General features: G+C 68.9%; 53 protein-coding genes and 2 pseudogenes (2 of these 55 only partly in view). 15 read left to right on the forward strand and 40 right to left on the reverse strand.

Features of this window, described 5'->3' with window-relative positions:
* The 4 genes from AB4Z09_RS00580 to AB4Z09_RS00595 form a co-directional block, all read right to left on the reverse strand.
* Positions 1-1,205 carry the 5' portion of a M16 family metallopeptidase gene (locus AB4Z09_RS00580; protein ID WP_442238984.1) on the reverse strand. Its footprint begins 145 nt before the window's first position, so 1,205 of the gene's 1,350 nt are visible here — the first part of the coding sequence; the start codon lies at positions 1,203-1,205; its stop codon lies off the left edge, out of view.
* Between the two features lie 147 nt (positions 1,206-1,352).
* The gene (locus AB4Z09_RS00585; RefSeq protein ID WP_174909701.1) at positions 1,353-3,641 is read right to left on the reverse strand and encodes a polyribonucleotide nucleotidyltransferase; all 2,289 of its coding nucleotides are present in this window, start codon (positions 3,639-3,641) and stop codon (positions 1,353-1,355) included.
* A 282-nt stretch (positions 3,642-3,923) separates the two neighbouring features.
* Positions 3,924-4,193: a 30S ribosomal protein S15 gene (rpsO, locus tag AB4Z09_RS00590; RefSeq protein ID WP_031939812.1), complete on the reverse strand. Its 270-nt coding sequence runs from the start codon at positions 4,191-4,193 to the stop codon at positions 3,924-3,926.
* Between the two features lie 135 nt (positions 4,194-4,328).
* Entirely contained in the window at positions 4,329-5,300 is a 972-nt protein-coding gene (locus AB4Z09_RS00595; RefSeq protein ID WP_174909699.1) for a bifunctional riboflavin kinase/FAD synthetase, read from the reverse strand.
* A gap of 227 nt (positions 5,301-5,527) precedes the next feature.
* On the opposite strand from AB4Z09_RS00595, the gene AB4Z09_RS00600 reads away from it, so the two are divergent.
* Together AB4Z09_RS00600 and AB4Z09_RS00605 are read left to right on the forward strand one after the other, a co-directional pair.
* Positions 5,528-6,199 (forward strand): metal-dependent transcriptional regulator, encoded by a 672-nt coding sequence (locus AB4Z09_RS00600; protein ID WP_147283479.1) that lies wholly within the window; start codon positions 5,528-5,530, stop codon positions 6,197-6,199.
* A gap of 52 nt (positions 6,200-6,251) precedes the next feature.
* A complete protein-coding gene (locus AB4Z09_RS00605; RefSeq protein WP_114719750.1) occupies positions 6,252-6,662 on the forward strand; it encodes a hypothetical protein in 411 nt (136 codons plus the stop codon).
* Between the two features lie 9 nt (positions 6,663-6,671).
* On the opposite strand, the gene truB is transcribed toward AB4Z09_RS00605, so the two are convergent.
* From truB to rimP, 11 genes are all read right to left on the reverse strand, one after another.
* Positions 6,672-7,598 (reverse strand): tRNA pseudouridine(55) synthase TruB, encoded by a 927-nt coding sequence (gene truB, locus AB4Z09_RS00610; RefSeq protein WP_114719748.1) that lies wholly within the window; start codon positions 7,596-7,598, stop codon positions 6,672-6,674.
* 49 nt (positions 7,599-7,647) lie between these two features.
* Positions 7,648-8,322 carry a 4'-phosphopantetheinyl transferase Npt gene (npt, locus tag AB4Z09_RS00615; protein WP_114719746.1) on the reverse strand — a complete coding sequence of 225 codons (675 nt, stop codon included), beginning with the start codon at positions 8,320-8,322 and terminating at the stop codon, positions 7,648-7,650.
* Between the two features lie 11 nt (positions 8,323-8,333).
* Positions 8,334-9,257: a metallophosphoesterase family protein gene (locus AB4Z09_RS00620; RefSeq protein ID WP_442238985.1), complete on the reverse strand. Its 924-nt coding sequence runs from the start codon at positions 9,255-9,257 to the stop codon at positions 8,334-8,336.
* A 4-nt stretch (positions 9,258-9,261) separates the two neighbouring features.
* A complete protein-coding gene (locus tag AB4Z09_RS00625) occupies positions 9,262-10,629 on the reverse strand; it encodes an MATE family efflux transporter (protein WP_174909695.1) in 1,368 nt (455 codons plus the stop codon).
* A gap of 1 nt (position 10,630) precedes the next feature.
* Positions 10,631-11,632, reverse strand: a complete 1,002-nt coding sequence (locus tag AB4Z09_RS00630; RefSeq protein ID WP_174909693.1) for a DHH family phosphoesterase — start codon at positions 11,630-11,632, stop codon at positions 10,631-10,633.
* 12 nt (positions 11,633-11,644) lie between these two features.
* Entirely contained in the window at positions 11,645-12,130 is a 486-nt protein-coding gene (rbfA, locus tag AB4Z09_RS00635) for a 30S ribosome-binding factor RbfA (protein WP_174909691.1), read from the reverse strand.
* A 42-nt stretch (positions 12,131-12,172) separates the two neighbouring features.
* Complete coding sequence (locus tag AB4Z09_RS00640; protein ID WP_114719738.1) at positions 12,173-12,463, reverse strand: DUF503 domain-containing protein; 291 nt, start codon at positions 12,461-12,463, stop codon at positions 12,173-12,175.
* A 97-nt stretch (positions 12,464-12,560) separates the two neighbouring features.
* On the reverse strand, positions 12,561-15,464 hold the full coding sequence (gene infB, locus AB4Z09_RS00645; protein WP_114719736.1) for a translation initiation factor IF-2: 2,904 nt from the start codon (positions 15,462-15,464) through the stop codon (positions 12,561-12,563).
* A 203-nt stretch (positions 15,465-15,667) separates the two neighbouring features.
* The gene (locus AB4Z09_RS00650; RefSeq protein WP_114719734.1) at positions 15,668-16,012 is read right to left on the reverse strand and encodes a YlxR family protein; all 345 of its coding nucleotides are present in this window, start codon (positions 16,010-16,012) and stop codon (positions 15,668-15,670) included.
* A 44-nt stretch (positions 16,013-16,056) separates the two neighbouring features.
* Positions 16,057-17,088 (reverse strand): transcription termination factor NusA, encoded by a 1,032-nt coding sequence (gene nusA / locus AB4Z09_RS00655; RefSeq protein ID WP_114719732.1) that lies wholly within the window; start codon positions 17,086-17,088, stop codon positions 16,057-16,059.
* Positions 17,085-17,651, reverse strand: a complete 567-nt coding sequence (rimP, locus tag AB4Z09_RS00660; protein ID WP_174909689.1) for a ribosome maturation factor RimP — start codon at positions 17,649-17,651, stop codon at positions 17,085-17,087. Before rimP ends, nusA begins: the two co-directional genes overlap by 4 nt.
* Before the next feature lie 257 nt (positions 17,652-17,908).
* On the opposite strand from rimP, the gene AB4Z09_RS00665 reads away from it, so the two are divergent.
* The 3 genes from AB4Z09_RS00665 to AB4Z09_RS00675 all read left to right on the forward strand — a co-directional run bounded on the left by AB4Z09_RS00665 (position 17,909) and on the right by AB4Z09_RS00675 (position 19,445).
* The gene (locus tag AB4Z09_RS00665) at positions 17,909-18,406 is read left to right on the forward strand and encodes a hypothetical protein (RefSeq protein ID WP_114719728.1); all 498 of its coding nucleotides are present in this window, start codon (positions 17,909-17,911) and stop codon (positions 18,404-18,406) included.
* Positions 18,403-18,849, forward strand: coding sequence for a ferritin-like domain-containing protein (locus AB4Z09_RS00670; protein WP_174909687.1), 447 nt, complete (start codon positions 18,403-18,405; stop codon positions 18,847-18,849). Before AB4Z09_RS00665 ends, AB4Z09_RS00670 begins: the two co-directional genes overlap by 4 nt.
* Positions 18,850-18,956: 107 nt before the next feature.
* On the forward strand, positions 18,957-19,445 hold the full coding sequence (locus AB4Z09_RS00675) for a nuclear transport factor 2 family protein (protein WP_114719724.1): 489 nt from the start codon (positions 18,957-18,959) through the stop codon (positions 19,443-19,445).
* Here the strand turns inward: AB4Z09_RS00675 and AB4Z09_RS00680 are convergent.
* Positions 19,379-20,893, reverse strand: a complete 1,515-nt coding sequence (locus tag AB4Z09_RS00680; protein WP_174909686.1) for an MFS transporter — start codon at positions 20,891-20,893, stop codon at positions 19,379-19,381. The genes AB4Z09_RS00675 and AB4Z09_RS00680 overlap by 67 nt on opposite strands.
* 99 nt (positions 20,894-20,992) lie before the next feature.
* Here AB4Z09_RS00680 and AB4Z09_RS00685 point away from each other — a divergent pair, with 99 nt between their 5' ends.
* The gene (locus AB4Z09_RS00685) at positions 20,993-21,604 is read left to right on the forward strand and encodes a TetR/AcrR family transcriptional regulator (RefSeq protein ID WP_114719720.1); all 612 of its coding nucleotides are present in this window, start codon (positions 20,993-20,995) and stop codon (positions 21,602-21,604) included.
* Positions 21,605-21,613: 9 nt separating this feature from the next.
* Here AB4Z09_RS00685 and AB4Z09_RS00690 read toward each other — a convergent pair.
* From AB4Z09_RS00690 to AB4Z09_RS00705, 4 genes and pseudogenes are all read right to left on the reverse strand, one after another.
* Positions 21,614-22,318, reverse strand: a pseudogene (locus AB4Z09_RS00690) (sigma factor); the annotation flags it as partial.
* A gap of 8 nt (positions 22,319-22,326) precedes the next feature.
* Positions 22,327-22,734: a YciI family protein gene (locus tag AB4Z09_RS00695; RefSeq protein ID WP_114719718.1), complete on the reverse strand. Its 408-nt coding sequence runs from the start codon at positions 22,732-22,734 to the stop codon at positions 22,327-22,329.
* A gap of 128 nt (positions 22,735-22,862) precedes the next feature.
* Positions 22,863-23,459 (reverse strand): TetR family transcriptional regulator, encoded by a 597-nt coding sequence (locus AB4Z09_RS00700; RefSeq protein ID WP_114720024.1) that lies wholly within the window; start codon positions 23,457-23,459, stop codon positions 22,863-22,865.
* 80 nt (positions 23,460-23,539) lie between these two features.
* Positions 23,540-23,665 carry a hypothetical protein gene (locus tag AB4Z09_RS00705; protein ID WP_258557711.1) on the reverse strand — a complete coding sequence of 42 codons (126 nt, stop codon included), beginning with the start codon at positions 23,663-23,665 and terminating at the stop codon, positions 23,540-23,542.
* A 285-nt stretch (positions 23,666-23,950) separates the two neighbouring features.
* On the opposite strand from AB4Z09_RS00705, the gene AB4Z09_RS00710 reads away from it, so the two are divergent.
* Positions 23,951-24,103 carry a hypothetical protein gene (locus AB4Z09_RS00710; protein WP_174909684.1) on the forward strand — a complete coding sequence of 51 codons (153 nt, stop codon included), beginning with the start codon at positions 23,951-23,953 and terminating at the stop codon, positions 24,101-24,103.
* A gap of 77 nt (positions 24,104-24,180) precedes the next feature.
* On the opposite strand, the gene AB4Z09_RS00715 is transcribed toward AB4Z09_RS00710, so the two are convergent.
* From AB4Z09_RS00715 to AB4Z09_RS00805, 19 genes and pseudogenes are all read right to left on the reverse strand, one after another.
* Positions 24,181-25,893 carry an alkaline phosphatase D family protein gene (locus AB4Z09_RS00715; RefSeq protein WP_442238986.1) on the reverse strand — a complete coding sequence of 571 codons (1,713 nt, stop codon included), beginning with the start codon at positions 25,891-25,893 and terminating at the stop codon, positions 24,181-24,183.
* Between the two features lie 137 nt (positions 25,894-26,030).
* Entirely contained in the window at positions 26,031-27,617 is a 1,587-nt protein-coding gene (nuoN, locus tag AB4Z09_RS00720) for an NADH-quinone oxidoreductase subunit NuoN (RefSeq protein WP_442238987.1), read from the reverse strand.
* A complete protein-coding gene (locus tag AB4Z09_RS00725) occupies positions 27,614-29,194 on the reverse strand; it encodes an NADH-quinone oxidoreductase subunit M (protein ID WP_174909680.1) in 1,581 nt (526 codons plus the stop codon). The genes nuoN and AB4Z09_RS00725 overlap by 4 nt, the downstream gene beginning before the upstream one ends.
* Entirely contained in the window at positions 29,191-31,107 is a 1,917-nt protein-coding gene (nuoL, locus tag AB4Z09_RS00730; protein WP_114719712.1) for an NADH-quinone oxidoreductase subunit L, read from the reverse strand. Before nuoL ends, AB4Z09_RS00725 begins: the two co-directional genes overlap by 4 nt.
* Before the next feature lies 1 nt (position 31,108).
* On the reverse strand, positions 31,109-31,408 hold the full coding sequence (nuoK, locus tag AB4Z09_RS00735; RefSeq protein ID WP_107985339.1) for an NADH-quinone oxidoreductase subunit NuoK: 300 nt from the start codon (positions 31,406-31,408) through the stop codon (positions 31,109-31,111).
* On the reverse strand, positions 31,405-32,232 hold the full coding sequence (locus tag AB4Z09_RS00740; RefSeq protein ID WP_114720020.1) for an NADH-quinone oxidoreductase subunit J: 828 nt from the start codon (positions 32,230-32,232) through the stop codon (positions 31,405-31,407). The genes nuoK and AB4Z09_RS00740 overlap by 4 nt, the downstream gene beginning before the upstream one ends.
* Positions 32,233-32,243: 11 nt before the next feature.
* Positions 32,244-32,789 (reverse strand): NADH-quinone oxidoreductase subunit NuoI, encoded by a 546-nt coding sequence (nuoI, locus tag AB4Z09_RS00745; protein WP_442238988.1) that lies wholly within the window; start codon positions 32,787-32,789, stop codon positions 32,244-32,246.
* 58 nt (positions 32,790-32,847) lie between these two features.
* A pseudogene (gene nuoH, locus AB4Z09_RS00750) lies at positions 32,848-34,095 on the reverse strand (NADH-quinone oxidoreductase subunit NuoH); the annotation flags it as partial.
* Positions 34,092-36,551 (reverse strand): NADH-quinone oxidoreductase subunit G, encoded by a 2,460-nt coding sequence (locus AB4Z09_RS00755; protein WP_174909678.1) that lies wholly within the window; start codon positions 36,549-36,551, stop codon positions 34,092-34,094. The pseudogene nuoH and the gene AB4Z09_RS00755, both read right to left, overlap by 4 nt.
* Positions 36,548-38,668 (reverse strand): NADH-quinone oxidoreductase subunit NuoF, encoded by a 2,121-nt coding sequence (gene nuoF / locus AB4Z09_RS00760; protein ID WP_442238989.1) that lies wholly within the window; start codon positions 38,666-38,668, stop codon positions 36,548-36,550. Before nuoF ends, AB4Z09_RS00755 begins: the two co-directional genes overlap by 4 nt.
* Positions 38,665-39,999: an NADH dehydrogenase (quinone) subunit D gene (gene nuoD, locus AB4Z09_RS00765; RefSeq protein WP_114719700.1), complete on the reverse strand. Its 1,335-nt coding sequence runs from the start codon at positions 39,997-39,999 to the stop codon at positions 38,665-38,667. The genes nuoF and nuoD overlap by 4 nt, the downstream gene beginning before the upstream one ends.
* Entirely contained in the window at positions 39,996-40,748 is a 753-nt protein-coding gene (locus AB4Z09_RS00770; RefSeq protein ID WP_114719698.1) for an NADH-quinone oxidoreductase subunit C, read from the reverse strand. The genes nuoD and AB4Z09_RS00770 overlap by 4 nt, the downstream gene beginning before the upstream one ends.
* Positions 40,745-41,320 carry a NuoB/complex I 20 kDa subunit family protein gene (locus AB4Z09_RS00775; protein WP_114719696.1) on the reverse strand — a complete coding sequence of 192 codons (576 nt, stop codon included), beginning with the start codon at positions 41,318-41,320 and terminating at the stop codon, positions 40,745-40,747. Before AB4Z09_RS00775 ends, AB4Z09_RS00770 begins: the two co-directional genes overlap by 4 nt.
* Positions 41,321-41,359: 39 nt before the next feature.
* Complete coding sequence (locus tag AB4Z09_RS00780) at positions 41,360-41,731, reverse strand: NADH-quinone oxidoreductase subunit A (protein ID WP_114719694.1); 372 nt, start codon at positions 41,729-41,731, stop codon at positions 41,360-41,362.
* Positions 41,732-41,965: 234 nt separating this feature from the next.
* A complete protein-coding gene (locus tag AB4Z09_RS00785) occupies positions 41,966-42,379 on the reverse strand; it encodes an Rv3143 family two-component system response regulator (RefSeq protein ID WP_429519152.1) in 414 nt (137 codons plus the stop codon).
* A 77-nt stretch (positions 42,380-42,456) separates the two neighbouring features.
* Complete coding sequence (locus AB4Z09_RS00790; RefSeq protein WP_442238990.1) at positions 42,457-43,140, reverse strand: M23 family metallopeptidase; 684 nt, start codon at positions 43,138-43,140, stop codon at positions 42,457-42,459.
* 57 nt (positions 43,141-43,197) lie between these two features.
* Positions 43,198-43,815 (reverse strand): YdcF family protein, encoded by a 618-nt coding sequence (locus AB4Z09_RS00795; protein ID WP_114719690.1) that lies wholly within the window; start codon positions 43,813-43,815, stop codon positions 43,198-43,200.
* Positions 43,816-43,918: 103 nt separating this feature from the next.
* On the reverse strand, positions 43,919-44,602 hold the full coding sequence (locus tag AB4Z09_RS00800; protein WP_442238991.1) for an O-methyltransferase: 684 nt from the start codon (positions 44,600-44,602) through the stop codon (positions 43,919-43,921).
* Positions 44,603-44,611: 9 nt separating this feature from the next.
* On the reverse strand, positions 44,612-46,351 hold the full coding sequence (locus AB4Z09_RS00805) for an acyl-CoA dehydrogenase family protein (protein ID WP_442239020.1): 1,740 nt from the start codon (positions 46,349-46,351) through the stop codon (positions 44,612-44,614).
* A 201-nt stretch (positions 46,352-46,552) separates the two neighbouring features.
* On the opposite strand from AB4Z09_RS00805, the gene AB4Z09_RS00810 reads away from it, so the two are divergent.
* From AB4Z09_RS00810 to AB4Z09_RS00835, 6 genes are read left to right on the forward strand one after another with little or no spacing between them, the layout of a single operon-like run.
* Positions 46,553-47,488, forward strand: a complete 936-nt coding sequence (locus AB4Z09_RS00810) for an oxygenase MpaB family protein (RefSeq protein WP_442238992.1) — start codon at positions 46,553-46,555, stop codon at positions 47,486-47,488.
* Positions 47,489-47,497: 9 nt separating this feature from the next.
* A complete protein-coding gene (locus tag AB4Z09_RS00815) occupies positions 47,498-48,841 on the forward strand; it encodes a cytochrome P450 (protein WP_442238993.1) in 1,344 nt (447 codons plus the stop codon).
* Between the two features lie 21 nt (positions 48,842-48,862).
* On the forward strand, positions 48,863-49,453 hold the full coding sequence (locus AB4Z09_RS00820) for a TetR/AcrR family transcriptional regulator (RefSeq protein WP_114719680.1): 591 nt from the start codon (positions 48,863-48,865) through the stop codon (positions 49,451-49,453).
* A gap of 28 nt (positions 49,454-49,481) precedes the next feature.
* Positions 49,482-51,011 carry a succinic semialdehyde dehydrogenase gene (locus tag AB4Z09_RS00825; RefSeq protein ID WP_442238994.1) on the forward strand — a complete coding sequence of 510 codons (1,530 nt, stop codon included), beginning with the start codon at positions 49,482-49,484 and terminating at the stop codon, positions 51,009-51,011.
* Positions 51,008-52,369: an AMP-binding protein gene (locus AB4Z09_RS00830; protein ID WP_174909663.1), complete on the forward strand. Its 1,362-nt coding sequence runs from the start codon at positions 51,008-51,010 to the stop codon at positions 52,367-52,369. The genes AB4Z09_RS00825 and AB4Z09_RS00830 overlap by 4 nt, the downstream gene beginning before the upstream one ends.
* Positions 52,366-53,181: an SDR family NAD(P)-dependent oxidoreductase gene (locus AB4Z09_RS00835; RefSeq protein ID WP_174909661.1), complete on the forward strand. Its 816-nt coding sequence runs from the start codon at positions 52,366-52,368 to the stop codon at positions 53,179-53,181. Before AB4Z09_RS00830 ends, AB4Z09_RS00835 begins: the two co-directional genes overlap by 4 nt.
* A 165-nt stretch (positions 53,182-53,346) precedes the next feature.
* Here AB4Z09_RS00835 and AB4Z09_RS00840 read toward each other — a convergent pair whose 3' ends face one another.
* Entirely contained in the window at positions 53,347-55,092 is a 1,746-nt protein-coding gene (locus AB4Z09_RS00840; protein ID WP_114719669.1) for a proline--tRNA ligase, read from the reverse strand.
* Positions 55,093-55,216: 124 nt separating this feature from the next.
* Between AB4Z09_RS00840 and AB4Z09_RS00845 the strand changes: the two genes are divergently transcribed.
* Entirely contained in the window at positions 55,217-56,632 is a 1,416-nt protein-coding gene (locus AB4Z09_RS00845) for an alpha/beta hydrolase (RefSeq protein WP_442238995.1), read from the forward strand.
* A gap of 213 nt (positions 56,633-56,845) precedes the next feature.
* Positions 56,846-57,671 carry the beginning of a hypothetical protein gene (locus tag AB4Z09_RS00850; protein WP_174909659.1) on the forward strand. 1,295 nt of this gene lie beyond the right edge of the window, so the window shows 826 of its 2,121 coding nt (coding positions 1-826); its start codon is at positions 56,846-56,848; its stop codon lies off the right edge, out of view.

The following is a 57,671-nucleotide window of genomic DNA, read 5'->3' on the forward strand; positions in this document are numbered from 1 at the left end:
GTCTCCGACACCGACTGGTGGTTGCCGTAGTTCAGTTCGCTGCGGCCGATCCGGGTCATCCGTGAGCCCGAATCCTCCAGCCCCAGCACCAGCGAGCCCCGCAGCGAGCCCTTCGCGCGGGCGCACTCGGCGTCGGTGATGCCGTCGGACGCGACGTTCGCGAGCACCTCGCGGATCAGGGTCGCCACCTCGCCGAGGTTCTCCGGCTGGCAGCCGGCGTACACCGAGAAGGCGCCGGTGTCGGCGAAGGTGTCCACCCCCGAGTACACCGAGTAGGCGAGCCCGCGTTCCTCCCGGATCACTTGGAACAGGCGAGAACTCAGACCTCCGCCCACCGCGGCGTTAAGCACCGACAGTGGCCAGCGGTGTCCCTCGTGGCGACCGAACGCCCGCACGCCCAGCGCCAGGTGTGCCTGCTCGCTGTCGCGTTTCGTCAGGCTCAGCGTCGGCGCGGTCCGCAGCCGGATCGCGCCCTCGCGCCGTGGTGCGGGTGATGCGGACCGGTCCAGGTGCCCCACGAAGGCCCGGCGCACCAATTCCACGACATGCTCGTGTTCGACGTTGCCCGCGACCGCGACCACCATGCGATCCGGCGTGTAGCGGCGGACGTGGAACGAATGCAGCTGGCTGCGGGTCATCGACTCGATCGACTCGATGCTGCCGATCACCGGCCGGCCCACGGGGTGGTCACCGAACAGCGCGGTCAGGAACGCGTCCCCGAGAAGATCCTCCGGGTCGTCGTCGCGCATCGAGATCTCCTCGAGCACCACCTGACGCTCGACGTCGACGTCGACCGACCGGCACCGTCCGCGCAGCACGACGTCGCTCACGAGATCCACCGCGAGCGGCAGGTCGTCGTCGAGGACGTGCGCGTAGAAGCAGGTGTGCTCCTTGGACGTGAACGCATTGAGTTCGCCGCCGACCCCGTCCATCACCTGAGCGATGTCGAGCGCCGAGCGGGTGGGGGTGGACTTGAACAGCAGGTGTTCGAGGAAGTGCGCGGCGCCGGCCACGGTGGGCTGCTCGTCGCGTGATCCGACGCCGACCCAGACGCCGATGGACGCCGAACGCACACCCGGGACGTGTTCGGTGACCACCCGGAGGCCACCGGGAAGCTCCGTGCGCTGCACGCCGGTGCGGGGATGCGGATCGAGAGCGGAGCCGGGTCGGGCCTTCAGGGGCTTCGCGCGAAGGGATTGAGCCATGTGGCGGTTCGTGTTTCCTTAAGTCCGGACGATGTCCCGAAAACCTCGGAAGGTGCGGTGAACGTCGATCCACGATACACCCGGGTAAAGGTCCGGCCCCGCACGGACGAACCGTGCGGGGCCGGACCCGGTACTGCTGTGGCCGACCTACTCGGCGGCGGCGTCACCCTCGGCGGGGGCAGCGGAGTCGTCCGCAGCATCCTCCACGGGGATCAGCGAGATCTTGCCGCGGTTGTCGATGTCGGCGATCTCGACGCGGAGCTTGGAGCCCACGTTGACGACGTCCTCGACCTTGGCGATCCGCTTGCCGTTGCCCAGCTTGGAGATGTGCACCAGTCCGTCGCGGCCCGGGAGCAGCGAGACGAACGCACCGAAGGCGGTGGTCTTGACGACCGTGCCGAGGAAACGCTCGCCCACCTTGGGCAGCTGCGGATTGGCGATGGCGTTGATCTTGTCGATCGCAGCCTGCGCGGACGGGCCGTCCGCGGCACCGACGTACACCGTGCCGTCATCCTCGATCGAGATGTTGGCGCCGGTCTCCTCGGTGATCGAGTTGATCATCTTGCCCTTGGGGCCGATGACCTCACCGATCTTGTCCACGGGGACCTTGATGGTCGTGATGCGCGGCGCGAACGGGCTCATCTCGTCCGGGGTGTCGATGGCCTCGGCCATGACCTCGAGGATCGTGGTGCGGGCGTCGTGCGCCTGCGACAGCGCGCCGGCCAGCACCTTCGAGGGGATGCCGTCGAGCTTCGTGTCGAGCTGCAGGGCGGTGACGAAGTTCTTCGTGCCCGCGACCTTGAAGTCCATGTCGCCGAAGGCATCCTCGGCGCCGAGGATGTCGGTGAGCGCGACGTAGCGAGTCTCGCCGTCGACCTCGTCGGAGACCAGGCCCATCGCGATACCGGCGACCGGAGCCTTCAGCGGCACACCGGCGTTGAGCAGCGACAGCGTCGAGGCGCAGACCGAGCCCATCGAGGTGGAACCGTTGGAGCTCAGTGCCTCCGAGACCTGACGGATGGCGTACGGGAACTCTTCCTGGCTGGGCAGCACCGGCATGAGCGCGCGCTCGGCGAGGGCGCCGTGCCCGATCTCGCGACGCTTCGGCGAGCCCACGCGACCCGTCTCACCGGTGGAGTACGGCGGGAAGTTGTAGTGGTGCATGTAGCGCTTGCTGGTCTCGGGGCCCAGCGAGTCGATCTGCTGCGCCATCTTGACCATGTCCAGGGTGGTGACGCCCATGATCTGGGTCTCGCCACGCTCGAACAGCGCGGAACCGTGCGCACGCGGGATCACGGCGACCTCGGCGGACAGCGACCGGATGTCGGTGATGCCACGGCCGTCGATGCGGAACTGGTCGCGCAGGATGCGCTGGCGCACAAGCTTCTTGGTCAGCGAGCGGAACGCAGCGCCGATCTCCTTCTCGCGGCCCTCGAACTGCGGAGCGACCTGCTCGAGCACGTCGACCTTGACCTCGTCGGTCTTGTCGTCGCGCTCCTGCTTGCCGGCGATGGACAGCGCGGCCGTGAGCTTCTCGGTCGCGGCGGCCTCGACGGCGGCGAAGACGTCGTCCTGGTACGCCGGGAACAGCGGGAACTCACCGGTCGGCTTGGCAGCCTTCTCGGCCAGCTGCTGCTGGGCCTGGCACAGGCGAGCGATGAACGGCTTGGCGGCCTCGAGGCCCTCGGCCACGATCGCCTCGGTGGGCGCCTGCGCGCCGCCGTCGATGAGCTCGATGACGTTCTCGGTGGCCTCGGCCTCGACCATCATGATCGCGACGTCGGCGTCGTCACCGGAGCCGGAGACGACGCGGCCCGCGACGACCATGTCGAACACGGCGGTCTCGAGCTGCTCGACCGTCGGGAACGCGACCCACTGGCCCTTCTTGTTGTCCTCGGACGTGATGAGCGCGACACGCACGCCACCGACGGGACCGGAGAACGGCAGACCGGCGATCTGAGTGGACGCGGAAGCGGCGTTGATCGCGACGACGTCGTACAGATCCTTGGGATCGAGGCTCAGGACCGTCACGACGACCTGGATCTCGTTGCGCAGGCCGTCGACGAACGACGGGCGCAGCGGCCGGTCGATCAGACGGCAGGTCAGGATCGCGTCGGTGGAGGGACGGCCCTCACGACGGAAGAACGAGCCGGGGATGCGGCCCGCGGCGTACATGCGCTCCTCGACGTCCACCGTCAGGGGGAAGAAGTCGAAGTGCTCCTTGGGCTGCTTGCTGGCCGAGGTGGCCGACAGCAGCATGGTCTCGTCGTCGAGGTAGGCGACGACGGCGCCGGCGGCCTGCTGAGCAAGGCGACCGGTCTCGAAACGAATGGTGCGGGTGCCGTAGCTCCCGTTGTCGATGACGGCGGAGGACTCGAACACGCCCTCTTCGACCTCGATTGCGGAATTTGCGGAATTCGCGGAATTCTCTGTCATTTCTTTTCTTCTCTTCCCTCTCGTCTTTTGCCGTATCCGCATGGGCGCCGCGACCCTCCTGGTCGCGGCTGCGCACCCCTCACAGTGCGGAGGCGGCCATCGATCGAAGCCTGCCGGATTGCATCCGGAGGGCCACTACCGAAGACCGACGCCACGGCTGCAGGCGCGGGCGGCGGGGGTGGTGCAAACACCGATAGCCAACGAGGCTCAGTCTAAGCATCGACTATGCAAGCCTCGCTGGCTATCGGTGAGGTCGGCGAGCCAACTCGCCGTGTGACCGTCTTATCGGCGCAGGCCGAGACGCTCGATGAGCGAACGGTAGCGGGCGATGTCGACCTTCTGGACGTACTTGAGCAGACGACGACGGCGTCCGACCAGCAGCAGCAGGCCGCGGCGGGAGTGGTGGTCGTGCTTGTGCATCTTCAGGTGCTCGGTGAGATCGACGATGCGCTTGGTGAGCATGGCCACCTGCGCCTCCGGCGAACCGGTGTCGGTCTCGTGCAGTCCGTACTCGCCGAGGATCTGCTTCTTCTGCTCGGTGGTCAATGCCACTTGGTGCACTCCTGTAACTGACGTCCGCGTGAATGGAAATCGGCGATTCCGGCTCGCACCGGACCCCCGACGGGTGCGGCCGCCGCGAACCGCAGCACACACCAGCGGGAAATCCTACCAGGTACGGCGCCTCGGTCAGTGCTCGGCAGCCTCGGTGAGGATCTTGCGGGCCTTCTCGGCGTCGCGGCCCATCTCCTCGATCAGCGCGTCCACCGAGTCGAACTTCTCCATGCCTCGAACGCGCTCGACGAAGTCGACCGCGACGTGCTGGCCGTACAGGTCGGCCTCCCGGTCGAGCACGAATGCCTCGACGGTGCGGGTACGGCCGGAGAAGGTCGGGTTGGTACCCACCGAGACAGCCGCCTGGTAGCGCTGTCCCGGCTCCACCGTGCCCTCGACCGGGCCGGCGCCCAGGACGGTGAACCACGCCGCGTACACGCCGTCCGCGGGAATCGCCGAGTACATCGGCGGTGCGATGTTCGCGGTCGGGAAGCCGAGCCCACGCCCACGACCGTCGCCGTGCACGACGACGCCTTCGACGCGGTGCGGGCGTCCGAGCGCCTCCGTGGCCGCCGCGACGTCTCCCGCGTCGACGCACGAGCGGATGTAGGTCGAGGAGAAGGTGACGGCGTGCTCGGCGAGCAGGTTCACACCGTCGACGGCGAATCCGAACCGCGCGCCCGTCTCACGGAGCAGGTCGACATTGCCGGCCGCCTTGCGACCGAACGTGAAGTTCTCGCCGACGACGACCTCTGCGACATGCAGACGCTCGACCAGGATCTCGTGGACGTACCGCTCGGGAGAGAGCTTCATGAACTCCGTCGTGAAGGGCATGACGCAGAAGACGTCGATTCCCAACTCCTCGGCCAACTCGGCCCGCCGCGGCAGCGTCGTCAGCTGCGCCGGGTGACTACCCGGGCGCACGACCTCCGCCGGATGCGGATCGAATGTCATGAGGACACTGGGAATTCCACGCTCACGAGCCGCGCCGACCGCGCGGGAAATCAGTTGCGCGTGCCCACGGTGCACGCCGTCGAAAACGCCGATCGTCAGGACACAACGCCCCCAGTCCGCCGGCACATCGTCCAGACCTCGCCATCTCTGCACAGGTGGCAGCCTACGGCCACTGCGGACGCCGGTCACGTTCGGACCGACTCTGCGGTGCGAATCCGCTGATCATGTTGCGCGATCAACGAACCGGTCGGCGACTCCGGTGTCCGTTGTGCGCACGGCAGCGGTGTGTCCGACGGGATGTTGATGTGTGTCCCGGGTGACTGTTGCCTAAGCTCGTAACCGTGGCCACGCAGAAGTCAGACGTAACCCCTCCGAGCGAGGTGACCCGCCCGGAGACCTTGTCGTCGGTGGCGCAGGACTACCTCAAGGTGATCTGGACGGTCCAGGAATGGTCGCGCGAGCGGGTGTCGACCAAGCTGCTGGCCGAGCGGATCGGCGTCTCGGCATCCACCGTCTCGGAGGCCATCCGCAAGCTGTCCGACCAGGGTCTGGTCGACCATGCCCGGTACGGTTCGATCGCGCTGACCGACGCCGGCCGGTCCGCGGCCGTGTCGATGGTGCGCCGGCACCGGCTCATCGAGACGTTCCTCGTCAACGAACTCGGGTACGGCTGGGACGAGGTGCACGACGAGGCGGAGGTTCTCGAGCACGCCGTCTCGGACCGCATGATCGACCGGATGGACGCCAAGCTCGGATTCCCCGAGCGCGATCCGCACGGCGATCCCATTCCGGCCGCCGACGGCTCGGTGCCCACGCCGCCGGCCCGCCAGCTCAGCGACTTCCAGGACGGCGATTCCGGGCGCGTCGCCCGCATCTCCGACGCCGATCCGGCGATGCTGCGCTACTTCGACTCGGTCGGGATCGCACTCGACACCGAGATCGCCGTCGTCGAACGTCGCGACTTCGCCGGCACCGTGTCGATCCGGCTCGACGCGCGGCCGGACACCGTCGACCTCGGCAACCCTGCCGCACAGGCCATCTGGCTGGTCTAGGCTCGGCTCACCGCACCACGTCGGGCGGCACACGACCGGAACGAGGTCCGTGATGAACTCAGTCGTCCGTCGGATCGCACGATCGGCCGCGACCGTGTCCGCCATCGGTGCCGTCGCCGTCGCCGGTGCCGGAATCGCCTCCGCGGACGAATGGCCGCCGGTCCCGCCCTACCCCAGCGCCACCGGTCCCGCCGAGTACTACGGCTTCCTGACGCCCACCGACCCGGACTACTGGAATCCGTTCGTCAGCCGCAACCGGCTGACGTCACCCTTCGGCACCAGCACCCGCATCGTGTGCACCGGCTTCCACGGCGTCCTGTCCGAGTGCTGGCAGGCCGACCGCGAGGGAAATCCGCACAAGCTGGTCCACCTGCCGATGGACTACCCCGGATCGATGGGGTCGAACGAGCCCGGTGGCGGGCCGGTGCATTTCGTCTACCCGGGGTTCATTCCGGGCAGCTGAACACCTGCGCTACTGGAGGGTCGCCGGCCGCACCACCATCACCGAACTGGCCCGCTTGCCGCGCTCCTGCAGCAGGGCGATGGTGTGCCCGTTCGGGTCGATCGCCGCGTACACGCCCTTCAACCCGATCGGCTCGAGCCACCGGCCCTGGCTGATCGATTCGGCCTCCTCGGCGGTGATCTGCCGGTGCGGGAACGCCGTCTGTGCGGCCTGGTCGATGTCGAGGCTGACGCCCGGATCGTCCGCGAGCTGGTCCAGGGTGCGGGCATGCTCGAGTGTGAACGGCCCGACGCTGGTGCGTCGCAGCGCCGTCAGATGGCCACCGACTCCGAGCGTCGCACCCAGATCCCGGGCGAGTGCGCGGATGTAAGTGCCGGACGAGCAGTCGACGTCCACGTCGAGGTCGACGAATCCCCCGTCCTCGGACGGCACGTCGCGCCGCGCCAGCACCTCGAAGCGGGAGACCGTCACGGGACGGGCCGCGAGCGTGACCTCCTCCCCCGCACGGATCCGGGCGTGAGCGCGCTGACCGTCGACCTTGATGGCGCTCACACTCGCCGGCACCTGCTGGATGTCGCCGGTGAGCTTGGCAACCTCGGCCGCGATCTGCTCGTCGGTGACGGCCGACGCGTCCGAGGTCGAGAGGACCTCCCCCTCCGCGTCGTCGGTCGTGGTGGCCTGGCCCAGCCGGATCGTCGCGCTGTACGACTTGGTGGTCAATGCCAGCAGTCCTAGCAGCTTGGTCGCTCGTTCCACACCGAGGATCAGCACACCGGTCGCCATCGGGTCGAGGGTTCCGGCGTGGCCCACCTTGCGGGTGTTGAGCAGCTTCCGGCACCGGGCGACCACGTCGTGGCTGGTCATCCCCGCATCCTTGTCGACGATCAGCAGGCCGGCGCCGACGAGGCCGGAGGACGGTTTTTGAGACTTGGACACGTGGTCCGATTCTGCCAGCCGCCGGTCGGATCACCGACTCGGCTCCTACTCAGCTCACCGAGATGGCCGTGACGATCAGCCCGTCCGACACCAGCCAGCGGCCGTCGAAGCTGACCAGCGGCGCTGATCCGTCGGTCGTTCCGCCCGGCACCAGAAGCCTCGAATGGAAGGAACCCATCGCCCCACCGCCGGCGCTTTCGGTCCCGCCGGTGAACGTGATGTGTGCGTCCTCGAAACCGAGCCAGCGCCGCGTCAGTGGGAACCACGCCTTGTAGGTGGCCTCCTTGGCGCAGAACAGCAGCCGATCCCAGTGCACGACGGCCGGGTCGACGCCGGTGAGCCACTCGCGTTCCTCGGGCAGGCTCACGGCGTCAAGAACGCCGTCGGGCAGTGGCCCGTTCGGCTCGGCGTCGATGCCGACGCTGCGGACCTGCATCGCGTAGCCGAGGACCGCGGCGCGGTAGCCGTCGCAGTGCGTCAGGCTCCCCACGACGCCCCGCGGCCACACGGGAGAACCGTTGTCGCCCCGCAGAATCGGGGCCGGTTCCATCCCCAGGTCCGCCATAGCGAGCCGGGCGCAGTGGCGGGCGCCGATGAACTCGCGGCGGCGCTTCTCGACCGCCTTCGCGATCAGCGACTCCTCCTGCGGATGCGGCTGCAGGCCGGGCGGGTCCTCGAACAGCTCCGCCGAGGCGACACCGGTGGGCAGAATGCGCTCGATCAACCCAGTTCCTCTCAACGCTGCGCTCTCATCCGCTCGTACTCCGCTTCCTGCTCCGCGGTGATCCGAAAGTGTCCGCCGAACTTGTTCAGGGTGCCGGGCGCGTAGTCCGGCACCGGCAGGATCTGGCGCAGCAGCTTGTCGGGCAGGCCGCGGCGCTGCCACTCGCGCGGGTAACCGACGGACACCTCCTCGAACCGCACCCCGTCGTAGTACGTCGTGCGGGGAATGTGGAGGTGGCCGTACACACAGCACACGGCGTTGTAGCGGGTATGCCAGTCCTTGGTCGCCTCGGTGCCGCACCACAGCGCGAACTCCGGGTAGTACAGGACGGCGGTGGGCTCACGGACCAGCGGGAAGTGGTTGATCAGGACGGTCGGGACCGACGGGTCCAGGGCGTCGAGTCGCCGCCGGGTCTCCTCGATCCGGGCCCGACACCAGGCGTCCCGGGTCGCGTAGGGCTCCGACGACAGCAAGAACTCGTCGGTGGCCACGACGTTCTTGTCCCGCGCGATGCGCAGGCCGTCGGCCTTGTCGATCGCCCCGGCCGGCAGGAACGAGTAGTCGTAAAGCAGGAACATCGGCACGATCGTGGCGGGACCGCCCTCGCCCTCCCACACCGGGTACGGATCCTCCGGCGTCAGCACGCCGATCTCGCGGCACATGTCGACGAGGTAGTCGTAGCGGGCTTTCCCGTGCATCTGCACCGGATCCTTGGCGGTGGTCCACAACTCGTGGTTGCCGGGCACCCAGATCACCTTCGCGAAACGACTCTTCAGCAACGTCAGTGCCCAGCGGATGTCGTCGGTCTTCTCCGAGACGTCGCCCGCGACGATCAGCCAGTCGTCGGGCGAGTCCGGGAAGATCTCCTCGGTGATCGGACGATTCCCCCGGTGTCCGACGTGTGTGTCGCTCACCGCCATCAACTTCCCTGCCACACCACTACCCTTTCGTCTCCCGGAACTGGAGATCGGAACCCCCGACGGCCCAGCGGCCCGACGCTGTGCGCCACAACACAGCGAACATCCGCAGCATGAGGAACACAGTAAGCCCCGTCCAGATTCCGGCCAGTCCCCAGTCCCAGGCCAGCGACGCCCAGATGAGCGGGAGGAATCCGACAAGTGCGCAGGCCAGCGTCGCGGTCCGCAGGAACGCGGCATCGCCCGCACCCAGCAACACGCCGTCGAGCGCGAACACCACGCCCGCGACCGGCGTGATGCCGACGAAGAACCACCACGCCACCGCCGCCTGGTCGAGCACGGCGGGATCCTCGGTGAACAGCGCCGGGATCACCGTGTGCCCGGCCGCGAACACCAGGGCCAGCACCATCGCGAACACCGCCGACCAACGCGTCAGACGCCACGCGAGCCGCTTCGCTCCGCGCACGTCGCTGCGGCCCAGTGCGGCCCCCACCAGGGTCTGCGCGGCGATCGCGAGCGAATCGAGCGTCAGCGACACCAGGTTCCACAGCTGCAGCACCACCTGGTGGGCGGCGACAGACGCGGCACCGAACCGCGACGCGACAGCCGCCGCCGACAGGAAGCACGCCTGGAAGGCCAGGCTCCGCAGGATCAGATCGCGGCCGAGGACCATCTGCGCCCGCATGATCCCGGCGCGCGGCCGCAGCGGCACACCAGAGCGCAGCAACGCCACCCCGAACAGCACCGCCGACGTCGCTTGACCCGCGACGTTCGCGATCGCCGACCCGACCAACTCGAGCCGGGGCGCCCCGGCCACGCCGTGCACCAGCAGCACACACAGCACCGCCGAGATCGCCTGCCCCACCAGTACGAACCGCAAGGGCCGCATGGTGTTCTGCACACCGCGCATCCAGCCGTTGCCGGCCATCGCGACCAGAATCAGGGGCGCCCCGAACACCGCGACACGCAGCCATTGCTCCGCCTCGGAGGCAATGTCGCCGGACCCCGCGATCAGCGACGTGATGGGCCCGGCCAGCAGTTGGACGACGGCGACGAGCGCCGCGCCGATGCCGAGGGCCAGCCACGTGGCCTGCACACCCTCCCCGACCGCGTCCCGTTCCCGGCCGGCGCCGTGCATGCGCGACGCCCGCGCGGTGGTCCCGTACGAGAGGAACGTGAGCTGGGTGCTGACCTGGGCGAGGACGAGCCCGCCGACGGCGAGGCCCGCGAGCGCGAGGGCACCGAGATGCCCGACGACGGCGATGTCGAGCAGGAGGTAGAGCGGCTCCGCGGCGAGAACGCCGAGCGCGGGCAGCGCGAGCCCGAGGATCCGGCGGGCCCCGACGTCGCCCTCGGCGATCTCGGTGGTGCGGTCTGTCGTGCCGGTCAAGTCAGCCGAGGGTTTCCTGCAACGCGGCGACGACCGATTCGCTGGTGCCCGTCGCGGTGTAGCCGGCCGCGAACCGGTGCCCGCCGCCCCCGAGCCGTTCCGCGACCGCAGAGACGTCCACCGACTCCTTCGAGCGCAGCGACACCGACCACACGTCCGGCGCGGACTCCTTGAACACCGCCGCGACCTCCGCCTCGGAGGTGGTGCGCACGATGTCGATGACGCTCTCGACTTCCTCGGACCCGAGTCCGGCGGAGTCGGCGCAGCGGATCACCGCGTGCACCAGTCCGCGGCCGTCCGCGGCGTCCGGCACCAGGGCCGCCGACGACAGCACGGAGCCGAGCATCGGCAGCCAGCCGAACGGGTGGGTGTCGAGCAGTCGGCGCGCAATGGCGGCGCCGTCGATGCCGGTGCCGAGCAGTCGCTCGGCGAGGGTGTGTGTGCCCGGCTGCACCCAGCGGAAGCATCCGCTGTCGGTCACGAGTCCGGCGTACAGGCAGTGCGCGAGGTCGGCGTCGATCTCCACACCCCACAGGTCGAATATTTCCGCCAGCACGGCCGTGGTCGCCTCGGCGGACTCGTCGACCAGGTTGAACATCCCGAAACGGGTGTTGGACCGGTGATGGTCGATCACCAGCGACCGCCGCGCCCCGCCCAGACGGGACGCCAGCTTGCCGAGCCGTCCCGTGCTGCCGCAGTCGACGGTGACGAGTAGATCGACGTCCTCGTCGACGTCGTCCGCCGGAACCAGCAGGTGCGTGCCGGGCAGACCCGACATCGACACCGGCAGGTCAGCGGGCGCCGCGAACGACACCTGGACCGGAATTCCCTTGCGCTCGAAGACCATTCCGAGAGCAAGACCGCTACCGATCGTGTCGGCATCGGGTTGGAGGTGGCAGAGGATCGTCACCGACGTCGCACCCGCCAGCACCTCGACCGCATCCTGCGCATGCAGGTTCTGCGGGCCGAGGGCCGGGGGCGAGGTTTCCGAGCAGTGGGTCATGGGCGCCGCGGGTCAGTTGTCCTCGGACGAGGACACGTCCCCGCCGGCAGACTCGTCGCCGTCGGCCGCGCGCGACTCCTTGTAGGGGTCGGCGTCGCCCGCCGGCTGCGCGTTCTCCCGGGCACGTGCCACGGCATCGTCCGCGGCGCGCGCACGAGCGAGCAGCTCTTCCATGTGCCGAGCGGTGTCCGGCACGGTGTCCGCGACGAACGTCAGGGTCGGCGTGAACCGCACCCCGGTCCCGGCGCCCACCTTGGAGCGGAGCACACCCTTGGCCTTCTCGAGACCGGCGGCGGCACCCGCGACGTCGGGTTCGGACTCGAGGTCCGCCCCCATCACCGTGTAGTACACGGTGGCGTCGTGCAGATCGGCCGTGACCTTCGCGTCGGTGATGGTCACGAAGGCCAGACGCGGGTCCTTGATCTCGTGGTCGATCGCCGTCGCGACGATCGTGCTGATTCGCTTAGCGAGCCTGCGTGCGCGTGCAGGATCTGCCATGGCAATCAGTCTCCTCTCTGGGATATCTCCGCCGTCAGCCCGTTAATCCTCGGGGCCGAAAATTCTTCGTCGAACTGCCAGCAACTGCAGTTCCGGTCGTCCAGCGACGTGCCGCTCGCACTGATCCAGCACCTCGTGGACATGATCGACCCCCGAACTGGCCACCGCGACACCGAGCAGGGCCCGCCTGTAGCGGTCCTGCTCGCCGGTCTCGGCAGCTGACACCCCATATCGGCGCAATTCGGTCAGAACCGGTCGGACCAGCGACCGCTTCTCCTTCAATGACCGCACATCGCCGAACAGGATGTCCATCTCGAGCGCACCGAGATACACCAGTCCTCCCTCCGGTGTGAGATGTCGACTACCGGCACAGCCGGAGTGTCCCTCCCCGGTGACACCAGGCCACCGGGGAGGGACACGTGCGGTGCGACTAGTCCCGCGGCTTCTCGCGAAGCTCGTAGGCCTCGATCACGTCGCCGACCTTGATGTCGGAGTACGTGACGGTCAGACCGCACTCGTAGCCCTCGCGGACCTCGGTCGCGTCGTCCTTCTCCCGCTTGAGCGACGAGATCGTCATCGTCTCGGCGATCACCGCGTTGTCACGGATCAGGCGTGCCTTCGCGTTGCGGCGCACGATGCCCGAGGTGACGAGGCAGCCGGCGATGTTGCCGATCTTCGAGGAGCGGAACATGGCACGGATCTCGGCCTTGCCCAGCGACACCTCCTCGTAGACCGGCTTGAGCATGCCCTTGAGGGCCTTCTCAACCTCGTCGATGGCCTGGTAGATCACCGAGTAGTACCGGATGTCGACGCCCTCGCGGTTCGCCAGCTCCGTCGCCTTGCCTTCGGCACGGACGTTGAAGCCGATGATGATCGCGTTGGACGCGGACGCCAGGTTGACGTTGGTCTCGGTGATGCCACCGACACCGCGGTCGATCACGCGCAGCTGCACCTCGTCGTCGATCTCGATCCCCATGAGGGCCTCTTCCAGCGCCTCGACGGTGCCGGAGTTGTCGCCCTTGAGGATGAGGTTGAGCTCGTTGTGCTCCTTGAGCGCGGCATCCAGATCTTCCAGGCTGATGCGCTTGCGGCTGCGGGCAGCGAGCGCATTGCGCTTGCGTGCATTACGCCGGTCCGCGATCTGGCGGGCGATCCGGTCCTCGTCGACCACGAGCAGGTTGTCGCCTGCGCCGGGGACCGACGTGAAGCCGACGACCTGGACGGGACGCGAAGGCAGTGCCTCCTCGACGTCGTCTCCGTGCTCGTCGATCATGCGACGGACGCGGCCGTAGGCGTCGCCCGCGACGATCGAGTCGCCGACCCGCAGGGTGCCGCGCTGGATGAGCACGGTCGCCACGGGACCACGGCCACGGTCGAGGTGCGCCTCGATCGCGACACCCTGGGCATCCATGTCCGGGTTGGCGCGCAGATCCAGGGAGGCATCCGCGGTCAGCAGCACCGCTTCCAGGAGGGCATCGATGTTGGTGCCCTGCTTGGCCGAGATGTCGACGAACATGGTGTCGCCGCCGTACTCCTCGGTGACGAGGCCGTACTCGGTGAGCTGCTGGCGGATCTTGTCCGGGTTCGCCCCCTCCTTGTCGATCTTGTTCACCGCGACCACGATCGGCACGTCGGCCGCCTGGGCGTGGTTGATCGCTTCCACCGTCTGCGGCATGACGCCGTCGTCGGCTGCGACCACGAGAATCGCAAGGTCGGTGGCCTTGGCACCACGCGCACGCATGGCCGTGAAGGCCTCGTGACCCGGGGTGTCGATGAAGGTCACCAGACGCTCGTTGCCGTCCAGTTCGGTCAGCACCTGGTAGGCGCCGATGTGCTGGGTGATGCCACCGGCCTCGCCCTCGCGGACGTTGGCCTTGCGGATCGTGTCGAGCAGGCGGGTCTTGCCGTGGTCGACGTGACCCATGACGGTGACCACCGGCGGACGCGACTCGAGGTCGTCCTCGTTACCGGCATCCTCGCCGTAGGTGAGGTCGAACGACTCGAGCAGCTCGCGGTCCTCGTCCTCCGGGCTCACGACCTGGACGACGTAGTTCATCTCGCCGCCGAGCAGCTCGAGGGTCTCGTCGTTCACCGACTGAGTGGCCGTGACCATCTCGCCGAGGTTGAACAGCGCCTGGACCAGTGCCGACGGGTTCGCGTCGATCTTCTCCGCGAAGTCGGAGAGGGATGCGCCGCGAGCGAGACGGATGGTCTCACCGTTGCCACGGGGCAACCGCACGCCGCCGACGGCGGGCGCCTGCATGGAATCGTATTCCTGACGCTTCTGCCGCTTCGACTTACGACCGCGACGCGGAGCGCCACCGGGGCGACCGAAGGCGCCCGCGGCACCGCCGCGACCACCCGGACGTCCGCCGCCGCCACCGGGGCGACCGCGGAATCCACCGGGAGCGCCGGCACCTGCACCGGCACCGGGAGCACCGGCACCGGGAGCGCCGCCACCGCGGTAGCCACCGCCACCACCACCCGGACGACCGCCGGGAGCGCCGGGACGGCCGCCGCCGGGACGACCCGCACCGGGTGCGGGACGCGACGAGCGGGCCGGCATCGCACCGGGGCTCGGACGGGGAGGCATGGATCCGGGGCTGGGACGGGGGCCGCCCTGGCCGGGAGCCGGACGCGGGCCACCGGGACCTGCGGCCGGGCGCGGAGCGCCGGGAGCACCCGGACGCGGGGCACCGCCCTGCGGACCCGGACGCGGAGCACCCGGACGCGGGGCACCGGGTGCCGGGCGCGGAGCCGGACGGTCGGCGGGAGCCGAGGAGTACGGGTTGTTACCGACGCGCGGCGGCTTGGGGCCGGGGCGCGGACCACCGGGCTTGGGGCCCGGAGCGGTCGGGGCTGCTGGAGCCGGAGCGGCCGAGGCCGCCGGAGCTGCCGGAGCAGCGGGCGCGGCCGGAGCAGCGGGTGCCTGCGGGGCAGGCTTCGGCGCCGGCGTGGGTGCCGGGCCGGGGCGCGGACCGGGCACCTTGGCGGCCGGAGCGCTGGGAGCGGCCGGAGCCGCCGGGGTTTCTGCCGCCGGGGCCGCGGGAGCGGCCGGAGCGGGCTTGGGGCCGGGGCGCGGGGCACCGGGCTTGGGCGCGACCGCACCGGGCTTGGCGGACGGACGCGGAGCACTGTCCGAGCCTTCCGTCTTGCCTTCGGTCTGCGACTTCGCGGACGGGAACGACTCCCGCAGACGACGCGCGACGGGCGCCTCCACCGTGGAGGACGCCGACTTCACGAACTCGCCCTGCTCCTTGAGCCGTGCGAGTAGTTCCTTACTTGTGACACCGAGTTCTTTCGCCAACTCGTGCACGCGGGCCTTGCCTGCCACTGCTCTCCTCTACTGAGAGGTCGAGCGAGCGACTTGCCCGCACGACCTCGGTTATCTCCGATGGACGTTCATCGCTGGTGCTTCACGGTGTGCTCATGAGTGCTTGTGCCTGTTCTCTGAGGTACTGCTCGACATTCCCGAGTGTTGTGCAACCCGAGAGGTCCCGAGTGGTACTACGTCCTGCGTGATCACTGTGCCTGTTTTCACAGGTTCGAATGACCCGCCTTCGATGTCTCGAACATCCCGCCCGGCTCGGTCAGCCGGTCGAGTTCCGAGGAATCCAGACTTCCGGACACCCGTAGTGCTCTGCCGAATGCTCGGCGCCGACCCGCCTCAGCCAGGCACTTCGGGTCGAGGTGCAACCACGCACCGCGCCCTGGGAGCCTTCGCTTCGGATCGGGGGTGAGGACGAATCCACCGGACTCGGCCTCCCGCGCCACGACCCTGAGCAGGTCGGCGGCCAGCCCTTTCTGCCTGCATCCAACGCACGTCCGCACCGGTTCACCGGCTTGGACACGCGTAGACACCGACAGTTCACGCTGAACCATCGACCACTCTACCGCTGTATTGGCGTGAACTCCGCATTCTGTTTCTAAGCACCCGTCGTTTCGCGACCGACCTGTGACTCGGGGCCCGGGGCGGCGTCACTGCGGATGTCGATACGCCACCCGGTCAACCGTGCAGCGAGACGCGCATTTTGCCCCTCCTTGCCGATGGCCAGCGACAGCTGGAAATCGGGGACGACGACCCGCGCAGCCCGCGCATCGGGATCCACCACAGTGACGGACACCACTTTCGACGGCGACAGCGCGTTGCCGACGAACTTCGCCGGATCCTCGTCGTAGTCGATGATGTCGATCTTCTCACCGGCGAGTTCGCTCATGACGTTTCGCACGCGCTGACCCATCGGGCCGATGCACGCGCCCTTCGCGTTCAGCCCCTGCACGCGGGAGTGAACCGCGATCTTGGACCGGTGGCCGGCTTCGCGCGCGACCGCGATGATCTCGACCGAGCCGTCGGCGATCTCGGGAACCTCGAGGGCGAACAACTTGCGGACCAGATTCGGGTGGGTCCGCGACAGCGTGATCTGCGGCCCACGCTGACCCCGGGAGACCCCGACGACGTAGCACTTGATCCGGTCGCCGTGCTCGTAGGTCTCCCCCGGCACCTGCTCGGCCGGCGGGATCAGACCCTCGGCCCCGTTGGCCTCGCTACCGATCCGCACGACGACCATGCCGCGCGCGTTAGCGCGGGTGTCGCGCTGGATCACGCCGCCGACGATCTCACCTTCGTGGGTGGCGTACTCGCCGAAGCTGCGCTCGTGCTCGGCGTCACGCAGGCGCTGGAGGATGACCTGACGAGCCGTGGTCGCGGCGATACGCCCGAAGCCCTCCGGGGTGTCGTCCCACTCCTCGCCGACACGATTGCCGTCCGCATCGACCTCGTGCGCCATGACTCGCACGATGCCGGTCTTGGTATCGACGTCGATACGCGCGTGGGGCTGGTGTCCCTCGGTGTGTCGGTACGCGGTGATCAGAGCCGTCTCGATCGCCGCGATGATCGTGCCCGCGGAGATTCCCTTGTCCGTCTCGATTGCCCGCAGCGCGGCGATATCGATATTCACTTGTCCGACCCTTCTACTTCTTCGTTCGACGCATCCGCGTCCGCAGGTGCGACACGACCCTCCGGGATTCCACCCGCAAGCTCGATCTCCCTCGCATCGGGTCGCGAGAATTCCACCTGCACAACAGCTTTCCTGACATCTTCCAGTTCCACACGACGCACCGTCGGGCCACCCTTGGCCTTGACGACGACATCGACACCACCGTCGGCGAGCTGGCCGATCCGGCCGGTCACGGACTCGGATTCGAGTTCGATCAACGCCTTGCGCCCCTGGGCGCGCCGCCAGTGGCGCTCCTCGGTGAGCGGCCGGTCGATACCCGGCGACGTCACCTCGAGCGTGTACGGGGACTCACCGAAATCCGAGGCGGCGTCGAACACGTCGGAGATGACGTGGCTGAGCCGGGCGACCGCGTCGAGTTCGAGCCCGGCGTCACTGTCGACCATGACGCGGACCGAGCTGTGCCGGCCCGCGAGTGTGATCGTCACATCCTCGAGGTCGTAGCCCTCACGCTCGACAGGTTCGGCGAGAAGCTCGATAACCCTCTCCCTCGACGGCACCGGCATCTGGGACGCTCCTCGCTTCAGTTGTGGTCATCACTGACGTGTGGTGGTCTCACCCTGCGCCGATCGACTTCGTCGTCGCAGGACGGTACGCACCACGAGGTGGACTGTGGAGCATTCAGGGTATCGCGCTTCCGGGGCGTTCGTGACCATGCGGTCCGACGCGACCGGCCGACCATCCGGTCCGATGTGACGGCCCGGCACTTCGCCGCGACCTGCGCGGTGCCGACTATCCGACCGATTCCTGGCACCATGATCGAGTGCGAACGCCCTTTCTCACTCACCCGCTCTCCCGACGCGCCGCGCTGCGCGTCGTGGGCAGCGCCGCGCTCGGGACGACAGCGCTCACATTGACGACGGGTTGCTCGGATTCGGGGCAGGCCGACACCCCGGCCGAAATCGATGCCCTCACCGCCCAGGCCGAACTCGCGCGCCGGGATGCCGCGAACGCGACGACGGCGATTGCGACGTACCCCGATCGGGCCGGGGCGCTCGGCGTGGTGGCTGCCGAGCGGACCGCGCATGCCGACGCGCTGGACGCGGAGATCGCACGCGCCGCCGGTTCCGCGTCGTCCGACACGACGACACCCTCCCCGCAGGTGCCGGCACCACCGACACTCGAGCAGCTGCGCGCCGAAATCGCGGACGCGCAACGCGAGGCTGCCCGGCTGGCACGCACCCAGTCCGGCTACCGCGCCGGGCTACTGGGTTCGATCAGCGCGGCCTGCGCCGCGCAGCAGGCGGTGTTGCTGCCGTGAGCAAGCAGAGCCCCGGACCCGAACAGCAGGCGCTCATCGATGCGCTGCAGGCCGAGTACGCCGCCGTCTTCGCCTACGGGCTGGTCGCGGCCTTCTCCAATCCCACCCGCTCCGACCTGGTCTCGGCGAACACCGCGGCGCACCGGGCGCGCCGCGACGCGACGATCGACGCGCTGACGGCAGCCGACGTCGAGGCCCCCCAACCGCAGCCCGCGTACTCCGTGCCGTTCCCGGTGAGCGATCCGACCTCCGCCGCCCAGCTGGCCGCGCAGGTCGAAGCCGATACCGCGGTGGCATGGCGGTCGGTGATCGAACGCAGCCAGTCCGAGCACACCCGCGAGGTGGGCGTCACCGCCCTCACCGAAGCCGCTGTGCGAGCAGCGAACTGGCGCGCGATCCTCGGGGTCGTTCCCCCCACCACCGCCTTCCCGGGACAGCCCTGACCCTGCCGAGGCAGCGCCCACTCACCCACTGAGCGGGAAAGTCGTCCGCGAATCGCGTTGCAGGACCTAGGTTCTTCGACATCAGTTCGCGATCGAGAGGAACCCCCGTGACGGAACGCACCATCGAACAACGCCTCGACGACCTGGAGCGGATCGAGGCGATCAAGGCGCTCAAGCACCGGTACCTCCGGGCGTGCGACGCGAAGGACGCCGACACCTTCCGCGCGTGCTTCATCGATCGCGGTGCCGTGATCGACTACGGACCGCTCGGCAAGTTCGACGACGCCGACCCGATCGCCGAGGTGTTCCGCACCATCGCACTGCAGAAGGTGGACGGCAAGAACGTCATCCTCGACATGCACCACGCGTTCCATCCGGACATCACGCTGCACGGCGAAGACCTGGCGTCGGGCAAGTGGACGCTCGCCTTCCGCCAGGTCAATCTCATCGACAACACCGAGACCGTTCGCTCCATCGAGTACGTCGACGAGTATGTGATCGAGAACGGTGAGTGGAAGATGTCGAAGTGTCAGTCGATCACGCTGTGGTCGATGACGCGTCCGCTCGGTGAGGGCGCGGTCGTCACCGCGGGCTGATCGCCTTCGGTGTCGCCGGCGGCGGGGGTGCCTCCGGGCATCAACGCCGCCGCGATCACCGCGATCACCACGAACCCCGCCCCGACGTACAGTGCGGGGGCGAGCGCGTCGGTGTATCCGGTCGGCGTGAGGCTGCCGCCCGCGCCGAGGAAGACGGCCGTGAGGAGCGCGATACCGAGCGCGACGCCGATCTCGCGCAGCGTGGCGTTGATCGAACTCGCCGCGCCCTGGTCGGACTCCTTCATGTCGGCGAGGACCGCGGTCGCGTTCGGCGCGAACGTCAGTCCCATACCGACACCGGCCATCACGAAGGCCGGAACCAGGCTCGAGTAGGCCACACCGGGTTCGATGAGTTGCGCCATCCACACCAGCGACAGCCCCTGCAGCACCAGTCCGGTCACGAGCAGCGCCCGCAGTCCGAGGCGGGGCGCCAGCAGGCCGGCGATGGGTGCGACGATCATCGGCGCCGCCGTCCAGGGCAGCGTCCGCAGGCCCGCCGCGAACGGGCTGTATCCGGCGACGATCTGCAGGTACTGCGACAGCAGGAACACCGCGCCCATCATTCCCAGCGTGAACGTCAACGCGATGACGTTCGCGATCGAGAACTGGCGCGACCGGAACAGTCGCAGCGGCATCACCGGGAACTCGGTACGCGATTCCCGGATCAGGAACAGCACCAGCAGGACCGCGGCCGCGATCAGTGCGCCGAGGACCGAGGCGCTGGTCCAGCCGTCGTCGTTGCCGTGCACGATTCCCCACACCGCGAGGAACACGGCACCACCTGCGAAGACCACGCCGAGCGGGTCCAGCGGCTGCCGGTGTCCGTGCGATTCGGCGAGCGCGTACAGCGCGAGCGGCACCGCGACCAGCGCGACCGGAACGTTGATCCAGAACACCGCCTGCCACGACACCCCCTCGACGACGGCTCCGCCGACGACCGGACCGAGCGCGACTCCGAGTCCGGACACCCCACCCCAGACGCCGATCGCGAGCGCCCGCTTCGCGAGCGGGACCGCCCCCGCGAGCAGGGTGAGCGACAGCGGCATGATGGCCGCGGCGCCGACACCCTGGAACGCGCGGGCCGCGATCAGCATCCCGGGCGTGGTCGACAGCGCGGACGCGATCGAGGCTACGGCGAAAAGTGCTATGCCCCAGAGGAACACGCGCCTGCGCCCGAGCCGGTCACCGAGTGTCGAGAGCGGCAGCATCAGCGTCGCGAACGCGAGCGTGTAGGCGTTCATGAACCACTGCAACTGCCCCACCGAGGCATCGAGATCGTCGCGGATGACGGGCAGCGCACTGGTCATCACGAGGTTGTCGAGCGTGGCCATGAACATCGGGATCGACGCCGCGACGATCGCCAGCCAGACGGGCACGGCGCGACCAGGAGGTGATCCGGTGGACGCGTCGGCAAAGTGCGGATCGAGTTGATCGGAGATGGTCGTCATGTCGGCTCCTGAGGCCTGGAGGACGGAAACTCTTGTTGTAAGCATCAGATGATTACTTACGCCGCCCGACGTTAGTAATCGAGTGATAACCTGTCAAGTATGTCGACGGCAGAGAAGTCGGGAAAACAGACGCGGATGAGCGCCGAGGCCCGCCGCGAACTCGTCCTCGCAGCGGCCACCACGGCGTTCGCGCGTGGCGGCTTCCACGGAACCAGCACCGACGCCGTCGCCCGGGAGGCCGGGGTCTCGCAGCCCTACGTGGTGCGCATGTTCGGCAGCAAGGCGAACCTCTTCCGCGAGGTGTTCGCCCACGCGATCGGCCGGATCATGGATGCGTTCGAACCCGCGCTCGACCAGGTCGCCGAGGATCCCGACGACGAGGAACGGTGGGCACAGATGGGTGCCGCGTACGCCGAACTACTCGCCGACCGAGACCTGCTGCTGGTGATGATGCACGGCTTCGCGGCCGGATCGACACCGGAGATCGGCGCGCAGGCCCGGGACTGGATGTCGAAGATCTACACCCAGATCCGTACCCGCACCGGGTGCACCCCCGAGCAGGCCCGAACCTTCATCGCCAACGGCATGCTGCTCAACACGCTGCTCGCGATGGAGGCGCCCCAGCACGCCGAGAACGACCCCGCGCTGGCGGAACTGTCGGTCTGCGCCTTCGGGAACAGCCTCGACGCCGCCGCCGGGGCCGCGGGCTGACCGGGGCGGTGCCTGCCGCGCCGCCTCGGCGTACAGCCGTGCCGCCGTCGGCAGGTCGCCGTCGCGTTCGTGGAGGTACGCCGCCACCGCGGTGTGGCGGGGCAGTGAATCGTCCAGCGCTGCGAGCGCCGCCAGGCCGGCGCGCGGTCCGTCGGCCTCGCCCACGGCCACCGCGCGGTTGAGCCGGACGACCGGGCTGCCGGTCAGGCGCTCGAGCTCGTCGTACCACTCGACGATCTGCACCCAGTCGGTCTCCTCGGCAGCGGGCGCGTCGGCGTGGAGTGCCGCGATGGCGGCCTGGGCCTGGAACTCGCCCAGCCGGTCGCGGGCCAGGGCCGCCTGCAGGATCTCGATGCCCGACGGCGCGCAGCGTGAGCGCGACCGCAGACGACCGCGTCAGCAACGGGTGGGCGCACAGGAAGTACAACTGGAGCGTGTCGTCCACCCCTGCGCGGGCCCGCGCTCGGGCTCCTCCTCGAACAACTCCTCACGCCGACGGCGCGCCGCGTCCGCCCGGGTCGCATCGAGGTACCGGCGCCAGGCCACGGTGACCAACCAGCCCTTCGGGTCCCGCGGCGGGTCGGCCGGCCAGACGCGAACGGCCTCGACCAGCGCGTCCTGCACGGCGTCCTCGCCTGCCGCGAAGTCGGCTCCGCGGCGGACGAGGATCGCGAGGACGCTCGGTGTGAGGCTCCGGACCAGGACCTCGTTCACCTCGGCGGTCATTCCGTGATGGTGGGCGGCTCGGTCAGGAACGGGCGCACCTCGAGCCACTCGTGGATGGGCTTTCCGCCTGCACCGGGCGCGGCCGACAGCTCCCCGGCCAGTTCGAGGGCCCGCTCGCGGCTGTCGACGTCGATCACCATCCAGCCGGCGATCAGATCCTTGGTCTCGGCGAACGGACCGTCGGTGACCGGCGGGCGACCCTCGCCGTCGTACCGGACCCACATTCCCTCGGGGGCGAGCGCCTGACCGTCGACGAACTCACCGGTCCCTTCGATCCGAGCCGCGAAGTCCTGCATGAACTGGATGTGGGCCGAGACCTCCTCGGGCGTCCACTGGTCCATGGGCACGTCGTTGACCGCAGCCGGGGCGCCACGGTAGTGCTTGAGCAGCAAGTACTTGGCCATCGTGTTTCTCCTCGGTACCGGTGCGATCCATTCTGGTCGCACTCACTACTGGGACGAAGCCAGTCACCGATTCTCGACATCGTCGTCCGCCACTTCACCGATTACCGGATCGGGACGCTGCTCGCCGCTCAGGAATAGTCGGCGAGGACCAGCCGACTCACGTCCTGGACGTTGCGCAGGGCCTCGGGAAACCCGATGCGGCCGGTGGTCCACAGGACCAGCGAATTGAGCATCGTGCTGCCGATCGACAGCGACGCCAGCCGGGCCCGTTCGGCGGGAACGCCGTCCATCAACTCGAACAGCCCCGTTCTGTTCACGGCCGATCGCTCGTCGAGCGTGTCGCGAACGTACGGGTCGTCCGAGGTCTGCAGTTCCACCTCCAGGCGCGCGAAGTTCGGTCCGCGCTGGAACGCCTTCATCTGGCGGCTGTAGAGGTCGACCACCCGGTCGAGGACCGAACCCTGTGCGCGACTGCGACTCCCCGAGGCCTTCTCCTCGGCCAGACGCTCGGCGAGAATGTCGTTCCACGCGACCATCGAGGCCGCGAGCAGGTGTTGCTTCGCCGGGAAGTACCGGTACAGCGTGCCGAGAGCCACCCCCGACCGTTCGGAGACCTCTCGCATCTGGATCCTGTCCGGGCTCGTCTCGGCCAGCATGGCGATCACGGTGTCGAGCAGGTGCCGCCGACGCTCGCGCTGTGAATCGGTCATGTCGTCGGGGCTCATCGGCACGGCAACGGAATCGCTCACGGGTGCAGCCTAGTCACCGTCACCACCCGGCCGGCTGCTCCGTTGCGGTAACCCGGTCACCGCGGCTCCCTCGGCAATCCGAGGGTCTGCTCGGCGATGACGTCGAGCTGGATCCGGAGCACGCCGGCCGGGTCGAATGGAACGACGCAACCGCCACACTGCCAGCCCAGTTGAACGGCCATGTGCGGATGATCGACACAGGCACCGACCGACGTCGACGCTCGCCCCACCGACCGGCGCGCGACCGCTACCAGATCACCTCCACGTGCGACGGTCGAATGCCCGAATCAGGGGCCCCGAGTAGGGGATTCCGTAGGTGAACGGGGAGGCAGGACGATTCCCCTAGCAGTCCCCTAATCGCCCCCTAACCTGCCGCCGATCCCCCACGTCGGCGACCCCGTGCACGGTCCACTGGCTCCTGACACCAACCGGTGTCGACCTGGATCGAGTGACCCACAGGAGCGAATATGTCCATTTCCGCGATCTTCTCGGCCCTGCTGTCCGCGATGTTCGGAGGCAATATCGGATTCGGTTCGGACGGCGGCTCGGCCGGCTCCGAGGCAGGAGCTGCCGGTGGCGGCGCCGGTGGCGCCGGTGGCGGGTTCAACTTCGGTTCCTGACGCACGACCCGCTGGAGGCCCCACCGACACGGTGGGGCCTCCAGATGGTTGTGTCACGGCCCGATCCCGGCCGACCGTCAGTCCGACTCGAGCACCGCCTGCCCGGCGGGGGTGCGGAACGATTTCGACGTCACCACATCGGCGTTCGGGTTCAGCTTGTCTACCGTGCGGAAGCTGAAACGCGCCTCGCCGGCGTCGACGTCGAGCAGTCCGTAGCCGTGGCTGACCATGTCGGCGTGCTTGATGTGTGGGTTGTGGTCGCGCCGGTTGATCTCCTCGGCCCGTGCCGCGCCGACCGGGTCGCCACTGCTGCCGCCGACGGTGTACCCGCCGTCCCCGGTGTTCGTGGACGTGACGGACGGGACCACGAACTCGACGCCCGCCCGCGCGGTGCCGGGCGCGTTCACCTGCTCACCGCTCGACGTGCCCGGGGCGAATCCGGTGTCCCACAACTCCCCCGCCCACCCGTCGTGGTCGTCTCCCGTGACGAGGACCATGTTCTCGACCGACTGGGCCGCGGTGGACAGGATCTCGGCCCGCTCGGCGCCGTAGCCGTCCCAGGTGTCCATGTAGGCCCGGGTGCCGTTGTCCGCCACCACCATGCCCATCATCATGTTCGCGTTCGCGACCACCTTCCAGGTCGCGTCCGACCCGGTCATGCCGTCGAGCAGCCACCGCTTCTGCGGCGCGCCCAGCATCGTGCGGCCCGGTGCATCGGCGTCCGCGCACACGATGTGATCGAGCGAATCGCCGCACGCCTGACGGTCTCGGTACTGCCGGGTATCCGGTGCGAACAACTCCACCGTCCGCCCCACCCGCAGCGACCGGTAGGTGCGCAACGGGTCGTCCGCGAACCGTGGCACCGGCATGTGCTCGAACCACGCCTGCCACGCCCACTGCTTCTTCTGCTGGAACCCGATCGCGCCGTCGATCGGTGAGATCACCGGGAAGGTCCACCCGTCCTTGCTGTAGTTGTTGCGGAACTCGTGGTCCTCCCAGATCGGCAGGAACGCGTGCCGGCTGTGCATCAGCCGCAGGTCGGCGTCCGAGCGGTACCTGCGGTACTTGTCCCGCATGCTGTCGAGCCCCTGTGGGAACGCATTGAGATCGAACCCACGGACCCCGGGCATGGTGAACTCGTAAACGTAGTCGCCGAGGCACACCACGAAGTCCAGGTCCTCCTCGGCGAGGTGGCGGTGGGCCGCGTAGTAGCCCTCCTCGAATCCCTGGCAGGTGAACCAACCGATGCGGACCGGTTCGTTGGAGTCGGCGGGCCGCAACGTCCGGAATCGGCCGACCGGGGACTCTCCCCCGTCGCCGCGGAACTGGTAGTAGTAGGTCTCGCCGGGGGCGAGCCCGGTCGCATCGAAATGCACTGTGCCGTCAGCATCCTCGCGCACCTGGACCCGCTCGGCCAGGACCGGCGCGGACAGGTCCTCCCGGGTGGACACGATCACCGCCAGTTCGCCGCCCGCGGCGCCGGCGCTGCCGAGCGCGCCGGAACCGAAGCTGCCGGAGCCGAGACTGCCGCCGGCGCTGGCGGAACCGAGGCTGCCGCCCCCACCCGGCGCACCGATCCGCGTCCACAGCGTCGCACCGTCGGTGCGCGGCACACCGGCCATGATTCCGTTCCCGAACTCCGGATTCCGAATCAATCCGGCCCCCGAGTCGGGGGCCTGGCGCAGGACCGGCGTCGCCTGTGCGGCGACGGGGAACACCGCCGCGGCGCCGACCACCGACAACCCCGTGAGGAAACTACGACGGGAGACGTTCCGGTCCGGAAAGCTCATGGGCCACCTCGGGGTTCGCGTGGAAGGATGGCGCTGACCATAACGTCGCTCGTTTCCCTGCGTGTGGGTTTTGCGTAACCCAGGTGAACGTCGGGTGTCGCACCCCGCGCCCGAGGTTGCGTGCCAGAACCGCCCGATCAGACGAGGGCGCTCGCCGCCCGCTCCGCGAGATCGAGCACTGGTTGCGGCACGATGCCCAGGATCACCGTCACCGCCGCCGCCACGGTGATCGCCGCGATGGTCGGACCACTGGATACCACCGTGGTCGGCGCGCCCGCCGGAGGGTCCGAGAAGAACATCAGCACGATCACCCGCACGTAGAAGAACGCGGCGATCGCGCTGCTGATCACGCCGACGATGACCAGTGGCACGGCACCGCCCGACGCCGCGGCCTGGAACACCGCGAACTTGCTGACGAATCCGCTGGTGAGCGGGATGCCCGCGAAGGCGAGCAGGAACAGCGCGAAGACCGAGCACAGCATCGGCGAGGTCCGGCCGAGCCCTGCCCACCGCGCCAGGTCGGTGACCTCGGCCCCGCGCGAGTCACGGACCAGGCTCACCACCGCGAACGCCCCGAGCGTGCTGAAGCCGTACGCGAGCAGATAGAACATCGTCGACGAGAGTCCGGCCTCGTTGCCGGCGATCAACCCGGTGAGGATGAATCCGGCGTGCGCCACCGACGAGTACGCCAGCATCCGTTTGACGTCGGTCTGGGTGACCGCGAGGACCGCGCCGACGACCATCGTCAGGATCGCGACCGCCCACAGCAGCGGACGCCAGTCCCAGTCCAGCCCGGGCACGGCCACGTAGAAGACTCGCAGCGCCGCACCGAAGGCCGCGATCTTGGTGGCCGACGCCATGAACGCCGTGATCGGCGTGGGCGCGCCCTGGTACACGTCCGGGATCCACGAATGGAACGGCACCGCACCGACTTTGAAGAGCAGGCCCACCGAGAGCAATCCGAGGCCGATCTGAGCCAGGGCCTCGTCGCCGGTCCCCGGAGCGATGGCGTCGGCGATACCGGACAGTTCGACCGTGCCGGCATAGCCGTACAGCAGCGCGACGCCGAAGAGGAAGAACGCCGACGAGAAAGCTCCGAGCAGGAAGTACTTGAGGGCGGCCTCCTGGGAGAGCAGTCGCCGTCGACGGGCCAACCCGCACAGCAGGTACAGCGGCAGGGACAGGACCTCGAGCGCGACGAACATCGTGAGCAGGTCGTCGGCCGCGGGGAACAGCAGCATGCCGCCGACCGCGAACATCGTCAGCGGGAACACCTCGGTCTGTGTGACCCCGGCCCTGGTCGCCTCCTTCTCGGCCACACTGCCCGGGACGGCGGACGCGCGCGGCGTGAACGCGTCGACCGGTCCGCCGCCGGCCGCCGCACCGACCCGATCGGCGCTCCGGTCCGTGCCCCGGTCGGCTATCAGCGCGATCGCGAGCATCGACACCAGCAGGATCGTCCCCTGCAGGAACAGCGTCGGACCGTCGATCGCGACGGACCCCGAGACGGCGACGGCCCGTTTCCCGGACAGCGCGACGACCGCGACGAACGCCGCAGCGAGACCGCCGAGCGCGAGCACGACGTGGGTCGCGTACCGGATGCGCCGGGGCCCGAACGCCTCGACGAGGACACCGACGACCGCGACACCGAACACGATCAGCATCGGCGAGAGCAGGCTGTACTCGATGCTGGGGGCGGGCAGAACTCCGTCGGCGAGAGTCACCGGGGGCCACCTCCGTCCTGCTCGGCGACGACCGGCCCGGGATCCTGCCGATCGATCGTGGTCAGCGTGTTGTCGACCGCGGGTGTGATGACGTCGAGGATCGGCTTGGGATAGACCCCGAGGATCAGGAGCAGCGCGATCAGCGGCGCGACCACCGCGATCTCACGACGTCTCAGATCGCGGATGCGTTCGTTCCCGGTCCGGACCGGGCCGGTCATCATCCGCTGGTACAGCCACAGCACGTACAGCGCCGCGAGGACCAGCGCGATCGTCGCGAGGACCGCGGCCAGCGGATAGCGGGTGTAGGTCCCGATCAGCACGAGGAACTCGCTGATGAACGGGGCCAGCCCCGGCAGCGACAGCGTGGCCAGGCCGGCGATCAGGAACGTGCCGGCCATCAGCGGCGCCACCTTCTGCACACCGCCGTAGTCCGCGATGGCCCGGGTGCCGCGGCGCGAGACCAGGAATCCGGCCACCAGCATCAGTGCGGCGGTGGAGAATCCGTGATTGACCATGTAGAGGGTCGAGCCGCTCTGGCCCTGGCTGGTCATCGCGAACACGCCCAGCACGATGAAGCCGAAGTGGGAGATCGAGGTGTACGCGATCAGGCGCATCACGTCGGTCTGACCGATCGCCAGCAGCGCGCCGTACACGATGCTGATCACGGCGAGCGTCACCACGAGCGGCGCGAAATACTGTGCGGCGTCGGGGAACAGCTGCAGGCAGTAGCGCAGCATCGCGAACGTGCCCACCTTGTCGACCACGGCCATCATGAGGACGGCGCTGACCGGGGTGGCCTCGACCGCGGCGTCCGGGAGCCAGCTGTGCAGCGGCCACAGCGGCGCCTTCACCGCGAACGCGAACATGAACCCGAGGAACAGTGCGTTGGCGACCGGCGCATCGATCGGCAGCGCGCCGGAGGACACGGCGTCGACGATGGCCCGGAAGTCGAACGTCCCCGTCTCGAACGGGCTGTCCGCCCCCGCCGTCACCACGTACAGACCGATCACCGCGGCGAGCATGATCAGGCCGCCGAACAGGTTGTACAGCAGGAACTTCATGGCCGCGCGGGACCGACCGATGCCGGCCGGCCCGAACCCACCGATGAGGAAGTACATCGGGATCAGCATGGCCTCGAAGAAGACGTAGAACAGCAGGATGTCGAGGGACAGGAACGACATCAGCACCATCGACTCGACGATCAGGATCAGCGCGACGTACATGTGCGTGGCGCGCGGCCGAGAATCGTCCGGGGCCACATCACGCCACCCGGCCAGCAACAGCAGCGGCACGAGGACGGCGGTCAGCAGCACCAGCGCCAACGCGATGCCGTCGAGACCCAGCTCGTACCGGGTCCCGAAAGCCGGTATCCACGAATGCGATTCGACGAACTGATACTGCTCGCCACCCGGGTCGAAGCGGATCGCGAGGACCACGGCCACCACGAGGGTCAGCAGTGCCGCCGCCACCGCCAGCCACTTCGCGACGACCCTCGTCCGGGCCGGCGTCCCCAGTGCCGCGGCCGCACCCACCAGTGGCAGTGCCCACAGCACCGTCAGCCAGGGAAAGTCGTTCATCCCGCCCTCCCGACCAGTGCGGCGGCGACCACGACGGCCGCGCCGACGAACATGTACAGGGCGTACGACCGGACGAAGCCGGTCTGCAACCGCCGCAGCGCCACCGACGCGACACCGAGCAGGCCGGCGACACCGCCGACCACTCCGTCGATGCCCTTGTCCTCGACCGTCGTCAACGCCCGCACCAACTGCTGTCCGGGGCGCATGAACACGGCCTCGTCGACGGCATCGCCGTAGAGGTCGCTGCGCGCGGCGACGGTCAGGACCGACACCTCCTCCGGCGCCGAGGTGGGGACCGGGCGTGTCGCGTACTGCCGCCACGCGATGCCGACACCGACCAGGACCACCGCCAGCGTGACGACGGTGATCGCCCACACCGGGACGGCGAGTTCCGCATGCTCCGCGGCCGCGCCGAACTCGGTCCAGACCGGGTCGAGCCAGTGCTCGAGCGTGCCGCCGATCGCGAGCAACCCACCGGCCGCGACCGAGCCGACCGCGATCACCACCATCGGCACCGTCATCACACCGGGCGACTCGTGCGGATGGGTGCCCGCTTCCCAGCGCCGTTCGCCGAAGAACGTCATCAGCATCACGCGCGTCATGTAGAACGCCGTCAGACCGGCACCGAGCAGCGCGACGGTGCCGAGGGCGGCGCCACCGACACCGCCCGACCCGAACGCGGCCTCGATGATCTTGTCCTTGGAGAAGAAGCCGGAGAACGGCGGTATCCCGATGATTGCGAGGTAGCCGAAACCGAAGGTGGCGAACGTGATCGGCATCAGTGTCCGCAGTCCGCCGTAACGGCGCATGTCGGTCTCGTCGTTCATCCCGTGCATCACCGATCCGGCGCCGAGGAACAGTCCGGCCTTGAAGAACCCGTGGGCGAGCAGCAGCATGATCGCGAACGCGTAACCCGCCGGACCGAGTCCGGCAGCCATCACCATGTAGCCGATCTGGCTCATCGTCGACGCCGCGAGCGCCTTCTTGATGTCGTCCTTGGCGCAGCCGATGATCGCGCCGAACAGCAGGGTGACCGCTCCGACGAGCACGACCGCGACCTGTGCGCCGGGCGACGCCTCGAAGATCGGGCCGGATCGGACGATCAGGTAGACACCCGCGGTGACCATCGTCGCCGCGTGGATGAGCGCCGACACCGGTGTGGGGCCCTCCATCGCGTCGCCCAGCCACGACTGCAGCGGAACCTGCGCCGACTTGCCGCACGCCGCGAGCAGCAAGGTCAGGCCGAGCGCGGTGGTCACTCCGCCGCTCGCGTCGCCCACACCGCCGAGGACGTCGGTGAACGACACCGAGCCGAACGTCGCGAACATGATCATCAGCGCGACGATCAGACCCATGTCGCCGACGCGGTTGACCACGAACGCCTTCTTCGCCGCGGTCGCGGCGGTCGGCTTGAACTGCCAGAACCCGATGAGCAGGTACGACGCGAGACCCACACCCTCCCAGCCGACGTAGAGGCCGAGGTAGTTGTCGGCGAGGACCAGCAGCAGCATCGCGGCGAGGAACAGATTGAGGTACGCGAAGAACCGCCTGCGATCGGGATCTGTCTTCATGTAGCCGACCGAGTAGATGTGGATGAGCGATCCGACGCCGGTGATCAGCAGCACGAAGCTGATCGACAACTGGTCGAGCCGGAGGCCGAAGTCCACCTGCAGCCCGGCCACCGGAAGCCACGTGAACAGATCCTGCTGCGCGACACGGTCCGACGCGTCCCGGCCGATCAGGTCGACGAACAGTGCCACCGCGACCACGAAGGATGCGAGCGCCGCGGTGCACCCGAGGAGGTGGCCCCAGCGGTCGCTGCGCCGACCGGCGAGCAGTAGGACCGCGGCGCCGACCAGCGGCAGTGCCGGCAGGAGCCAGATGAGTGACTGAATTCCCGTCCCCCCGTTCACGTCAGTACTTCAGCAGGTCGGCGTCGTCGACCGAGGCCGAACGACGGGTGCGGAAGATGGTCATGATGATCGCGAGTCCGATGACGACCTCGGCCGCGGCGACCACCATCGTGAAGAACGCGAACACCTGGCCGTCGAGGTTGCCGTGCATCCGGGCGAACGTCACGAAGGCCAGGTTGGCGGCGTTGAGCATCAGCTCGATGCACATGAACACGACGATCGCGTTGCGCCGCAGCAGCACTCCCGCCGCGCCGATCGTGAAGAGCAGCGCCGCCAGGTACAGGTAGTTCTCCGGGTTCATCGCTCCCCCTCCGGGTCGGACGACTCGGCGGCCGGCGGAACACTGCGCGGCGTGAGCAATTTGCTGACCGATTCCCGCGCGTAGGTGCCGTCGGGCAGTCGCGCCGGCATGTCGACGGCGTTGTGCCGCGCGTAGACGCCGGGGCTGGGCGGTGGCGTGACGCGGGCGGTCGCGTCGGGCTCGCCCGCACCCCAGTCGCGGAACCGCTGCTGGGACATCTCCCGCTGACCGAGGCGCCGCTCGAAGCGTTCGCGGTGCGCCAGCACCATCGCGCCGATCGTCGCGGTGATCAGCAGCGCGCCGGTGAGTTCGAACACCCACACGTACCTGATGAACACGACCTCGGCGAGGCCCTCGACGTTTCCGCCGGCATTCGCCCGGTCCAGGCCCACGAATCCGACCCGCGTGCCGTCCGGGCCGATCGACCCGACCGTCGCATTGCCGAGTCCCCCGATCAGCAGCAGCCCGAACCCGACCCCGGCCACGACCGCGGCAATCCGCTGCCCGCGAAGCGTTTCGACCAGCGAATCGGACGAGTCCACGCCGATGAGCATCACCACGAACAGGAACAGCATCATCACCGCGCCGGTGTAGACCACCACCTGCACGACGCCGAGGAACAGCGCACCCTGTGCAATGTAGAAGACCGCGAGGATGATCATCGTCATCGCGAGGAAGATCGCCGAGTACACCGCCTTGGGCGCGCACACCACGCCGAGCGCGCCGATCACCGCGATGGTGCCCAGGATCCAGAACTGCACGCCCTCACCGGTGGATGTCCGGGTGAAGGTGTCCGCGGCCAGCAGCGCCGTCGCGTTCAACATCCCGGCGTCCACTAGGTCACCTCCCCGGGTCGCGTCGCGGGACCGGTCGCCGTGCCGGTCACCGTCCCCCGGTAGTAGTCCTCGTCGGTGCTGCCCGGCGCCATGGGGTGTGGCGGGGGTTCCATGCCCGGCTGCAGCGGCGCGAGCAGCCGGTCCTTCTCGTAGATCAGGTCGGCGCGGTTGTCGTCGGCCATCTCGTATTCGTTGGTCATCGTGAGCGCGCGGGTGGGACACGCCTCGACGCAGAGCCCGCAGCCGATGCAGCGCAGGTAGTCGATCTGGTAGACGCGGCCGTACCGCTCCCCCGGCGAGAACCGTTCCTCGTCGGTGTTGTCGGCGCCCTCGACGTAGATCGCGTCGGCCGGGCACGCCCACGCACACAACTCGCAGCCGATGCACTTCTCGAGGCCGTCCGGGTGGCGGTTGAGTTGGTGGCGGCCGTGGTACCGCTCGGCCGTCGGCACCTTCTGCTCGGGATAGAACTCGGTCACGGGTTTCTTGAACATCGTCGAGAAGGTCACACCGAAACCCGCTACGGAGTCGAAGAAGTCAGGCATCGAAATCCTCCTTTCCGGAGTGGCCGGACCGCACGAGCGTGCGGTCGGACCGTGCGCCCTGGCCAGGCAGGGGCGGAACCGGGAATCCACCGGCCATCGGGTCGAAGGGTTCGCGCACCGACGGTGTCTCCGGGCCCGGCACCGGCGGTCCGGAACGCAGCTTGCGGTACAGCAGCGCCAGCAGGAGCAGTCCCACGACCGCGCCGCCGACCGCGAGGACGATCCACCGGGTCTCGTAGCCCTCGATGCGCATCGCGCGCACCGCGGCGACCACCATGACCCACACGACGGAGACCGGGATGAGCACCTTCCATCCGAGGTTCATGAACTGGTCGTAACGCAGGCGCGGCAGGGTGCCGCGCAGCCAGACGAACACGAAGAGGAAGCCCCAGACCTTCGCGACGAACCACAGCAGCGGCCACCACCCGGAGTTGGCGCCGTCCCACATGTTCAGCGGCCACGGCGCGTGCCAGCCACCGAGGAACAGCGTCGCCGCCAGCGCCGAGACCGTCACCATGTTGACGTACTCGGCGAGCATGAACATCGCGAACCGCAGCGACGAGTACTCCGTGTGGAAACCGCCGACCAGTTCGCCCTCGGCCTCGGGCAGGTCGAACGGCGCCCGATTGGTCTCGCCGACCATCGACGTGACGTAGATGAGGAACGACGGCAGCAGCAGGAACACGTACCAGTGGCCGTTCTGCGCGGCAACGATTCCCGACGTCGACATCGTGCCGGCATCGAGGAACACCGCCGCGAACGACAGCGCCATCGCAACCTCGTACGAGATCACCTGCGCGGTGGACCGCAGGCCACCCAGCAGCGGATAGGTCGAACCGGATGCCCACCCCGCCAGCACGATTCCGTACACGCCGACGGAGGTGACGGCGAGGATGTAGAGGACGGCCACCGGCAGGTCGGTGAGCTGCAACGGTGTCCGGTGTCCGAGGATCGAGACCTCGGGACCGAACGGGATCACCGCGAACGCCATGAACGCCGGCACGGTCGCGATGATCGGCGCCAGGAGGTAGACAGGTTTGTCGACGCCCTTGGGGACGATGCCCTCCTTGAGCGCGAGCTTGATGCCGTCGGCGAGGCTCTGCAGGATGCCGCGGGGGCCGACCCGGTCGGGGCCGACCCGCATCTGCATCCACGCCAGCACCTTCCGTTCGGCGTAGATCGCGATCAGCACGGTGAGCACCAGGAACACGAAGATGCCCAGTGCCTTCGCGACGACCAGCCACCACGGGTCGTGTCCGAACATCGACAGGTCCGTGTAGGCCAGGGTGGTGATCGGGGTGGTCATCGCCGAGCCTCCCCCCGTGCCGGATTCGCCGCTGCGCCGGCGAACTCTCCGCGGCGGATGCGTACGACGTCGCCGGGCCCCCGGCCGAGTTGCCGGTACACCGCCGACCCGGGCGAGTTCAGCGGCAGCCACACCACCCGGTAGGGCAGGTCGGTCACCTCGAGCGGCAGCGTGACGGCTCCCGTGTCGCTCTCCACGGTCACCGGATCACCGTCCCGGGCACCGATCTCGTCGGCGCAGTCGGCCGAGAGTCGCAGCACCGGTGCGCGGGCCGTGCCCGCGAGGTACGGTTCGCCGTCCTGCATCCGCCCGGCGTCGAGCAGCATCCGCCAGCCCGCGAGCACGGCCTCGCCCGGACCCGGTTCCCGTGCCCCGCGCGGAACCACGCCGGGCGCGGTGGGGCGAGTCCCGTCCCACGCCCCGAGCCGTCCGAGTTCGGCGTGCGCGGCGGCGACGTCCGGCAGACCGAGGCGGGCACCCATCTCGGCGGCGAGGGCGTCGAGCACCCGCTGGTCGGGCACGGTGCCGGTGGTGCGCAGCGCGGCCTCGAACGGTCGCCCACGGCCTTCCCAATCGACGAAGGCGCCGTCCTTCTCCGCGACGGGCGCCACCGGGAACACCACATCGGCACGGTCGGTGACCGCGCTGCGACGCAACTCGAGGCTGACGACGAACCCGGCGGTGTCGATCGCCGACAATGCGAGCCGCGGATCCGGCAGATCGTCGAGTTCGACACCACCGACCAGTAATCCACCGAGATCCCCCGATACGGCGGCGGCGAGCATGGCAGCGGTGTCGCGGCCGGTCGTGCCCGGGAGGTCGCCGACCCCCCACGCGGCGGCAACCTGCCGACGGGCCTCGGCGTCCACGACCGGCCGACCGCCGGGCAACAGGCACGGCAGCGCCCCGGCCTCGAGCGCACCGCGCTCACCGGCCCGCCGCGGCACCCACGCCAGGTGCGCCCCCGTGTCGTCGGCGAGGCGCGCCAGCGCGGACAACGCGCCCGGGATCGCAGCGGCCCGCTCCCCGACCAGGATCACCGCGCCGGGGCAACGCAGGAACTCCGAACTGCCCAACTCGTCGAGGAGCGCCGGCTCGTCTCCGGGGACCGCACGCAGCAGCCGGCCGGATATCTTCCCGAGACCACGGCTCGCGAACGGCGCAATCGAGAGCACCACGGTCCTCTTGGTACGCACTGCCTTTCGCAGCCGCAGGAAGACGATCGGCGATTCTTCCTCGGGTTCGAACGCGACCAGCAGGACGGCAGGCGCCCGATCGAGATCGTCGTAGGTGACCGCCGCCGGATCTGCGCCCAGCATGCGGCCGGCTACCCGGGCCGCGAGGAAGTCCGCTTCCTCGGCCGAGTGCACGCGCGCACGGAAGTCGACGTCGTTGGTGCCCAGCACGATCCGCGCGAACTTCGAGTAGGCGTAGGCGTCCTCGTACGTGACCCGCCCACCGACCAGCACACCGACGCCGCCGTCGGCCGATCGCAGCCCCCGCGCCGCGACCGCCAGCGCCTCCGGCCACGAAGCGGGAACCAGATCACCCGTGGCGCCGCGGATCATCGGCGTCTCGATCCGATCCGGCTCACCGGCGTACGTGAACGCCCAACGGCCCTTGTCGCAGTTCCACTCCTCGTTGACCTGCGGATCGTCACCGGCCAGGCGACGCAGCACGGTGCCGCGGCGGTGATCGGTGCGCTGCGCGCATCCGCTCGCGCAGTGCTCGCACACGCTGGGGCTCGAGACCAGGTCGAACGGCCGCGCCCGGAACCGGTACGCCGCCCCGGTGAGGGCACCGACCGGGCAGATCTGGACGGTGTTGCCGGAGAAGTACGAGTCGAACGGCTCGTCCTCCCCGATGCCCACCTGCTGCAGCGCGCCGCGTTCGAGGAGTTCGATCATCGGGTCGCCCGCGATCTGCCTCGAGAACCGCGTGCACCGCGCGCACAGCACGCATCGCTCACGATCCAGCAGGACCTCGGTCGACAGCGGAATCGGCTTGGGGAAGGTGCGTTTGACGCCACCGAACCGGGACTCGGCCCGACCGCTGGACATCGCCTGATTCTGCAGCGGGCACTCACCGCCCTTGTCGCACACCGGGCAGTCCAGCGGATGGTTGATGAGCAGCAGTTCCATCACGCCCTTCTGCGCCTTGTCGGCGACCTCGGACGTGACCTGGGTGTGGACCACCATGCCGTCCGTCGCGACGGTGGTGCACGACGCGAGCGGCTTGCGCTGCCCCTCCACCTCGACGAGACACTGGCGGCACGCACCCACCGGTTCGAGCAGCGGGTGGTCGCAGAACCGGGGGATCTGAATCCCGATCCCCTCGGCCGCGCGGATCACCAGTGTCCCCTTGGGGACGGTGACCTCCACCCCGTCGATCGTGAAGGTCACCCGGTCCGACAGCACCGGCTGCCCGGAGGCGTCGACGTTGACGTTGACGGTCATGGCGTCCCCCTTTCCGGTCCCGCGGCGACCCGGGAGACGAGTGCCGCCTCGCCCGGGTCGAACGGACAGCCGTGGTGGTCGAGGTGAGCGATGTATTCGTCGCGGAAGTACTTCAGCGACGACATGATCGGGCTGGCCGCGCCGTCACCGAGTGCGCAGAACGACTTGCCGAGGAGGGTGTCCGAGATGTCGAGCAGCTTCGACAGGTCCTCCTCGGTGCCGTCGCCGCGCTCGAGCCGTTCGAGGATCTGCACCAGCCAGTACGTGCCCTCCCGGCAGGGGGTGCACTTGCCGCACGACTCGTGGGCGTAGAACTCCGTCCAGCGCAACACCACCCGGACGACACAGGTGGTCTCGTCGAAGATCTGCAGCGCCTTGGTGCCCAGCATGGACCCGGCCGCGGCGACGCCCTCGTAGTCGAGCGGCACGTCGAGGTGCTCGTCGGTGAAGATCGGCGTGGACGATCCGCCCGGCGTCCACAACTTGAGGCGATGCCCGGCCCGGACGCCGCCCGCGTAGTCGAGCAGCTGCCGCAACGTGATTCCCATCGGTGCCTCGTACTGTCCGGGCCTGGTCACGTGGCCGGACAGGGAGTAGAGGGTGAACCCGGGTGACGCCTCGCTGCCCATGCTGCGGAACCATTCGGGTCCGCCGAGGATGATCGGCGGCACGCTCGCGATGGACTCGACGTTGTTGACCACCGTCGGGCAGGCGTACAGACCGGCCACCGCCGGGAACGGCGGGCGCAGACGCGGCTGCCCGCGGCGCCCCTCCAGCGAGTCGAGCAGCGCGGTCTCCTCACCGCAGATGTAGGCGCCGGCGCCGGCGTGGATCACGATGTCGAGGTCGTAGCCGGATCCGAGGATGTCGCGGCCGAGGTATCCGGCGTCGTATGCCTCGGCCACCGCGGCCTGGAGTCGGCGCAGCACCGGGACCACCTCGCCGCGCAGATAGATGAAGGCGCGCGCGGCCCGAATCGCGTACGCCGCGATGATCACCCCCTCGATCAGCGCGTGCGGCGTCGCCAACATCAACGGAATGTCCTTGCAGGTCCCAGGTTCCGACTCGTCCGCGTTGACGACCAGGTAGTGCGGCTTGGCGGTGCCGGCGGCGCTGCTGACGGGCGGGTCCTGCGGGATGAACGACCACTTCATGCCGGTCGGGAACCCGGCCCCGCCGCGGCCACGCAGCCCGGCGTCCTTGACCGTCTGGATCACCTCGTCCGGGTTCGTTCCGAGCGCCTTCCGCAGCGCGGTGTAGCCGTCATGGCGGTGGTAGGTGTCGAGGGTCCACGACCGAGCCTCGTCCCAGTACCGGCTCAGCACCGGCGTCAGTGCGTCGGCCCCGTCGTGCCCCGGACGATCCTGATGCTCGCGACTGGCACGCAGGCCGGCCAGTGTCGCGTCGCCGGCCCCGCCGCCCGCCTCGAGCGCCCCGGGGCGCCGATCGGGGAACCCGGCGAGCACCCGGGCCGTGTCGCGGAACGAGCACAGCGGCGCACCGCGACTGGGGGTGACGGTCTCTCCCGACCGGAGGGCGTCCACTATCCCGGTCGCCGACGCCGGTGTCTGATTGTCGAAGAACTCCCAGTTCACCATCATCACGGGCGCGAAGTCGCAGGCCGCATTGCACTCGATGTGCTCGAGGGTCACCGATCCGTCCGCGGTGGTCTCGCCGTCGTCGATCCCGAGGTGTTCACGGAGCGCGGCGTGGATCGCGTCACCACCCATCACCGCGCACAGGCTGTTGGTGCAGACGCCGACGTGGTACGTGCCGGTGGGACTGCGCCGGTACATCGTGTAGAACGTGGCGACCGCGGTGACCTCGGCAGCAGTGAGACCGAGTTGTCGTGCGCAGAAGTCGATTCCCGCCGGGGAGACGTAGCCGTCCTCGGACTGCACCAGGTGCAGCAGCGGCAGCAACGCCGAACGGCCGGGGCCGTCGGGGCCGCGCTCGTGGTCCGCCGCGGCATCGCGGGTCTCGTAGCGGGCGATGATCTCCTCGGCGTCGGCCGCCAGCCGGGCGTGCACGTCCGGCGGATAGCTCGGACGGTCGCCGGGACGGCCCAACTCGACGAACACCGGGCCCGGTCCGTCGGCTTCTCGCGCGTCGGTCATCGGTCCACTCCCCCCATGACGGGATCGATGCTGGCGACGGACGCGATCACGTCGGCCACCATGCCTCCCTCGCACATCGCAGAGACGGCCTGCAGATTGGTGAACGACGGATCCCGGTAGTGCACCCGGAAGGGCCGGGTTCCACCGTCGCTGACCATGTGCACGCCCAGCTCGCCGCGCGGCGACTCCACCGCGATGTACACCTGGCCGGGAGGTACCCGGAATCCCTCGGTGACCAGCTTGAAGTGGTGGATCAGTTCCTCCATCGAGGTGCCCATGATCCGCCGGATGTGTTCGAGCGAGTTCCCGAGCCCGTCGGCGCCGACGGCCAGGTCGGCGGGCCAGGCAATCTTCTTGTCCGCCAACATGACCGGTCCCGGGCGCAGGCGATCGAGGCACTGTTCGACGATCTTCAGCGACTCGGCCATCTCGCGCAGACGGATGAGGTAGCGGCTGTAACAGTCGGATCCGGACTCGGTGACGACCTCGAACTCGTAGGTCTCGTAGCCGCAGTACGGATCCGACCGGCGCACGTCCAACGGCAGGCCGGTGGCACGCAGAATGGGTCCGGTGACACCGAGAGCCATGCAGCCCGTCAGGTCCAGGTAGCCGATGCCCTTCGTCCGGGCCTTCCAGATCGGATTGGCGCTCAGCAGGTCCTCGATGTCCTTCAACCGCCGCGGCATGAGGTCGAGCAGCTCGCGCACCTTCCCGACGGCGCCGTCGGGAAGGTCCTGCGACAGCCCGCCGGGGCGGATGTACGCGTGGTTCATGCGCAATCCGGTGATCATCTCGAACACGTCCAGGACCAGTTCGCGTTCCCGGAAGCCGAACAGCATCGGGGTGATCGCGCCCAGTTCCATGCCGCCCGTCGCGAGCGCGACGAGATGGGACGAGATCCGGTTGAGCTCCATGAGCAGGACACGGATGACGGTGGCGCGGTCGGGGATCTGGTCGGTGACGTCGAGCAACTTCTCGACGCCCAGGCAGTACGCGACCTCGTTGAAGAACGGGGACAGATAGTCCATCCGGGTGACGAACGTGACGCCCTGCGTCCAGTTGCGGTACTCGAGATTCTTCTCGATCCCCGTGTGCAGGTATCCGACACCGCAGCGGGCCTCGGTGACCGTCTCTCCCTCGATCTCGAGGATCAGCCGCAGCACCCCGTGCGTCGACGGATGCTGTGGACCCATGTTCACGACGATGCGTTCCGCCCCGGCGTCGTGCGCCGCGGTGGCCGCGTCCGCGAACTCGTCCCAGTCCTGCCCGCCGACGGTGAACACCGCGTCGCCGTCACCGTTCCGAGCGAAGGGATCGCGAGGATGGCTCACTGGTAGGCCCTCCGTTCGTCCGGTGGCGGGATCTTCGCCCCCTTGTACTCGACGGGAATGCCGCCGAGGGGGTAGTCCTTGCGCTGTGGGTGTCCCACCCAGTCGTCGGGCATCTCGATCCTGGCGAGCGACGGGTGACCGTCGAAGATCAGGCCGAAGAAGTCGTAGGTCTCCCGCTCGTGCCAGTCCGTGGTGGGGTACACCCCGTACAGCGACGGGACGTGCGGGTCGGCGTCCGGCACGGCCACCTCGAGCCGTATCCGGCGGCCGTGGGTGATCGACATCAGCGGGTACACCGCGTGCAGTTCCCGCCCGGAGTCCTGCGGGTAGTGCACCCCGCTGACCCCCAGGCACAGTTCGAACCGCAGGTCCGGGTCGTCGCGCAACAACCGTGCGACCGTCGGCAGGCACTCGCGCCGCACGTGCAGGGTCAGCTCCCCGCGGAAGACGACGACCCGCTCGACGGCGTCGTCGAACAGCGTGCCGCTGCCGTCGAGCGCGGCGGCGAGCGTGTCGACGACAACGTCGAAGTAGCCGCCGTAGGGACGAGATGTGCCGCCCGGCAACGTGACCGGTCGCACCAGTCGACCGTAACCGGATGTGTCGCCGGTGCCACCGACCCCGAACATGCCCTGCCGGAGACCGATCATCTCGCCGCCCGCGACCGACTCGGGTGGCACCGTCCCCTCCGGACCGGCGGTGGCCTCGGGATCGGGGCCACCGAGGCCGCGGTCACGCTCGTCCGTCATCGCAGCACCGTCCCCGCGCCGTGCCCCGGCAAGCCGAGGTCGATCGTGGGCCTGGCGGCCAGCGCCGCCTCCTCCGCCGCCCGCACGGCCTGCTCACGATTGACCCCGAGCGGCATCTCCTGGATCTTGGCGTGCAGCATCAGGATCGCATTGAGCAGCATCTCGGGGCGCGGCGGACAGCCGGGCAGGTAGATGTCGACAGGAACCACGTGGTCGACGCCTTGCACGATCGCGTAGTTGTTGAACATCCCACCCGACGACGCGCACACCCCCATCGCGAGCACCCACTTGGGCTCGACCATCTGGTCGTAGACCTGACGCAGCACCGGTGCCATCTTCTGACTGACCCGGCCGGCGACGATCATGAGATCGGCCTGGCGTGGGGACGCCCGGAACGCCTCCATCCCGAAGCGGGCGATATCGAACCGGCCGGACGTGGTGGCCATCATCTCGATCGCACAGCAGGCCAGGCCGAAGGTGGCAGGCCACAGCGAGCCCTTGCGCGCGTAGCCGGCAACGGTCTCGACCGTGCTCAGCACGAAACCACTCGGCAGCTTCTCCTCGAGACCCATACCCGGTTCACCTCCGCTCGGTAGTCACCCGAAACACGCCTAGTCCCAGCTCAATCCCCCACGCCGCCACTCGTACACGTAGGCCACCGCGACGTTGAACACGAACACGGCCATCACGGCCAGACCGAACACACCGAGCGCGTCGAAGTGGACGGCCCACGGGTAGAGGAACACGATCTCGATGTCGAAGATGATGAACAGCATCGCTGTGAGGTAGTACTTCACCGGGATCCGCTGTCCGGCCAGGCCACGCCCGACTTCCGCGGGGGTTGGCTCGATCCCGCACTCGTACGGCTCGAGCTTGGCACGGTTGAGCCGCCTGGGTCCCACGACCGACGCGACGATCACGGAGAAGACCGCGAACGCGGCGGCAATCGCCCCGAGCACGAGAATCGGCACGTATGCGTTCACGTCGCCTCAGCTCCTCTCGTCGCGAGCCTGGCCGCCCATGCCCGATGCCGGACGGTCGCACCCAGACCACGAGCGGCGGGTAGCCACGAGAGACGCACAATCACGCAATCAGGAGAATCCACCCGCAGAATGTGATCTACGCCTCAGCCTACCGGGACAGGCGCCACCCTTGGCTTCGGTTTTACCCCGCGAGTCTTCCGATGCCGGCGCAATATCGAGCCGGAACCGGTTACATCACGGCCGCCGCAGCAGCGGAACAACGGCCGCTGCCAGGCGGAAGGGGTCGATCGGGTGCGCCACCGCAGCCTCCGCCCGCGACCAGTCCGCGAGCCAGGCATCGTCGGCGCGTCCGGTCAGCACCACCACCGGCGGGCACACATCGAGCTCGTCCTTGAGCTGCTTGGCGATTCCCAGGCCACCTGCCGGCGCCGCCTCGCCGTCGAGAATCGCCAGATCGATCCCGCCCGCGTCCATCGTGCGGACCACCACGGGAGCCGTCGCGACCTCCACGTACTCCAACTCCGGAAGGTCCGGATGCGGGCGCCGACCGAGGGCTCGCATCACCTGCTCGCGTGTCGAGGCGTCACTGCTGTAGACGAGCACACGCAGCGGATCGGAGGCATCGGAGCGGACGGTCGGATTAGCCACGGACCCGATGCTACGACCGGCCGGCACCCCACACCGGGAGGCGAGTCCGATTCGGGTCGGTCCGCCCGCCCCCGCGCCTAGCGACCGTCGGGAACGAGTGCGGTGACGATCGTGCCTTCCTCGGGGATACCCGAGTCGACGTCGCACAGGCCCGTGCCGTCACGGCTGCATTGGCGATAGTTCCCGAACTCCATCGGAACACCCTGCGCAACAGCAAGGTCGAGGCTGTCCATGACCTGGACGTGCATGTGCGGTTGCGTCGAGTTTCCCGAGTTCCCGCACTCGGCGATCTGTTGCCCCAGCGCCACCTCGTCGCCCACTGCGACGCTGAGCGTGTCTGCCCGCAGGTGGACCACCGCGACGAACATCCCGCTGCGCCGGTCCTGGATGATCAGGTGGTTCCCCGCGATCGAGGCCGGACCTTGCCGCAGGCGGGACGGCTGCCCCACCGCATAGGGGATCAGAGCAAACTGAGATCTGCGCGCCTGGTGATCGGGCTCCCCGTCATGCGCCTGAACGACCACACCGTCGACCGGAGCCAGGATCGGGCGCCCGAAGGCGAAGAACCGGGACGGCGGCTCCGTCGCAAGAAACGTGCGCCAGTCACGTGCCGACGCTGTCCTGCCTCGATCGTCGACCCCGACGAAGTCGATCGCGTATCGCTGGCCGAACACGTCGACACCATGGCTGGGCACTCGCCGTGCCGGACTGTTCTGCACCAGCCACCGACCCGTGAACGGCAGAGCCAACACAACCGCCATGCCTTACCTCCCCGCCGCGGCCGCCCACTCAGCCTGCCGTGGCGCGACGATCCGGTTTCACCAACCGGGAACGGCCACGGGCGTGTACCGGAACTGGCCCGACGCGGATCGGAACGCCCCGAGCGCCCGGTCGATGTGCGACGCGGAGGTGACGAGGACGGCTCCGTCCGCGCCATTCGCGGAGAGGATTCCGGTGGTGTTGCGCGCGTTGTCGACCGTCGAGTACGAGGCGTTCTCGAGGATGATGCTCGCGGGATTGACACCCCTCAGCACCAGGCCGGCGAACATCGCCTGCGATTCGCTGTACGGCAGAGGTTGCGTCGGCCCACCCGCGACGATCACCTTGTTCATCGGATGGAGGCGCGCGATCGCGGCCGCGGTATCCAACCGAGCGTTGAGAACCCCCGGCAGCAACCCGTCGGCGTCGAGTCGGGCACCGAGCACCACGATGTAGCGCGAGGCAGGATCACCGGTGAGATACGCGTGCGCGGCTGCGTACTGGCCCAACGAGGCAACGGTGTCGGAGACCCCGGACCCGGCGGTGTACTCGAGGGTGTCGATGCCCTGATTGATTAGTCCCGGGATGTTGAGCGAGGCGGCATGTGCCGGGGCAGCCGCGAGGAGCGGGAGCACGGCCAGCCCGGCCGCGGCAATAGTGGTTCTCAGCTTGTGCATTCGGCGGTGTCCCCCAGGTTCGACGGTCAGTTCGATTCACGCGCGTCACACCATACGTGCACGACGCGTCCGCGTCAGCTCGAACAGCGTCGGGGACCGCGTTTCAATTCACCACCAGCGCAAGAGCGAAACCGTCCCAGCCCTTCGACCCGACGGTCTGCAGCGCGGTGGCATCGAGTCGGGGTTCGGCCGCCAGCAGGTCGAGCACCTCGCGGCTGGCGCGGACGGCCTCGTCGTCGAGGTCGGGGTTGGACACCGAGCCGCCGCGGACGACATTGTCGACGACGATCACCGTGCCGGGCCGCGACAACCGCAGCGCCCACCGCACATAGTTGGAGTTGTTCACCTTGTCGGCGTCGATGAACACCAGGTCGAAGGGCGCGATGCCGTCGGCCTCGACGGCCGGCAGGCTGTCCAGCGCCGTACCGACCCGGATGTCGACCCGGCCGCCGACACCGGCGCGGTCCACGTTGTCCCGGGCGACCGCAGCATGCCGGGGTTCGTACTCGAGCGTGACCACCCGCCCGGACTCCCCTACCGCACGGGCGAGCCAGATGGTGCTGTACCCACCGAGGGTGCCGATCTCGAGCACGCGCGTCGCGCCGACCATGCGCGCCAGCAGGTTCAGCAGCTTGCCCTGCGTCGGCGACACATCGATCGGCGGCAGCCCCGCCGACGCGTTGGCCGCGAGTGCGTGGTCGAGTGCGTCGTCCGCGCCGACCACCGTCTCGACCAGGTAGCGATCGACCTCGGCCCACCGATTCGCGTCATCCTTGCTGTCAGTCATGCCGTCAGCCTAGGGCCGCATCTCGTACGCGCCGTCGTACCCCACGACCTGCTCCCACACCCGGTCGAACCGCTCGGTGTCGACGGCGGGCTTGCGGATCGCGCCGATCGCCCACTCCTGCTGCGCGTCCGTCGACGACGGCTTGCCGTGCAGAGCAACGGCATACCGGGAGAAGTCGCGGATCTGGAAGTCGAAGATCTGCTCGAGCAGATCACGGTCGAGGCCGACGATGTCGGCCTGCTCGAGGATCAGCTGCCCGTAGACGACCAGCTCGAACAGATGCCCGACGGTGAGCAGGAAGTCCAGGTCCTCCCGCTGCGCGTCGTCCGGCCCGGCCGTCGCGAGCAACTCACGTAGCTCGAGCGCCTGCTCGTGGAACCGCGCGACATTGGGGATGTCGGCATGCTCGTCGAACACCCGGGTCCAGTCCTGGAACTGGACCTTGCCCGCGCCCCGGGTGGGGCCCTGCGCCCAGAAGAACGCGTCGTCGGTGGGGTCGGTGCGGGTGGCGACATCGGGATACGACGCCGGATTGAACAGGTAGTTCGGTATGAACTTGAGGATCAGCGCGACGTTGACGTGGACGGTGCCCTCGAGTTTGGGCAACGTGCCGATCAGCTCGGCGGCCTCCCGGAAGTAGGTGTCCTTCTCGTAGCCCTTGGCGGCGATGACGTCGTGCAGCAACGCCATCACCGATTCGCCCTCCGAGGTGATCTTCGCCTTGGTCATCGGGTTGAACAGCAGGTACCGGCGATCCTCCGGTCCCGCACTGCGGAAGTAGTCGACCGCGCGGGCGCTGAACAGCTTCATCGCTACGAGCCGGGTGTAGGCGTCCACGAAGTTGGCCCGCACGTGCGGAAAGTCGGTGACCCGCCGGCCGTACAGAACCCTGTTGTGAGCGTGCGTGATCGCTTCGAAGAAGGCGTGCTCGCAGATCCCGATCGACGCCGTGCACAGGTTGAACTTGCCGACGTTGACGGTGTTGAGCGCCGCCGAGAACGCGTCCGCACCGGTGTGCAGGATGTCCTCCTCCCGCACCGGGTAGTCGCGCAGCGCGAACGTGCTGACGTACATCTGCCCGTGCACGACATTGTCGATGAGGCGGTAGTGCAGGTGCCGGCTGTCGACGACGAAGAAGACGTAGCCGTCGGCCCCCTCGATGTCGGTGCGGCGCCCGAACACCGACACCATGCCGGCGACGTTGCCGTTGCCGATGTAGTACTTGGTGCCGTTCGCGCGGAACGCGGCCGTGCCGTCCGCCGTGTCGGTACGGGGGGTGAGCAGCATGTCGGTCGAGTACACGTCGGCGCCGTGCTCGCGTTCGGACAGGCCGAACGCCATGACCCCGCCGGCATCCAACTGTTCGGCCGCGCGTCGCCGGGCCGTCGGGTTGTCGCTCATCCAGATCGGCCCGAGCCCGAGCACGGTCACCTGCCACAGGTACCAGTAGGACAGCCCGTAGAACCCGAGAATCTCGCTCAGCGCGGCGTTGCGGGCGGCGTCCCACCGCTTGTTGGGATCGCCGTTCGCCTCGGAGGCCGGGGTGAGGAACGTCGCGAACAGACCCTCTCGCCCGGCGAAGTCCAGGAAGTCCCCGGTCCAGATCGCGTGCAGGTCGTCCTGCAGCAGCCGGCGTTTGCCCCGGGCCTCGAACCAGTCGATCGTCGCGCGCAGCAGTCGGCGCGTGTTCGGATCGAAGTCCTTCGGGTCGTAGTCGTGCGGATTCAGCAGCAGCTCGCCCACTGTCATCACCCTCCGGGAAACGGAAGCGGCGCCCGTCGAGGGGCTCATCGTCCACTCTCCCCGAGACCCGTCGCATGCGCGGACTTTCTCGCGAAGCAACTCGTCGTTCGAGCGGATCCGTTCTTGTGTCACAGATCACTCGGTGCTACTTTCTGACACAGTGAGACACTTTTGTTCCACCGTCCCAAAGCAGACAGGGAACTACCGATGCCGCTCGACTTCGACGCCGCCATCCGCGAGGCGGTCCCCATGCCCGTCGACGCAGAGTCCGCCGCCGACTCGCCGCGCCTGGGCCCCGATTCACTGATCTGGAAGTACTACGGCGACGTGCGCGGACTGCTGGGTTTCCAGCGACTCGCCGGGACCGAGAACTGCATCGAGCAGCTCGGTAGGGCGGTCGAGGACCACTCGGTGATCTTCTCCGACACCCTCGGCCGGGCCCGCCGCAGCGGGCCGCCGATCATGAAGACCGTCTACAGCGACGACCCCTATCACTGGGGTCGCACGGTTCGCGACTTCCACAAGCCGATCAAGGGCACGATCGGCGACGGCTCGCGCTATCACGCCCTCAACCCGGAGCTCTTCTACTGGGCGCACGCCACCTTCGTCGACCAGGTCCTGTATGTCACCGACACCTTCATCCGCCGGCTGTCGCACGAGGAGAAGGTGCGGATCTTCGAGGAGGGCCGGATCTGGTACCAGATCTACGGGGTCAGCGATCGGAGTCAGCCGCAGACCTACGAGGAGTTCCTGGAGTACTGGGCGCAGATGCTCGACCGGTTCGTGCCGACGCCGACGATCCTGTACGCCACCGGGTACATCCGCAAGGGCGTGCCGCGACCGCGGCGGATTCCGGCGCCCGTGTGGAACCTGCTGTCCGCGCCGATCAACGCCTTCATGCGAACCGTCGTCGTCGGCACGCTGCCCCCGCAGATGCGCGAGGTGTGCGGCCTCGACTGGAATCCGCAGAAGGAGAGGCGGTTCCAGCGCTTCGCAGCGTTCTCGCGCCGCATCAACCCGCTCGTCAACCGGCTTCCGTTGCGCGCGTTGTATCTGCCCTGGGCGGCCGAGGCCTGGCGCCGGGTCGGGATCGACCCCCGACCGTTGCTGAACTCCCGGGCCGTATCCGCCCCCACCCGCTAGGAGACTTCCGTGCGCACCAAGCAGTTGGCACCACCACCGGCCGGCAGCGACCTCCGCCCGATCAACGGTACCGGCGATCCGGGGGTCATCGAACTCCTGCGATTCTTCCGCAACCCGGTTCGGCTGGTGGCGCAGCGCCGGGAGGCCTTCGGGGACATCACCTACATCAACGCGTTCGGCCAGAAGTTCGCCGTGCCGCTCACCGCCGACGGCGCGGAGTCGGTGGCCGCGAATCGACAGAAGGCGCTGGCCGCCGAGCCGGCGTGGGGGTTCCTCATCGGGCCGTTCTTCCGCCGCGGAATCCTGTTGATGGACTTCGAGGAACACCGACACCACCGGCTGATCCTGCAGCATGCCTTCAACAACAAGCACCTTCGCGGCTACCTGGACGACATGCAGCCGATGCTGCGCGACGGCGTCCGTGGCCTACCCGTCGGCGAGAACATCCTGATCCTGGACCGCTTCAAGGAACTCACCCTGGACCTGGCCCTGGAGATCTTCCTGGGCATGGATCTGCCGCGCCCGGAGGCCGACCGGATCAACAAGGCCTTCATCGACTGCGTCAACGCCGGGATGTCCCTCGTGCGCAGGAACATCCCCGGAACCAAGTGGGCCCGCGGCCTGGCCGGTCGTGCCGTGCTCGAGGAGTTTTTCCGCGCGCACCTGCCGGCCAAGCGCGCCACCGAAACCCCCGACCTGTTCTCCGTGCTGTGTCGGGCACGGTCCGAGGAGGGCCACACCTTCACCGACGAGGACGTGGTCAACCACATGATCTTCGTGCTGATGGCGGCACACGACACCTCCACCATCACGCTCACCACGATGGCGTACTACCTTGCCCTGCATCCGGAGTGGCAGGAGAAGGCCCGCGCGCAGTCGCGCGCGCTGCCGCGGGACATCACGTACGACAACCTCGCGGAGTTCACGGTGCTGGACGCCGTCATGAAGGAGTCGCTGCGGCTGAACTCGCCGGTGCCCGGTCTGGCCCGGCGCGCGTTGGAGGACACGGAGATCGACGGCCACTTCGTCCCGAAGGGCACGTACGTCAGCGCGATCGGAATGGTCAACCACCACAACCCGGCCCTGTGGACGGATCCCGAACGCTTCGATCCGGACCGCTTCTCCCCCGAACGTGCCGAGGACAAGTCGCACCGGTACGCGTGGATGCCGTTCGGCGGCGGCGTGCACAAGTGCATCGGCCTCTACTTCGCGCAGATGGAGATCAAGACGATCATGCACAACCTCCTGCTCGAGTACGAGTGGTCGGTCCCCGACGGCTACACCTGGAAGCTCGACAACACCACGCTGCCGGTTCCGAAGGACCGCCTCCCGGTGACGCTGCGGGCGATCTGACGATGGATATGCTGACCGGTGATGACCACGCGCCGCACTCCCACCGCACTACCCGCCGCCACCGCGGAGCAGGCGATGCTCGACGCCGCGCGGGAGGAGTTCGAGCGCTACGGGATTCGGCGCACCAACATGGACGACATCGCGAAGCGGGCGGGAATCAGCCGCAGCACCCTCTACCGACGGTTCCCGAACAAGGACGCGCTGGTCGAGGTGCTGATCCTGCGCGAGGCGGGGCTGTTCTTCGATCAACTCGACGCCCTTGCCCGGAATCTCGACCCGGCGCAGGCGGTCGTCGAGTGCTTCGCCCGGGGAATCCAATTGACCCGCGAGATCCCGCTGATCGGGCGCATCCTCGAGAGCGAGCCGGAGCTGATGGTCGAGGTGACCTCGCGGACCGACGGGGCGCCGATCGCGGTGACCGCCGCCCGGGTCGCCGCGGCGCTGCGTCACAGTGGGGCGGCGATGCCCGAGGAGGATCTGCTCGCGGCCTCCGAGATCCTCATGCGCATCGCGATGTCTTTGATGCTGCATCCGCACGGGCAGTTGGACACGACCGATCCCGCCGCGGTGCGCCGCTACGCCGAGAGGTACCTCACCCGACTGGTGTGGTGACCACCGTCCGCACGCGCGCGGGTGCGCCGTGCTGACCGCCCTGCACGAGGGCCTGCTGGCCCAGCTGCCGACCTCCTCCGAATTCTCCTGCGCCGCCGTTCCGTTCACGGGCGAGCCGCTCCCCGCCGTCCCGCAGACGTCCGCGGAATCGGTGGCCGCCGTCGCGGCGGTGGGCCGGGCAGCGCAGCCGGGTTGGGCGGCCCGGCAGGTCCGGGACCGGCAGGCGATCGCGGCGAGCTTCGCGCGTCTGCTCGTCGACCACCACGACAGCCTGTGCGACCTCATGCAGTGGGAGACCGGCAAGGCCCGCGTGCATACCGCCGTCGAGGTGCAGGGCGTCGTCGCCACCGCGCTGCACTACGCCGCCCACAGCACCCGCTATCTGGGCGAACGTCGCGTCCGGGGCGCGGTGCCGGGACTGGTCTCCGCCCGCGTCGGCTACCGGCCCAAGGGCCTGGTCGGGGTGATCGCGCCGTGGAATTACCCGCTGTTCCTGGCCGTCGGCGATGTGATCCCCGCTCTGCTCGCCGGCAATGCGGTGCTCAGCAAGGCCGACTCGCAGGCACCGCTCACGCTGCTCTACGCCCGCCACCTGGCGATTCGGGCCGGGGCGCCGGAGGCGGTGTGGCAGGTGGTGGCCGGTCCCGGCAGCCGCATCGGGCCCGCGCTGGTGGCCGAGGTGGACTACGTGAGCTTCACCGGGTCCACCGCAACCGGCCGGGAGATCGCCCGGCGCTGCGCGGACCGACTGATCGGGGCCTCGCTCGAGCTGGGCGGGAAGAACCCGATGATCGTGTGCGCCGACGCGGATCTCGCGGCCGCCGTGCGCGGCGCGGTGCAGGCGGCGTTCTCCAACGCCGGGCAGATGTGCATCGGCATCGAGCGGATCTACGTGCACGAGAGCGTGTTCGACCGGTTCGTGCGCGAACTGGTCACGCGCACCGAGCGGCTTCGGATCGGCGCCGGGTACGGCTACGACGTGGACATGGGTTCGCTGACGTCCCGCCGCCAGCTGGAGGCCACCGAGAAGCATGTCGCGGACGCTCTCGCGAAGGGCGCGACCGCCGTGACCGGCGGCCGGGCACGCCCCGATCTCGGCCCGCTGTTCCACGAGCCGACCGTCCTCACCGGCGTGACGGCCGAGATGGCGGTCCACGCCGAGGAAACCTTCGGTCCGGTCGTCTCCGTCTACCCCGTGGCGTCCGAGGTGGAGGCGGTCCGTCGGGCCAACGAGGGCGAGTACGGACTGAGCGCGAGCGTGTGGACCCGCGACGTGCGGCGCGGACGCCGGATCGCCGCCCAGGTGGTGGCCGGTTCGGTGAACGTCAACGACGGCTACCTGTCCGCGATCGCGTCACTGGGCGCCCCGATGGGCGGCATGCGCACCAGCGGGACCGGGCGCCGACACGGTCGCGAGGGCATCGTCCGCTACACCGAACCGCAGACGGTCACCACCCAACGCGTCGCGACCGCCTACCCCGACCGACTCCGCGGGCCCCTGCTGGCCGCGATGAACGCCGGCACCCGCGCCCTGCTCGCAGTGCGGCACCGAGCATGAGGCGAGCCATGCACATCGTCGACGAGGTGGGCATCCTGTGCCGCAACCACGCCGACGCCGTCGTCGCGCTGTGCGCGGCGTCGGCCGCCGGAGCCCGTGTGGTGCTGCTCAACTCCGACTTCGGGCGCCGTCAGGTCACCGAAGTGGCCGCGCGGGAGCGCCTCGACGCGGTGATCCACGACGAGGAGTTCACCCCGGTCGTAGAGGGATTCGACGGCCCGCGCTGGTGCGCGTGGACCGAGGATCCGGACACGGAGGGGTCGCTGTCGGCTCTCCTGACCGGCGCCCCGGACACCCTGTCGCCCAGGCCGCCGCGGCCGCCGCGGCCGCCGTCGCTGGTGATCCTGACCAGCGGCACCAGCGGGACGCCGAAGGGCGCACCGCGCGGGGATTCGCCGACGCTGTTGCTGCCGGCGGGTCTGCTGTCGAAGATCCCGCTGCGCGGCGACGAACGAGTCCTGGTGGCGGCGCCGATCTTCCACGGCTGGGGTCTACTGGTCGCGACGCTGACGCTGACCCTCGGGTCCACGCTGGTGCTGCGGCGACGATTCGACGCCGTCCAGGCGCTACGCGACCTGCATACCCACCGCTGCGCCGCCCTGATCGCGGTGCCGACGATGCTGCGCCGACTGCTCGGTGTGGTGGACGCGATGCCGGAGGCCGACCTGTCCGCGCTGCGGATCGTCGCGAGCGGCGGCGCACGACTGGACGCTTCCCTCGTCGCGCAGGTCACCGACGCGTGGGGCCCGGTGCTGCACAACCTGTACGGCTCGACCGAGGCGGCGTACATCAGCATCGCGACACCCGCCGACCTCGCCGTAGCGCCCGACTGCGCGGGGGTTCCCCCGCGCGGCAACATAGTTCGCATCGCCGACACCGACGACGGTCCGGTCCCACCCGGCGCCGAGGGCCGGATTCTGGTGCGCACCCCGGGCCAGATCGAGACCTACACCGACGGCACCCGCAAGAGCGACGCCGACGGCTTCCTCGACACCGGCGACCGCGGCCACCTCGACGCGGCGGGCCGACTCCACGTCGCGGGCCGCTCCGACGCGATGATCGTCTCCGGGGGCGAGAACGTCTTCCCCGAGGAGGTCGAGGTGGTGTTGCTGGCGCACCCGGCCGTCACCGATGCCGTGGTCGCCCCCGTCCCCGACGCCGACTTCGGGCAGCGCCTGCGGGCGTACCTGGTGTGCGAGCAGGGCCTCGACGAGCAGGCCGTCCGCGACTATCTCGCAGCCGAACTCCCCCGATCCCGGATGCCCCGCGACGTCGTGTTCGTCGACGCGCGGACCCGCGGATCGTCGGGAAAAGTGTTGCGCCGCACGCTCGACGAACTGAAGGAGAGCCACTCGTGAGAAGAACCGACATCACCGGTCGCGTCGTCGTGGTGACCGGCGGAGCGCGGGGCATCGGGAGGGCGACCGCAACGGCGCTGCGCGACGCCGGCGCACTGGTCGCGATCGGCGACATCGACGAGGCCGAGGTGCGGCGCACCGCCGACGCCGTCGGCGTCTTCGGTGCGGTCCTCGACGTCACCGATCCCCGTTCGGTCGAGTCCTTCCTCGCCCGTGTGCGGTCGACCCTCGGTCCCCCGTGGGGCTGGATCAACAACGCCGGCGTCATGCCGCTCGGCCCACTGCTCGAGCAGGACGACGCGATCGTCGACACCGTGGTGGACGTCAACCTGCGCGGGGTGGTGCACGGCACCCGCGCCGCGGGACGGGCGATGAGGGCATCCGGCGGCGGCCGGATCGTCAACATCGCCTCGATCGCCGGATGCATCCCGGCTCCGGGCATGGCCGTCTACAACGCCACCAAGGCCGCGGTGCTGTGCTTCGGCGACGCCGCCGACGCCGAACTGGCCGCGCACGGGGTGCGGGTCGGCACGGTGCTGCCGACGTTCACGAGCACCGGACTGCTCGCCGGTACTCATCCCGGACGGTTGATCGCCCCGATCCGGCCGGAACAGGTCGCGCAGGCAGTCGTGCAGATCCTGCGGACCGGTCGCCGCCGGGCCGTCGTGCCGGGACGCCTGTCCGGTGCGCTGCTGTGGCCGCTGTTCCCGCGACCGGTCGCCCGCCTGTTGCGGCGGGCGACCGGACTCGAGCGGGTGTTCCTGGACGTCGACGCCGGACGCGCCGAGTACGACGCCGGGATCAAGCGCTGATCCGAACGGACTCACCGATGGCAGTCGGCGTGACGGCCCGCGGGCCGGGGGCTTGCCCCCCCTCGAGCTGTCCGTCGGCCGAATGTATACGAGTGGCCGCCCACCCCGGTCAGGGGTGGGCGGCCACTGATCAAACGTGCCGCGGTGGCGGTACGCGGAGCTTCGTCAGCCGCGGATCGCGGTGAGGATCTCCCCGAGCGCGCCCTCGACGGGGACCTCGCGGGATTCGCCGGTGAAGCGGTCGCGCAGTTCCACGTTGCCCTCGGCGAAGCCGCGACCCACGACCACGACCAGCGGGATGCCGATCAGCTCGGAGTCCTTGAACTTCACGCCCGGCGACGCCTTGCGGTCGTCGAACAGCACCTCGACGCGGGCCTTGTCCAGCTCGGCGGCCAGGGCCTCGGCGCCCTCGCGGGCCGCGTCGTCCTTGTTCGCGATGACCAGGTGCACGTCGAACGGGGTGACCTCGGCGGGCCAGCGCAGGCCCTTGTCGTCGTGATGCTGCTCGGCGATGACCGCGACGAGACGCGAGACGCCGATGCCGTACGAGCCCATGGTGGGGCGGACAGGCTTACCGTTCTCGCCGAGCACGTCGACATTGAACACGTCGGTGTACTTGCGGCCCAGCTGGAACACGTGACCGACCTCGATACCACGGGCGGCGACCAGTGCACCGGCGCCGTCGGGCGACGGATCGCCGTCGCGCACCTCGGCGGCCTCGATGGTGCCGTCCGGGGTGAAGTCGCGTCCGGCGACCAGGCCCACGTAGTGCTTGCCCTCCTCGTCGGCGCCGGTGATCCAGCTGGTGCCGTCCACGACGCGCGGGTCGACGAGGTAGCGGACACCGTTCTCCTGCAGCGCCTTCGGGCCGATGTAGCCCTTGACGAGGAACGGGTTGTTCTTGAAATCGGTCTCGGTGATGAGCACGTACTCGGCCGGCTCGAGCGCAGCCTCGAGGCGCTTCTCGTCCACCTCGCGGTCGCCGGGGATGCCGATCGCGAGCAGTTCCCACTCGCCGCCGGGCACGCGGGTCTTCACCATGATGTTCTTCAGCGTGTCCGCGGCGGTCACGGTCTTGCCCAGGTCGGCGCCGTTGGCCCACTCGACGAGGGTGTCGATGGTCTCGGTGCCGGGGGTGTCACGAACCTCGGCGGCCGGCAGCCCGTCGAACGGGATCGGCGCGGGAGCCAGGGTCTTGACGGCCTCGACGTTGGCGGCGTAGCCGGACTCGATGCAGCGGACGTAGGTGTCCTCGCCGATCTCGCTCTCGGCCAGGAACTCCTCCGACGCGCTGCCACCCATCGCACCCGACGTGGCGGACACGATGACGTACTTGACGCCGAGCCGGGACAGGATCCGCTCGTAGGTGTCGCGGTGCGCCTGGTAGGACGCCGTCAGGCCCTCGTCGGTGAGGTCGAACGAGTACGAGTCCTTCATCACGAACTCGCGGCCGCGCAGGATGCCGGCGCGGGGACGCTCCTCGTCGCGGTACTTGGTCTGCACCTGGTACAGGGTGACCGGGAAGTCCTTGTACGAGTTGTATTCGCCCTTCACGGTGAGCGCGAAGAGCTCCTCGTGGGTGGGGCCGAGCATGTAGTCGTTGCCCTTGCGGTCCTGGAGGCGGAACAGGCTTGCGCCGTACTCGGTCCAGCGGTTCGACGTCTCGTAGGGATCGCGCGGCAGCAGCGCGGGCAGCAGGATCTCCTGCGCACCCATCGCGTTCATCTCCTCGCGGACCACGCGCTCCACCTCGCGCAGCACCCGCAGACCCAGAGGCAGCCACGAGTACACGCCTGGCGCGATACGCCGCACGTAGCCGGCACGGACCAGCAGCTTGTGGCTGGCGACCTCGGCGTCGGCCGGGTCGTCGCGGAGGGTACGGAGGAACAGGTGCGACATGCGGGTGATCACGGTGTAGCAGCCTAGTCGGTTGAGCGTGCGAGACCGATCGAGGGCACAGGGGTTGAGCGTGCGAGACCGATCGAGGGCACAGCCGGTTGCCAGGTTCGCGTCGCACACTGGGTAGGTGGACTCCGTGGTCTCCCTCCTTCTCGCGGCCGCTCCGGCCGCCGGGGTGGCTGCGCAGGGCGGTTACCGCAGCGGCGTATCGCTGCTGGGCGGCTGGCTTCCACTGACGGTGGAGATTGTCAGCGTCGTCGTGCTGATCGCCGTCCTGGTCCGCCGCAGCAGGCGCTGGTGGCTGCTGTGGGTGCCGGTCGCCGCGGCGCTGGGCGTGGCGGCCGCGGCGACCGCGGACTGGTTCGTCGGACAGCAGGGGCTGGCGTCGGATCCGGCACCGATCCAGCTGTGGGCGTGGTCGGCGGTGTTCGTCGCCGCGATCGCGATCGCGGTGCTCGGGTGGCGGGGAACCCGCTGGTGGCGACGCGGCCTGTCGATCGTTCTGATCCCGTTGACCTTCGCGTGTGTGGCGCTGACGTTGAACCAGTGGGTGGGCTACTACCCCACCGTGCAGACCGCGTGGGGCGCAGCGACGGCCGGCCCGGTCCCGGATCAGGTGGCTGCCGCGGACCTCCCTGTCCTTCGAAACACGACCATGTCGACGGGGAAGGTGGTGCCGGTCGACGTCCCCGACGCCGCGAGCGGTTTCAAGCATCGGACCGAGTACGTGTATCTGCCGCCGGCGTGGTTCGCAGGCGACACGCCTCCCGCGTTGCCGGTCATCATGATGGTCGGCGGCGAGTTCAACACTGCTGCGGATTGGCTGCGGACCGGCGGCGCCGTCGACACCGTCGACGCCTATGCGCAGGCACACGGCGGCCAGGCCCCGATCCTCGTGTTCGTCGATGCCGGCGGCAGCTTCAACAACGACACCGAATGTGTCGACGGCCCGCGCGGAGACTCGGCATCCCACCTGGTCGACGACGTCCGCCCGTACGTCGTGTCCACGTTCGGGGCATCGGCAAACCCCGAGAACTGGGGTGTCGTGGGCTGGTCGATGGGTGGCACGTGCGCGGTCGATCTCATCGTGATGCATCCGGACCTGTTCAGCACCTTCGAGGACATCGCGGGAGACGTCGCCCCGACCGCCGGCACCGACGAGCAGACCCTGGACCGCCTGTACGGCGGCGACACCGCGCTGCGGGACCGGTTCGATCCGACGAAGGCGATGACCGAACACGGGCTGTACCAAGGGATCTCGGGCTGGTTCCAGGACAGCGACGTACCTCCGCGGCAGGGCGCGAACCTGTCCGGCCCCGCGCCGGCGCCGAGTCCGGGGATGGACGGAACGGGTGGCCACGACGACACCCACGATGCCGGCGAGACCGGTACGGCCGAGCAACTGTGTGCCACCGCGTCGTCGGCCGGGATCTCCTGCGAGGTGCACACATCGAACGGTCGTCACACTTGGCAGTTCGCGGCACAGGGCTTCGCCGACGCGCTGCCCTGGCTGGCCGTGCAGATCCAAACGCCCGGATCCGCGACGCCCTAGCCGTCCGCCACTCACGGTCGGCAGAGCGCTCGTCCGCCGTCTCCTCCCTGGACCGAAATCTGTCGGCTACGAACCCGACCCGAAATCCTGGCTCACCAAGATCACGAAAAGTGATGTAGCTTAGGCTCGCCTAGGCAAACATAGGCTAACCTCACTTGGGGTCTGTTCGCCCTATGGCGCCGTGGACTGCGGCTGTGACCAGGAAGAAGGAAGATGCGCGCGTTCAGCAGGGCTGCGTTCGCGACCACGGCGGTCGCCTTGGCATTGACGACGCCGGTGGGCATCGCCATTGCTGCTCCCGATACCCCAGACGGCAGCGACGCTGCCGCCCAAGCCATTTCCAGCACCCCGGTCACGACCGTAGCCGGCGCTCCGGTGGTCAAGACCACCTCCGGCACTCCGGTCACGACCGTCTCGAAGAAGACCGGCCTGGTCGACGGTGAGACCATCACCGTCTCGGGCACCGGCTTCTCCGGCGCACAACCCGGCATCTACGTCGGCCTCGTCCAGGACGACAAGTTCTCGGCCACCGACGCCGGCGCATGGATGACCACCGCGTGGATCAAGGCAGCCGACATCAAGAGCGGCTCCTGGAACACCACCGTCGATGTCGTAGCCGTCAAGGGCGACTCGGACTGCACCCAGAACGCGTGCTCGATCTACACCGTCGCCGCGCACGGCTCCGCCGACCGCAGCCAGGACACCGAGACCCCAGTGTCCTTTGCCGCAGTCACTCCGACGACCACCATGACACCGCCGACGACGACCACCACCACCACCACGGCTCCCCCGACGACGACCACCAAGCCGACGACGACCACCACCACCAAGCCGACGACCACGACGACGCCGCCGACCACGACCACCAAGCCGACGACGCCTCCGGTCACGGGCAGCGGCCCCCGGGTCAACGCGAGCAAGACGAGCGGACTCAATGCCGCCGGTGACACGATCAATGTCCGCGGCAGCGGGTTCTCGACTGCCGGCATGGGTATCTACGTCGGCATCGCGCAGACGAACAAGTACTCGTCCACCGACG

Source organism: Rhodococcus sp. TAF43, assembly GCF_052113525.1.
Taxonomy (GTDB): domain Bacteria; phylum Actinomycetota; class Actinomycetes; order Mycobacteriales; family Mycobacteriaceae; genus Prescottella.

What these genes read in the sequence shown, in the direction of transcription:
- AB4Z09_RS00585 (WP_174909701.1), bottom strand. Translation starts at nt 3,641, where the DNA reads ATGACAGAGAATTCCGCGAATTCCGCAAATTCCGCAATCGAGGTCGAA.
- AB4Z09_RS00605 (WP_114719750.1), top strand. Translation starts at nt 6,252, where the DNA reads ATGAACTCAGTCGTCCGTCGGATCGCACGATCGGCCGCGACCGTGTCC.
- AB4Z09_RS00630 (WP_174909693.1), bottom strand. Translation starts at nt 11,632, where the DNA reads ATGACCCACTGCTCGGAAACCTCGCCCCCGGCCCTCGGCCCGCAGAAC.
- rbfA (WP_174909691.1), bottom strand. Translation starts at nt 12,130, where the DNA reads ATGGCAGATCCTGCACGCGCACGCAGGCTCGCTAAGCGAATCAGCACG.
- AB4Z09_RS00650 (WP_114719734.1), bottom strand. Translation starts at nt 16,012, where the DNA reads ATGGTTCAGCGTGAACTGTCGGTGTCTACGCGTGTCCAAGCCGGTGAA.
- rimP (WP_174909689.1), bottom strand. Translation starts at nt 17,651, where the DNA reads ATGCCGGTGCCGTCGAGGGAGAGGGTTATCGAGCTTCTCGCCGAACCT.
- AB4Z09_RS00680 (WP_174909686.1), bottom strand. Translation starts at nt 20,893, where the DNA reads ATGACGACCATCTCCGATCAACTCGATCCGCACTTTGCCGACGCGTCC.
- AB4Z09_RS00685 (WP_114719720.1), top strand. Translation starts at nt 20,993, where the DNA reads ATGTCGACGGCAGAGAAGTCGGGAAAACAGACGCGGATGAGCGCCGAG.
- AB4Z09_RS00695 (WP_114719718.1), bottom strand. Translation starts at nt 22,734, where the DNA reads ATGGCCAAGTACTTGCTGCTCAAGCACTACCGTGGCGCCCCGGCTGCG.
- AB4Z09_RS00700 (WP_114720024.1), bottom strand. Translation starts at nt 23,459, where the DNA reads ATGAGCCCCGACGACATGACCGATTCACAGCGCGAGCGTCGGCGGCAC.
- AB4Z09_RS00705 (WP_258557711.1), bottom strand. Translation starts at nt 23,665, where the DNA reads ATGGCCGTTCAACTGGGCTGGCAGTGTGGCGGTTGCGTCGTTCCATTC.
- AB4Z09_RS00710 (WP_174909684.1), top strand. Translation starts at nt 23,951, where the DNA reads ATGTCCATTTCCGCGATCTTCTCGGCCCTGCTGTCCGCGATGTTCGGA.
- AB4Z09_RS00715 (WP_442238986.1), bottom strand. Translation starts at nt 25,893, where the DNA reads ATGAGCTTTCCGGACCGGAACGTCTCCCGTCGTAGTTTCCTCACGGGG.
- AB4Z09_RS00725 (WP_174909680.1), bottom strand. Translation starts at nt 29,194, where the DNA reads ATGAACGACTTTCCCTGGCTGACGGTGCTGTGGGCACTGCCACTGGTG.
- nuoK (WP_107985339.1), bottom strand. Translation starts at nt 31,408, where the DNA reads ATGAACCCGGAGAACTACCTGTACCTGGCGGCGCTGCTCTTCACGATC.
- AB4Z09_RS00740 (WP_114720020.1), bottom strand. Translation starts at nt 32,232, where the DNA reads ATGTTGAACGCGACGGCGCTGCTGGCCGCGGACACCTTCACCCGGACA.
- nuoI (WP_442238988.1), bottom strand. Translation starts at nt 32,789, where the DNA reads ATGCCTGACTTCTTCGACTCCGTAGCGGGTTTCGGTGTGACCTTCTCG.
- AB4Z09_RS00755 (WP_174909678.1), bottom strand. Translation starts at nt 36,551, where the DNA reads ATGACCGTCAACGTCAACGTCGACGCCTCCGGGCAGCCGGTGCTGTCG.
- nuoF (WP_442238989.1), bottom strand. Translation starts at nt 38,668, where the DNA reads ATGACCGACGCGCGAGAAGCCGACGGACCGGGCCCGGTGTTCGTCGAG.
- AB4Z09_RS00770 (WP_114719698.1), bottom strand. Translation starts at nt 40,748, where the DNA reads ATGACGGACGAGCGTGACCGCGGCCTCGGTGGCCCCGATCCCGAGGCC.
- AB4Z09_RS00775 (WP_114719696.1), bottom strand. Translation starts at nt 41,320, where the DNA reads ATGGGTCTCGAGGAGAAGCTGCCGAGTGGTTTCGTGCTGAGCACGGTC.
- AB4Z09_RS00790 (WP_442238990.1), bottom strand. Translation starts at nt 43,140, where the DNA reads ATGGCGGTTGTGTTGGCTCTGCCGTTCACGGGTCGGTGGCTGGTGCAG.
- AB4Z09_RS00795 (WP_114719690.1), bottom strand. Translation starts at nt 43,815, where the DNA reads ATGCACAAGCTGAGAACCACTATTGCCGCGGCCGGGCTGGCCGTGCTC.
- AB4Z09_RS00800 (WP_442238991.1), bottom strand. Translation starts at nt 44,602, where the DNA reads ATGACTGACAGCAAGGATGACGCGAATCGGTGGGCCGAGGTCGATCGC.
- AB4Z09_RS00805 (WP_442239020.1), bottom strand. Translation starts at nt 46,351, where the DNA reads ATGACAGTGGGCGAGCTGCTGCTGAATCCGCACGACTACGACCCGAAG.
- AB4Z09_RS00810 (WP_442238992.1), top strand. Translation starts at nt 46,553, where the DNA reads ATGCCGCTCGACTTCGACGCCGCCATCCGCGAGGCGGTCCCCATGCCC.
- AB4Z09_RS00820 (WP_114719680.1), top strand. Translation starts at nt 48,863, where the DNA reads ATGACCACGCGCCGCACTCCCACCGCACTACCCGCCGCCACCGCGGAG.
- AB4Z09_RS00830 (WP_174909663.1), top strand. Translation starts at nt 51,008, where the DNA reads ATGAGGCGAGCCATGCACATCGTCGACGAGGTGGGCATCCTGTGCCGC.